Origin of the sequence: Bartonella sp. W8151 (assembly GCF_016100385.1) — a bacterium.
GTDB classification, from domain to species: domain Bacteria; phylum Pseudomonadota; class Alphaproteobacteria; order Rhizobiales; family Rhizobiaceae; genus Bartonella; species Bartonella apis.
Genome location: NZ_JACFSO010000005.1, coordinates 1 through 57,671 on the forward strand (window position 1 = coordinate 1; position 57,671 = coordinate 57,671).

Sequence of the window (57,671 nt, forward strand, 5' to 3'; positions counted from 1 at the left end):
GTCACTTTCTATCGAAACGCACGTCAAAAACATTCTGCTAAAACTATTCATATCACTCTGTGGTAATTAAAATGGCGGCTTCAAATATCCGTGTCGATCATTGGAAGAGAAGTATATCAGATCATTGCTTTGTCGGTGGATAATAGGAAATCCTGGGTATGCATGTGATTGTTAACAGCCTTTATATTGTTCATCTTTGGTTTAAATGAAAGCCCTCCAGAGGGTCACTTGTCTCTTTGCCTACAGCTGAAATTGATCTGACGTTTGGCAGCAAACGCGGTTTTAAGTCTCACTCAGATAGAATATGCAACGTGTCGATGTCTTGCACTTCCGTACAACGCGTTCTGGTGGGTCTTTGCATCAGGAACCATTGACAATCGTCACTTTACTGCTATCCGCAAAATCTCGTAAACTGACAATCTTCAGTCTAACCCGCGAAAAAGATTGTTTTTACTAGTATAGAAAAGTCAACGCTTTCGGAATAGACTCAAAACATATTTGCGCTTCAGTCTAATAAGGTGGAGTTCGTTTATTTTTGGACAGTTGGGAAAAGCAAAGTTTTAACTGATTAATGGTATAACAGTGCAATCATATTGTTGAAGGATTGACAAAATGCCGGAAACTAAGATCGAATGGACTGATGCAACGTGGAACCCTGTGGCAGGCTGCTCCATCGTGTCTTCTGGTTGTAAAAATTGTTACGCGATGAAAATGGCAGCCCGTTTGGAAGCAATGGGATCGGAGAAATATGCTGGGTTAACACGAAAATCGGGTGGTAGAATAGTCTGGAAAGGAATTGTACGAGAAGATTGGCAAGCACTTTCAATTCCGTTGAGGTGGAAAAAACCACGAAAAATTTTTGTAAATTCGATGAGCGACCTATTTCATGAACGCGTCTCTGATTCATTCGTAAAACAAGTGTGGCAGGTTATGAGGCAGACGCCACACCACAATTATCAAATTTTGACAAAGAGACCGGATCGAATGGCGCAATTCGTTAAAACGCAAATAGCGGACATATTACCTAATGTTTGGCTAGGCACGAGCGTGGAAAGTTTTGACGTAATAAAGAGAATAGATTTTTTGAGAGATATTCCAGCTGCAATCAGATTTATCTCGTTTGAACCTCTTATTGGCCCCGTTGGCAAGATAAATCTGACAAATATTCATTGGGCGATTGTCGGCGGAGAAAGCGGTCCAAAAGCACGACCTATTCACGAAGAATGGATTGACGACATTTATGACCAGTGCTTAACATATCAAACAGCATTTTTTTTCAAACAATGGGGAACTTGGGGAAAAGATAATAAAAAGCGTTCAAAAAAAGCAAATGGGCGTGAATACAAGGGTAAAATTTGGGATGAAATGCCGATATTTTAAACATAACTGATTATTTTTAATTCATTTCGGGGAAAGAATTGACTAAAAAATCATACGACTGGGAAAAAGGCGCCGAACTAGGTGAACATTCCAAGCGTAAACTTAAAATATTACGTGAGTATTTCTTTAGATATTTAACGGTTAAGTGTGGCAATCCTCTGCAATCCAGTTTCCGACTTGCCGTAGTAGACGGCTTTTCAGGTGCCGGACGTTATAAAACGGGGGTATCAGGTTCACCGCTAATTTTTATTGAAGAATTACAAAAAGCATATCAAAATATAAATGTCCGACGCGCCGTACAAAGACTCAAGCCTATCACGTTTGATTGTATCTTGTTTTTTAACGACGTAGATGCGAGCGCGATTGAACTCTTGAAAATAAATTTGGCGCCTTTGATAATTGACATAAAGGAAAAAAATTCGGGGCTAAATATAAAAATACAGTATTCAAATTGCATATTTGAACAACGCTATCGATATATCAAAGAAGAAATTAAGAAATTAAAGATTCAAAATGTAATTTTTAATTTGGATCAATATGGATATACTCATGTAACAAAAGAAATAATTATTGACATTATGAATAGTTTTAAATCAGTTGAAATATTGTTTACCTTTATGATCGGCGGTTTTTTGCAATATGCTTCACCATCGGATATTCCGAAAATACAAAAAAATTTAGATCGAATTGGCATTTCTTATGAAGATTTGAATGCTATTAGAGATATTATTGATAAGAAAGAATGGTTAGGCGCTGCCGAAAAATTAATATTTGATGTTTTTAAGGAATGTTCGACATTTTTCACTCCATTTTCGATCAATCATAAAGATGGATATAAATATTGGTTGATGCATTTCGCGAATAATTACAGGGCTAGGCAGGAATATAATAATGTGCTTCATAACAACGCTCTTCATCAAGCGCACTTTGGTCGTTCGGGACTGAATATGCTTTCTTATAATAGTGAAGATGAAGGGATGCTATATTTATTTGATGAAGAAGATAGAAAGGTTGCGAGAGGACAACTTTATGACGATATTCCAAATTATATTAACCAAAATGGTGGTGCGACTCAGCTTCGAGAATTTTACACGAAAATTTTTAACAATACTCCTGCGCATTCAGATGACATACATAAAGCTATAATTGAAAATCCAGATATAGAAGTTATAACGAAAGCAGGCGGCTTAAGACAAAAATATAATACTATTAGGGCTGATGATTATATAAGGCTAAAAGAACAAAAATCATTTTTTTATTTTTTTACTAGAAAAACATAGTTTAACCGTTATTATTAAATATAATTATTAAATATTTTTTATTTTAGATCTAAAATAATATTGATTATTGTAGTTTGTATAAATATGATCGTAAGAACGAAAAATTGTTGATAAAAATTATAAGAAAAACATATAATTACAATATAATTCAGTTAACTATATTTAAAGAAGATAGATCCAGTATGGTTTTTGCTTATTAGTGAAGGGCAAGAATCAACAATTAGGATGGAAGGTGACTGTAGAGACGATGCTTATAGTCGAGAAAAAGTGTGTACATCGGTTGTACCGCGGCGTGCAATAGGCTGCCGGTTTTTGAGTTTGTTAGACATATTTTCGATTTCGTATGGCTTTTTAAAGCCGTTTCCAACCCCGATTATCTTGCCTAAAAAACCGGAGCGAGCGATAATTATAACTTTTTACTGCTATCCACAAAACTATCATGATCGAATAATCTACATTCCAACCGTTAGAAAATGCCCATCAGTCATGATAGGTAATTTACGTCAGTCAGTCGGCTATTTGCCCGCTTATCACATGAACAAGGATAGTTGGATCAGTATCGTTCTTGATGGAACAGTATCTATGAAAGAAATTTGCGATCTCATAGACCAAAGTTATTTTCTCACTCATTAAGTCGGATTTTACGGCAAAAATAGGGAAATTATTCCTGAGCTTTTTAATCCCTTCGGCCGTAATTGGTGCTCAAAAATATACTTTGAGCCCACCTCAAAAACTGTCTGAATTGAGAACAATAGAGACCAACCCTTTCCATTGAAATCTTTTCAATTCATTATATGCTTCAAATCTCCTGCTTGGAAACCCGCTCTCGTCTCGCCAAAGTAAGCTGATGGATGAACAAAAAGTTTTTTATGGCAGTCTTGTTGAGCAATTGTACAAAATGAAGGATTAGGAGCCGCCTTTTGATTGCAGAATTCTGGTTGAAGGCTCGATGGCATTAGGCCATAATGAAGCTGTGAACCGCCTTTTGCGAAAGGAGCCTAACCGGCCAAATCCTTTTGCTACTTATCTCAAATTACTGTTCCAAAAATAAATTCCTTGAAAGGTTGGACCACCGCGATGTTCTATACCATTGTCCATTTAAGCACTGTCATTGTGCTTTTTTTGATTGCCTTGACACATTACTATTGGGTATTGAAACCCGATGCTGAATCATCATCAAAAGTAATTCCCTATATTGAGGGTGTCCCGGCTTTCCATGCAAGCAAATTAGGTACTTTTCTAGTTGCCTCGGCACTGTTGCTTGTTACATTGTTCGTAATGGAATTGGGAGCAGGGATTATCGGCTTGCTGCCAACTTATATATTAAAAATAGGTGGGACTTTGCTTGCAGCCGTTTTTATTGTCAGGGCAATTGGCGATTTTCGGCTTGTCGGTTTTACCAAGAAAATAAAAGATAGCACATTTGCTTACTATGACACGCGCTACTGGTCTCCACTATGTGCATTGATCGGCCTATCGCTGCTTTATATAACGTGGGGTTCCTGACAAAAGATGGCACGGTTTTTAAGCTGCAATCTGTTAGAAGATTGCAGGCTACATGCTTAAGCAGAAGAACAGTGATTTTGAAAAGTAGTTTATTGCCGGCTTATCACATGAACAAGGATAGTTGGATCAGTATTGTTCTTGATGGAACAGTATCTATGAAAGAAATTTGCGATCTTATAGACCAAAGTTATTTTCTCACTCAATAAATCAAAATTTTCAGTAAAAATGAGGAAACTTATTCCTCACGTTTTTAATTCCTTCAGGCGTAATTGGTGCTTAAAAATGTATCTTGAGCTTACTTAGAAGATTGGCTGAATTGAGAGCAGAATTATGGAAAACAAACGTTTTCAATGGCATATTGTCGGTCCATTGCATGGCTCAAATCTCTTGCTTAAAGACAAACTCAGTCGCTTTCGTCTCACAAAAGTAAGCTTGTTGGTAAGACACGGAAAATCCCAAACTTAACAAATTGGCTAAGTCTGTTCGTTAGATTGACATTCGGTAACTCATTTCGTTTTATAAGCTGCGTTCGAGCCAATGGCTGACAGAAAATGTGGGAGCAACGAGTGCTCGGCATTTAGAGGTCACCAAAAACATTTTGTTGTTATTTTTAAAAAAGGCTTACGGTTCAATAAGATGGAATATTGCGGCAATCGAAATCAAGAGAACAGATTATCGAATATTTCAGGTCAAGATATTGGACAAAACGTGAGGCTTGCAAATAAAAAGAGGGAAAAGATTCCCATTAAATGTGCGAGGATGAATGCGTTTCATATAAAAATTCCGGAGCCACAATAGTGCAATTGAAATCGATTTGGTTTGTGAAGCTGAAAAAAGCGTATCTTTTTATATAAAAGACAGATGATCAGCGAGAATTGGCCGATGAGACAATTCAAAAGCGTCAGAACGATTGGAATGCTTTTCTATTCTCTTACTCAAGAGAATAATTAATAAAAACATTAGGATAAAAAGGTGAAAAGTTGAGATGGTGCCCAGACGCGGAATTGAACCACGGACACGCGGATTTTCAGTCCTTGAATTTTTATTTAAAAATCAATGTGTTACCTATTTTTAATTGTCTAGCTTGGTTGATTGAATAAATCAATTTGGAGAATAATGTCTAACCTTTTGTTTGACAAACGATGTGATTTAGAACGACAAATGAGACTAACATCATGGCAATTCTCAAGCCGGTCGCGACAAGCAAGATTATTTATCTCGGAACACCTCAGGCTGAACAATCAATTTATAACTCTCTTTCTGATCGCGGTTATGAAATAAGAATCATACCCGCTAGATACCCCACAGAAGCTCAGAGAGCGCGATATGGTGACCGCTTGGCACAATTTCATCATAGATGACCTAGAAGCATCTCCTGAGCTAGCTGGTGAGCCTGTATGCACTCGATTTTCTAATGACACTCTTCAAAAGGTTACTGAACAACAGCGAGACGAAGAGTTACAGAAGGAATTGGACAAGTTTATGGAGCAGGTTGTGGGGGACAAATATCAAGCTAAAACAAGTTTGATAGACCGTTAAATTTTAATACCCCCCCATTAGATAGGATGCCCCCTATGCCTACCCTAAAGTTATATCTATAGGTTTACCTTAGGTGTAACTTAGGTGAACTTAAGGTGCACCTTCATCATTTTCATTACTAATAAATATTCAATCTCTCTTTTAAAAGAAAGGCATTCCCTTTGGTTGTCTTTAGTGTGTGCTACCAATTAGATTTTGTAGAAAAATCTAAAAATCTAAATCAATCTTTGAGAAGATCACAATATCCCCATAGCCTTGTGATAATAGCTGCTAAAGGTAATGCTTTAAGATGCTTGGTCATGATAATGGTCATAAGAATGCTTAAAAACACAATAAAACCAATATGTGAAAAAAGATTGTAAATCTTATTCGCTTCAAAAATTTCATTTTTTTTATTCTCTTTCTCTATCTTTATATCTGTTTTTTCCTTTTTTGCTTGACTTATTTTTTCCTATCAATTTTCATCATATATTATGCACTATCTTTAGTAGCCGTCTTGTACCAGATCTATAACGGCTGGTTTCATTTAAAGAAGCGCTAATATGTGACAGAAAAAATCTACTTGATTTCATTTCATGTCTATAAAATGGAACAAAAATAAGAACACTGGGAGAACAAAATGTCTAAGTTGAGAAGACTGACGGACAATGAAGCCCCTCAAAAGCCTCACCGCTTGCCACCATCGGTACAGGAACTGAACATTGCAGCACAATTTCTATTAACCGCCTCTTCGTTAATCTCTCGTGGAACTGAAGAAGCACTTGTTAGAAGAGAGGTAAGACATGCGATTTTAATTCTTAAACAAGCTGGTTTTTGATTGACGGGCTTTTTAACGTGGTGGGCAGATATAAAAACCAATATCTGATTGAAGGAACCACCAAATGATGCAAAGCTATGAAAAAGTTTCGGGCAAATCACTAAAGGCATTACTTGAATTGGCTACTGAAATGCGTTCTGTCGACGGTAATTTTGATGCGAACAAGTTAATTGTTTTAATATCAATTGCTCGAAAAAATGGTATTGAAGCCACTAAAATTGCCGAGGCATTTGGCATCCCAAAGGGAACTATGAGTAATGTTGTATTATCCTTATCACCCTATTCTTACCGTAGGGGGCGTAATGGCGAACTAAAAGATGGACTTGGGCTTGTCGTTCAAGAACCTTCTATGAACGACCGTCGGGCTAAAGAATTGCATTTAACACTCGAAGGCAAGCAGTTTATTGATCGTCTAATTAAAATTTTTGCAGGATAAACAAGATGACAAGGGAATACGGCCGGAGGTAGAGGGCTGACGTTCGATCCGGCGGTAAGCGGTTTAAGTTCAACATGGCAAAAAATTAAAATACGACTATTAGCTGAGCATAAAGTGTCAGAAGGGCTAACATTAAAAGGCTTGCGACACACCGTAGCGACGATTTTGGCAGAAATGGGTTTTGACGATCGAACGATTGCAGACATGTTAGGGCAGAAAACTTTGGCAATGGCTCAGCATTATTCGAATCGCGCAAACCGGTCAAAAAAGCTTACAAAAGTAGTTCGACAATTCGAACAAGAGGTAAATGAGCGGCATAAAAAATTGTCTACCCCACGCTAAAAAGTGTCTACCCCCAAAATAACCTAGAGTAAATCTAAACCAAATTATATAATTAAATCAAGTAGATGAAATGGTGCCCAGACGCGGAATTGAACCACGGACACGCGGATTTTCAGTCCGCTGCTCTACCAACTGAGCTATCTGGGCACGTCCGATTTTTTAACCGGAGCGGTTGGGTTTATAACATTAAAATTCCGAGTGTCTAGCCTTCAAAATAAAAATATTCAAAATTTGCCCTGATAAGTTTATTTTTTTGGGGATTTGGCATTGCTCTTTGAGTAAACAAGGCTTATTAGCGGCTCTACACCGTGCGCCTATCGTCTAGCGGTTAGGACGCCGCCCTCTCACGGCGGAAACAGGGGTTCAAGTCCCCTTAGGCGTACCAATTAATTTTCCCGAACATATTTTTCGTTTTAATTATACGGCAAAAATGTTGGCAAACATCTTTTTGCCTTCGGATAAGCTTTCGAGTCCATCAACCTTGTTCATGCGGCAGTAAAATTTTTTAAGCCGTGGAAAACGTTTTCATGTCGGTCGTTTGCTTATTTATCGGCTAAAGCCGCCCGCCTGTTCGATAAATCGAATAATGTCCTGAAGCCCGTCGCGGCGCAACATATCGGTGAACACGAAAGGATTTTCACCGCGCTGGATTTTTGCATCATGTTTCATGACATCAAGATCGGCATGAACATATGGGGCTAGATCTTTCTTGTTAATGATAAGCAAGTCGGAGCGCGTAATAGCAGGACCGCCTTTACGCGGAATTTTTTCGCCTTCTGCGACCGAAATGACGTAGAGCGTCAAATCGGCAAGGTCGGGAGAGAATGTTGCTGCGAGATTGTCTCCGCCTGATTCGATAAATACCATATCAAGGTCAGGATGACGTTTAACCAGCTCGTCAATTGCTTGCAGATTGATTGTTGCATCCTCGCGAATAGCAGTGTGAGGGCAACCGCCTGTTTCCACGCCGATGATGCGGTCTTCCGGCAGTGCCTGAACACGATTGAGGATCAGTGCATCTTCTTTTGTATAAATGTCGTTGGTAACAACTGCGACCGAGTAACGATCGCGCAAGGCCTTGCAAAGCATTTCCGTCAAAGTTGTTTTTCCGGACCCGACAGGGCCACCTATGCCGATACGTAATGGGCCGTTTGGTGAATATGAAGATGTCATGAGCGGAAAATCCTTGAATAGAGTGTTTCGTGGCGCATTGCCATGATGTCGGATAGAAAGCAACATGAACCGAGATTATCGAGCGTAAGCTTATCGCTTTGCATAACAAGTGAGAGGATGCGCTCTTCCATTCGTGTCATGGTTTTGACGCCGTCGCTTTGTCCTAACGGAACAAGTCTTATTGCTGCTTGAACGAGGTTTGATATAAACGCATGAAGATAAGCCGTAAGTAACGATGGCAGTTTGATTTCCAACCGGTATCCGAGGACGCCCACTGCAACCGGATAGGGAAGAGTTTTATAGATTTTGTTTGAAAAACCGGTCTCGGTAATCGCCCTACAAAAAGCCGCCCCTTGTAAATGGATTTCCATCAAGCGCTCTTTCGAGGCGGCTATGGCGTTTGCGATTTCTATAAGGAGAGAGATGTTTTGATCGAGGTTGGTATATCGCCACGTTTCGGCAATCAGAATTGCATCATTATGGAGAGACCCGTGAATGAGGAGGTCGTCAAGCCAGTTAAATAGATCCTCTGCGTTTTTTATGAAATTTTCATGGACTGCTTGTTCGAGACCATGGCTATAGGCAAAGCCTCCGACCGGAAAGACCGGCGAAAAAAGCGTCATCAAACGCAGTAATGAGGCGTCACCCTGCAACATTAATGATGGTGCCCCGCATGGTCGTGATAGGCGCCGTGGAGAGGTTGAAAAGGAGCTTCAATCTCTTCAATGGTCGCTCCTAAACCTTCAAGCATAGCGCGTATAACCGGATCACGAAGCACAAGGATTCTGTTTTCAACAATTTCGACAGCTTGATGACGGTTGCCCAAATGCCAGGCAAGTTGGGTAAGCTCCAGTGGTGTGTTCGCCGTTACAGCATAAAGCGGTTCGTTGGCTGCATGGATGAGAAAATATTCGCCGTTTTCTGCTTCAAGAACATCTCCTTCAGCGAGATGGACGGGGTCTTTCAAATCGACCATTATCATGTCGCCATTCACAAAATGAAGCAATTTTCGGCGGATATGGCGCTCGTCATGGGAAAGTGACAACGCGCCTGAAGACGGCAAACCTTTGGCATTGGATACCGGAATATATTTTGTTGCTCGAAAAGTTTTATAGGACATTTAAACCTCAATAGAGAAAATAACGTTGTGCCATCGGAAGTATCTTTGCCGGTTCGCAGGTTAATAATTCACCATCTGCGCGCACTTCGTAGGTTTCAGGGTCAACATCGATATGAGGTGTTGTAGAATTGAGTTTCATGGATTTTTTGGAAATAGTGCGGGTGTTTTTGACGGCAACAAGTTCTTTTTCGAGCCCTAGCTTTTCAGTGAGCCAATTATCAATAGCAGCTTTGCTGGTAAAGGTGACAGAGGTGTGTTTGACAGCCTTTCCGAAAGCGCCAAACATTGGCCGGAAGTGAACCGGTTGAGGTGTTGCAATGGATGCATTGGGGTCACCCATCGGAGCTGCTGCAATCATCCCGCCAAGCAGAACCATCTCCGGTTTTACACCGAAAAAGGCTGGTGACCAGAGGACAATATCGGCACGTTTACCGGTCTCTATCGAACCGGTGACATGACCGATTCCTTGTGCAATGGCCGGATTTATTGTGTATTTTGCAATATAGCGTTTCACGCGCTCATTATCATTGAACCCGCTATCGTTGCCCAAATAACCACGTTGTTTTTTCATTTTATCGGCTGTTTGCCATGTGCGGATAATGACTTCGCCGACACGTCCCATTGCCTGACTATCCGACGCGATAATGGAAAAGGCACCAATATCATGCAGGATATCTTCTGCGGCAATTGTTTCCTTACGTATACGGCTTTCGGCAAAGGCAACATCTTCCGGTATTTTTGCCGATAAGTGATGACAGACCATGAGCATATCGAGATGCTCGGCAATGGTGTTTTCGGTATAGGGGCGTGTGGGGTTGGTGGAGGCAGGCAATACATTTTCAAACCCGCAAACACGGATAATATCGGGAGCATGACCACCGCCGGCACCTTCTGTATGGAAGGCGTGGATTGTCCGGCCTTTGAATGCAGCGATTGTATCTTCGACAAACCCCGCTTCATTCAATGTATCGGTGTGGATCATAACCTGCACATCATAATCGTCGGCAACACTCAAACAATTGTCGATTGCTGCCGGAGTCGACCCCCAATCTTCATGAAGTTTGAGCGAAGAAGCACCGGCATTGACCATTTCGATCAAAGCATCAGGGGAAGATGAATTGCCTTTGCCGGCAAGACCGATATTCATTGGCAAGCTATCTACCGCCTGTATCATCCGTGCCAAATGCCAAGGTCCCGGTGTGCAGGTGGTCGCAAGCGTCCCGTGCGCGGGACCTGTGCCACCGCCAAACATTGTTGTTACGCCGGAATAGAGCGCTTCGTTGACCTGCTGGGGGCATATGAAATGGATATGTGAATCAATTCCGCCGGCGGTTACAATTTTTCCCTCCGCTGCAATAATTTCGGTTGCAGGGCCAATGATGATATCGACATCGGGTTGAATATCGGGATTGCCAGCTTTACCGATTTTTTCGATGAGCCCGTCTTTCAAACCGATATCGGCTTTATAGATGCCGGTATAATCAACAATAAGGGCATTGGTGATAACTGTATCCATAGCCCCTTTTTCCCGTGAACACTGGCTTTGCCCCATGCCGTCGCGGATAACTTTACCGCCCCCGAATTTGACTTCCTCGCCATAGGTTGTCTTGTCATCTTCGACAGTTACGAAGAGGTCTGTATCGGCAAGGCGGATATGGTCACCTTTTGTCGGCCCGAACATTTGTGCATAAGCAGCACGTGAAATTTTGTGGGTCATCAAAGATCCCCCTGAATTTTTGCACGAAAACCGAAGACACGCCGTTTTCCCGCTAATGGTATGAGGAAAACATCTTTTTCCTGTCCCGGCTCAAACCGGATAGCGGTACCGGCCGGAATATTGAGGCGCATTCCACGGGCTTTTTCGCGGTCGAACTGAAGGGCAGAATTGGCCTCATAAAAATGATAATGCGAGCCCACTTGAATAGGACGATCGCCGCTATTGCCTACTTTGAGCTTTATTGCCGGACGGCCGACATTCATTTCGATGTCGCCTTCTTTTGTGATGATTTCACCGGGAACCATGATGTTTCTTTCCGATTGTTAGAACGGTTACTTTTGTCAACGTTATTTACGCTGAAAACGCCATGTAAACGCCGGCAAGAAGGGTAGCGAGGCCTCCGATGCGGATGGCTTTTTTGCCGTTCAAACGGCCAAAAATTTTACCCGCTCCCAAGCCGATTGTAATACCGACACCGTGAAGCAATGCTGTGGCAATAGAAAAACCAATTCCGTAAGCATAGGCTTGCGAATTTTCGAGTTCGAGACCATGCGCATAACCATGAAAAACTGCAAAAGCACCGACAACGAGCATAGCTGGCATTATCGGAAGATGAACGGCCATAGCGGCAAAAAGACCCATTGCAATCACGGAAGCAAGAATAACCGGTTCAACATAAGGTAAGGCAATGCCTTTTGTGGCAAGCCAAAAACCGATTGCCATACACACAACAAAACTTGCCGGAACTGCGAGAATCGATTTTCCGCCGAGTTGAGCTGCCCATAGGCCGACTGCAACCATGACCAGAATATGATCGAAACCGGTTAACGGGTGCAAAAAGCCGCTTGCAAAAGAGCTATGGTCATGCGGAACACCTGTAAGGTGGGCAAAAGCCGGTGTGGATGTAAAAATCATCAAACCTGAGATAAGTGTTGATCTTGACACGAGTTTCATGAGAGTTCCCCTCTTTATAGTTTTATATTTTTCAATTGTTGGGCTTAACGTATCGGATGGTGGACAGTGACAAGTTTTGTACCGTCGGGAAATGTCGCTTCCACCTGAATATCTTCAATCATTTCAGGGATGCCTTCCATGACCTGATCGCGGCGCAATACATAAGCGCCTTGTTCCATGAGATCGGCAACGGTCCGCCCATCGCGAGCGCCTTCGACAACAAAATCGCTGATGATGGCAACCGCTTCCGGATGATTGAGTTTGACACCCCGTTCGAGCCGTTTCCTTGCGACTATTGCAGCCATAGAGATCAACAATTTGTCTTTCTCTCTTTCGGTAAGTATCATTGTTCACCTTCACCTAAATTGACCAAAATTTCGGCACACCTGCCCCTTTTGTCAGCAGATTTACCAAAGGAACCAACCTTTTCTTCAGAAAATAGGAGTCCTTTTCTATAATCCTTGCAAGAAGCTTGCCATTCCACGCAGACGCCCCTCCGGATTGCCCGATAATTTCTCTCGCTGCCTCTTCTTTGCTTTGATAATCATCAGCAATGTAAAGAACACTGGCAATGGCCTGATTGCCGTTGAAAATTGCAGGGCGGGTTGATTGCTGTAAAATATTGCCATTGATTTTAAAGGCTTCAAAATGGACAAGTTTATTTTTAAGACGCACCTGCCACTCGTCATCAATAAAGCCGTTGACAACTTTCTCCCCCATTAGTTTCCGTCCGAAAATAAAAGCTTCTACCAGAAGAAGGGCTGCACCTTCTTCCATTTCGACGGTGATTTTGCGTTTTAAGGCTCCACGATTGAAAAAAATTGTCTCCTGAGGGAGCCAGAACAATGTAGAATTTTTTCTTAAATTTAGCGAAATATTGATCTCGGCCGGCCTACCATCAAGCGAGCGGTATATTTTTTCCGCGGCTTGGGTGGTGATTGTTGCTTGTGTTTTTTCGCCGAGCTCGCATTTCCAGAAAAGCTTGTCGCCACCGGTTGCGCCGCCAGCTGTATTGATTTGCACAGCCTCGAAATGTTTATCCGGATAAAGCGGGAACCGCAGTTTTAATGATCCCGATTGATAAAGCTTTTCCAATGATGAGTGGTCATCTTTATAAATCGTGCTGAATGAAGCACTGCCTTCCATACGCTGCATAGCGATTTTTTTTAAAGGCGAGTTTTGCAAATGATTGCTCTTCCCCAAGTTCTTGTAAAAATATTGTTTTTATAACTGCTATATGACAGCAGTTTTTAAAAAAAATGCAATTTTTATCTTGAACTTGAAGAGAGCAACTTGTTGAAAATCTATTTTGCAATGACCTCGGTTACATCATAAACTTTGGTCGTTTGTGCTTCGGGCGTATGCATCATGGTGACAACCCAATGGATGCGGCGCGTATTCAACGGTAAATCCATTGAAATTCCACCTCCTGTACTGTCGGCGCCAGGGTCGGAAAAACCATAAGGATCGCGTCCGTAATTAATGCCGAAAGTTGGCATTTTTGAAGTCTGGGCACCTTCGGATGTGTCATTGATTGTAAAATAACGATAGCCGCGGCGTTCTGCCGTAAAAGCGGCACGCCTCAGGACATCGGTCGGAATGCCAACTTCATTTGTCGGTCGGGTGTTGAACTCGTAAACATTATCCGGTGATTTGAGCTTGGGAACCGATTGGCAACCACTTAAAAACAAAAGCGGAATGATCATAAGACTTAAGCTTTTTATCCAATGCAATTGTTTCATCCTGCACCCGTCCCGTTTGAAAACCCATCATAGTTTCATTAGCTCTTCTCGACAAGAATGATTATCGTTATCTGATGGCTAACGTTTTTTGAAAGAGAGGTGAATTATGTTTGTCGTGATGGGCGGAACCGGCCATATCGGTTCTGAACTCACAAAAAATCTGCTTCGTTCGGGGAGAGATGTGACAGTGGTGACCCGTTCTGGAAAACGTGCTGAAAACCTTGTCAAGCTTGGTGCGCAATTAGCAGAAATCGATATTTCCGACCACCGCTCGTTAAATGAGGTTTTGAAACAGGCAAGCGGCGTTTATATCCTTAATCCACCTGCCAATCCTGTTCATGATGTCGATGTTGAAGAGCGCCGAACAATCGCAGCGATTACGCGCGCGCTCGAAAACACGAATCTTGAAAAAGTCATTGTGCAGTCGACTTATAGTGCTCAGGAAGGTGACCATATCGGAGATTTAGGAAGCCTTTATTTATTGGAGGTGAAGGTTAAAGAGATTTATCCGGAAGTGGTTATTGTTCGCGCAGGCTTTTATATGTCCAATTGGGATTTTGCACTTAATGAGATTGTCGAAAAAGGATGTCTGACCACCATTTATCCCTCTCATTCTATCATTCCGATGATCGCTCCCCGCGATATTGCCGATTATCTGACAAAGCTTGTCGAAAATGGAAAGGCTGGCATTCATTATGTTGAAGGGCCGGAACGTTACACGGTTCACGATGTCGCATCCGCTTTTGAAGCGGCACTCGGAAAACCGGTAGAGCTTGAAGGAATGAACAGGGAAGATATTGAAAAATATTATCTTTCTTTGAGATTGTTCGAAAACAAGTGCAATGTCTTTTACCCGAATGGCGCTAAAGACAATAAGTGGTAATTGGCCGCCTTTGAATAAAACTCTGAGAGGAAAAATAACACTTAAACAATACATTGAAAAACTTTGTCTAAACCCCACTTAGGCTAAATAATTTGTGATAACCTATTTTTTTACTTGTATTGTTAGAAGCTTTCGGATAACCACGTGAGCGGGCCACCTCTTCCCAACGAGAGGCGAGCTATCTGAAAGGGTAGATTAATATGACAAATTTAAACGAGCTGGGCGTGCGCCCGAACAATCCCAATTTCTCTTCTGGTCCCTGTGCAAAGCGTCCCGGTTGGACGGTTGAAGCGCTTGCTAATGCGCCGGTTGGCCGTTCACATCGTGCGAAAATTGGTAAAGCCAAGCTGGCAGAGGCAATCAACCTCACCCGCGAAGTATTGGAAGTTCCTGCAAATTATCGTATCGGCATTGTTCCCGCATCCGATACCGGTGCTGTTGAAATGGCACTGTGGTCGCTCCTTGGAGCACGCGGCGTTGACATGCTCGCATGGGAAAGCTTCGGTTCGGGCTGGGTTACAGATGTTGTCAAACAATTGAAATTGACCGATGTGCGCAAGTTGGAAGCGCCTTATGGTAAATTACCGGATTTGACCAAAGTCGATTTTGATCGTGATGTTGTTTTCACATGGAATGGAACAACATCCGGTGTACGTGTTCCTAATGCCGATTTTATTCCGGCTGATCGTAAGGGACTTACGATTTGCGACGCGACATCCGCCGCATTTGCGCAAAATCTCGATTTCTCGAAACTTGATGTTGTAACATTCTCCTGGCAAAAAGTGCTGGGTGGCGAGGGTGCCCACGGTGTGCTTATTCTGGGGCCACGCGCGGTCGAACGTCTTGAAACCTATACGCCCGCATGGCCGCTGCCAAAAATTTTCCGCATGACAAAAGGTGGAAAACTCAATGAAGGTATTTTCGAGGGCGCAACAATCAATACGCCGTCTATGCTTTGTGTTGAAGATTACCTTGATGCATTGAAATGGGCAAAGTCGATTGGTGGCTTGAAAACACTCATGAAACGGGCTGACGAGAACTTTGCTGTTCTTGACAAATTCGTTGCAAAAACTTCGTGGATCGAATTTTTGGCCACAGATCCGGCAACCCGCTCGAATACTTCCGTCTGCTTCAGAATTGTTGATCCTGCAGTGGTTAAACTCGATGCCGACAAGCAGGCAGCATTTGCCAAGGCTATTGTAAATCGTCTGGAAAAAGCCGGTGTCGCCCATGACATAGGCGCCTATCGCGATGCACCGTCAGGTTTGCGCATCTGGGCCGGTGCCACTATCGAAGCTCACGACCTTCAGGCATTGATGGAATGGCTCGACTGGGCTTTCAAGGCTGAAAAAGCAGCTCTTTAAAAATTCCCTTGTAGCGGCTTGTTTCAAGGCCGCTCATTCCCCCATTTTACAAAATTTTTGGAGGCCATAATGGCACCTCGTGTACTCGTATCTGATAAACTATCCCCGACGGCTGTTCAGATTTTCAAAGATCGCGGCGTTGAGGTCGATTTCAAACCGGAACTCGGTAAAGACAAAGAAAAGCTTCTCGAAGTTATTGATCAATATGATGGTCTGGCAATCCGCTCGGCAACCAAGGTAACGGAAAAACTAATTGCTGCCGCGAAAAACCTGAAAGTTGTCGGTCGTGCCGGTATCGGTGTTGACAATGTTGATATTCCGGCCGCTTCACGGCGCGGTATTATTGTCATGAATACGCCATTCGGCAATTCGATAACAACCGCAGAACATGCCATTGCATTGATGTTTGCTGTTGCTCGCGAATTGCCAGCTGCTGATAAATCGACCAAAGCCGGCAAATGGGAAAAAAGCCGGTTTATGGGTGTTGAAATTACCGGCAAAACTCTCGGTATTATCGGCTGTGGCAATATCGGTTCTATTGTTGCAACCCGCGGTGTCGGATTGAAAATGAAAGTGATTGCCTATGACCCGTTCCTCTCGGATGCCCGAGCCAAAGAACTTGGTGTCGAAAAGGTTGAATTGGACGATCTGTTGAAGCGCGCCGATTTCATTACTTTGCATACACCGCTCACCGATAAGACCCGTCATATCATCAATGCCGAAACGATTGCCAAGATGAAGGATGGCGTAAGACTTATCAATTGTGCACGCGGTGCGTTGGTTGTCGAAAAAGACCTCGTCGACGCTTTAAAGTCGGGCAAAATTGCAGGAGCCGCAGTTGACGTCTATGAAGTCGAGCCACCGGCTGCCGATGATCCGCTCTTTAGCCTTGATAATGTCGTTTGCACACCGCACCTTGGTGCGTCGACAACAGAGGCACAGGAAAACGTTGCTATTCAGGTTGCCGAACAGATGTCGGATTATCTCATCAACGGTGCTGTCAGCAATGCAATCAATATGCCTTCAATTACGGCAGAAGAAGCACCGCGTTTGAAGCCGTTTGTCAAACTTGCCGAAGTTCTTGGAGCCTTTGTTGGCCAATCGACCGAGGAAGACATCAAGGAAGTCGAAATTCTGTTTGACGGCTCAACCGCTGCCATGAATACGCGCGCGCTCATCAGTGCCGCATTGGCCGGTCTCATTCGTCCGCAGCTTGCCGATGTCAACATGGTATCGGCGCCGGTTCTCGTTAAAGAGCGCGGTATTATTCTTTCCGAGGTCAAGCGCGATAAATCCGGTATTTTTGATGGCTATATCAAACTGACGGTCAAAACATCGAAGCGCACCCGTTCTATTGCCGGAACCTGCTTTGTTGACGGCAAGCCGCGCTTTATCCAGATCAAGGGCATCAATCTTGATGCCGAGGTCGGCCCGCATATGCTTTATATCACCAACACCGACACACCGGGAATTATCGGTACAATCGGTACGATTTGCGGGAAATCCGGCGTGAATATTGCAAACTTTGCTTTGGGACGTAATGAACCGGGTGGAGATGCGATTGCGCTTCTTTACCTTGATGCACGTATTCCTGATCAAGTGCTTGATGAATTGCGCAAGATAAAGGGTATCAAACACACGCAACCTCTGGAATTCGATGTCGCTAACGGTTGATCGAACCGTGAAATATTGGTGTCCAATGAAACAAAGCGATCTGGCAGATGTCTGCCGGATCGCTTCACTTTGTCATCCGGATTTTCCCGAAGAGGATGCAGTGCTCGAAGAAAAGTTTAAGCTTTCTCCTTCGTCCTGCTTTGTATTTTCCGACGGAAATCCTGCCTCAGGAAACATTTCAGATAAAAGTTCAGTCTCCGGAACAAGCGCAATCTATGGTTATTGCCTTGCCCATCCGTTCAAAGTGAATTCCATTCCTGCTCTCGATCGATTGCTGGATAAACTTCCGGAAAAATGTGATACGCTCTATATTCACGATCTTGCTTTATTGCCTGAAGCGCAAGGCGGGGGAAATGGCAAAAAAGCGGTGGAGCTGCTGTTCAATGTAGCCAAGCGGAAAAAACTCGAAACACTTTCTCTTGTGTCTGTTCATGGATCACAACCTTTTTGGCAAAAGAACGGTTTTAAACTGGCGGAAGTTTCAGAAATATTGAAACAGAAATTGCTGACTTATAGCGAAGACGCCCGCTACATGGTGCATCGACGCTGAAGTTGCAAATGATGCCGATTTTCAGCTTTATCAGCCCGTCTCGTCGGTCCCGTCAACCAAGTCCATTCTTTCAAATCAATATCGTTTTTTACCGATGTTCTTGTATTAAAATTTTTAAAAATGATTATTTGTCGAGTTCTTTATATATCGGAATGAAATGGAATTTCTGATTTATTTTAACCGTGTCCTGTTTCGGCTTTTTATTTTTAAAAATTCAATTTTGATTATATTTTAAAACAATCTATTTAACTGTCCGAAAATTTCAAAATATCATAGGGTTCATTCATCCATCCATTCTTTGAGCTTTCTTTATGCGGAAAACGACTGGTCATTACAAATTGCGGTTTCGCTCGATAACAAAGAAAAAACGATGCTTTAACATTTGGAGACGGCATGCGTTGGTCGCATTTTCGATAAAATATTTGATTTTTTGAAGAGTAAAATTATCTCAATTCTTGATAGAGAAAAAATAAAAGAAATATCGCTTTTAAAGCATTCTTTATCGGAAGTTATTCGATCGATGTAAGAAATCACGAATTGAAATTTTTGTAGCGGAAAAGGTTATTGTTTATGAAACGCTTTGAAATGACAAAAGCGTGTGCACCCGCACGACCGTCCATTTCAGGATTGGTGTTAAGAAAAGTGTGATAGATTTAACAAACGCTTCAACAGTTATGCGACAACCGTTATCGGGAAGAGTGGAGCCAGATGAATCGCGTGTAAGAGAATTCAAAATCAGGAACAGATGGGATGAGCGTTTCAAATCTTTTGATAATCATAACAAAAAGATATTTGATTAAGTGAGGATTTCCCATAGTTTTACGGGAAATCCTTTCTTTTATAAACATCACGGATGTGAATGGAGATAGCTTACCGCTTTATCAGGAAAGTCGGTGAACAATCCGTCGACATCGGCTTGCCGATACAACGCATCGTAAAGCTCGTTTACATCTTTTGCGTAAGGTGGCAACTGGTCGGTTCTTACTGTGAAAGGATGAACTTCTAGTTGATGCTCATGCGCTTCCTTGACCATTCCGTTTATGATTATATGTCCGTTGGTAGAACTATCGGCTATCAACATATGATAATCGGGGCCAATACCATCGGCATATTGCGCAATTTTCTCCATGGCACCGGGTTCCAACATCCAGTCATAGCTGTAGTTTACCCATTTACCATCGGGCTGTTGCTCTTCGGTCTCATTCCATTTTGTGTAGGCGATGAGTTGCACCAGCTTCAAATCCATGCCCATTTTTGGCTCAAGTTCGTTGCGAATACGTTTCAACTCGTTGGCATCAAAACATTGGAGATAAATTTTGTCAGATTTTTTGGTATAACCGTATTTTTTTAAAACTTCCAAAACGCGCGTGGCTATATCCTTGCCTTCCTGATGATGAAACCAGGGCGCTTTGATTTCGGGATAGAGACCGACATTTTTTCCGGTAGAATGATTAAGTCCCTGAATGAATTCGATTTCTTCCTCGAAAGTGTGAACCCGAAAATCGGATTTTCCCATCGGAAAACGACCCGGAAAAGTTTGCACTTTCTTGCCGTTTTCTACCGTGAAACCTTCGCTGAATTTCAGTGATTTGATTTCAGCTAATGTGAAATCGATCGCATAATAACGTCCATCCTTACGGGCGCGGTCGGGAAAACGGTCCGCAACGTCTGTTACGCGATCAAGGTAATGATCATGCAAGACCACCAACTGGTCATCCTTTGTCATGACCAGATCCTGCTCAAGATAATCTGCACCTTGCGCAAAAGCCATTGCTTTTGCAGGCAACGTATGTTCGGGCAGGTAACCGCTGGCTCCGCGGTGTGCAATAACAACTTTGTCATCGGCGTTGGCGGTGGTGCTGACAGTTGCCCCCATCAGCACCAGTCCGGCCATCAACATGCCTAATAGTGTTTTCATAATGCACTTACTTTCTGTGACAGACGCCACTTTATCGGATTAACGCCGATCAGTGTGCCTGCTCTTTAGCATGCTGCTTGCGTTCGCCAATCATTTCGATTGCAAGAAGGATGACAGCTACGACACCACCACCGATCATGAGAAGGAAACCACCGTTCCAGCCGAAATAGTCGACGGTGTAGCCAACGATCGCGCTTGCAGCAACCGAACCACCAAGGTAACCGAAAAGACCGGTAAAGCCGGCAGCGGTACCGGCCGCTTTCTTTGGTGCCAATTCGAGAGCATGAAGACCGATCAGCATAACAGGACCGTAGATCAAAAAGCCGATAACGATCATGCAGATCATGTCGATATTGGGGTGGCCTTGCGGGTTAAGCCAGTAAATAACAGTGGCAATGGTCACCAATGTCATGAAGAAAACGCCGGTTGCACCGCGATTGCCCTTGAATACCTTATCGGACATCCAGCCGCACAGAAGAGTGCCGGGGATACCTGCATATTCATAGAAGAAATAAGCCCATGACGATTGGTCGACTGCAAAGTGCTTGACTTCTTTCAAGTAAGTCGGTGACCAATCAAGAACGCCATAGCGCAGCAGATAAACAAAAACATTGGCAAAAGCGATATACCAGAGCAGCTTGTTCGGCAAAACATATTGGGTGAAGATCTGCTTGGTCGTAAGCTCGACTTCGTTCTTTTCCGAATAGTTTTCAGGATAATCGTTTTTATATTCTTCAATTGGCGGCAAACCGCAAGATTGCGGTGTATCGCGCATCATTGCAAAGGCAAAAATGGCAACCAGAATGGCGGCAAAAGCCGGCATATAAAAGGCTGCATGCCAATCGTTAAACCATGCCATACCAAGCATGAACAGGATCGGAGGAAGACCACCACCGACATTGTGGGCGCAGTTCCACAAAGAAACGATACTGCCACGTTCTTTTTGTGACCACCAGTGCACCATTGTGCGCCCGCATGGAGGCCAACCCATTCCCTGGAACCAGCCGCAAATGAACAGCAGCACGAACATGACAGCAATGCTTGATGTTGCCCACGGAACAAAGCCCATAATCAGCATAACAACTGCCGCAAGAATCAAACCGACAGGCAGGAAAACACGCGGATTGGAACGGTCGGATACCGCCCCCATAATGAATTTTGAAAAACCGTAAGCGATAGAGACAGCCGATAAGGCAAACCCCAAATCACCACGGGTAAAGCCTTGCTCGACCAGAGAAGGCATTGCCAAAGCAAAGTTTTTACGTACGAGATAATAGGCGGCGTAACCGAAGAATATCCCTAGGAAAATCTGCCAACGCAGACGACGATAAAGCGGGTCGATTTCCGCTTCGGGGACACGCGGCTTATTCGGCGCGTGTTTAAAAATGTTTAGCATGAACTGCCTCCCATAGATATCGACAGAACGCAACCTGAAAAACTATGGCGTCTCATGTTCACGCAGGCAAATCCCCCACCGGATGGACAGGAAAACGTCGCACAGATGTTACATTCCAATGACAATGTGATCCAATTTGTGCACAGTAACACGTTATATTTTCTTTGTGAGTTCAATTAATTTCAATATTGAACAATCCACAATTAATTATGAATAAATGGTTAAGACCGAAAAGACAATCTTAATTAGCCGGTTTATTTTTTAAAACCGGATAAACCACTGGGCTGAATTAATCGGGTAATGTTTAATAAGTCATTGTTTTGTATACATAAATTAATTTAAAAAATTTATGAATTGATACCGTAATTTTTAAAAACAAACGACAAATTTTGTGGAGTTACCGCACTTTTGCTGTTTTTCATTTTGCCTTTTATCAAGGCTAGAAATTCACCTTTTTGAATCAGAAAACTAAAATGTTTTCAACAGGATAACTTTCAAAATTGGACGTATCCTACAATCTTTTAAAATTGTTGAACAATGCAAAATATGGCTCGCGTCGAAACAAGGGGAAAAGTGTCTTTTCAAAAATTTTTGATAATAAAATCGCACTTTCAGAAAATAATGTACCAATACGGAACAAGTGAAGAGAGAATCACGCAAGTTTCCGCGGGGTGGATTTAAATCGATTTAAAAAGAATGAAAGAATAGTTCATATTTTAAATGCAAAACTTCTTTATCGGTTTTAAATCCGATAAAATGCAAATAAGCCTGTTAACCGTTGTTCCATGGCGGCAAAATCAGAGTCGAAATTTTTAAAATTTGCAGGGCACTTGGCAACTTTGATCTAAATGGCTATCGCCTATTTTTTTAAAATCGCAGTGTTTAATCTGCTTGTTGCGGCTGTCGAAAAGCACATTATCCTTCAGGAGATAGAAAAAGGGAGATCGTTCGAAAAATGTTGAGGAGGGTGACCATTTTTTTAAGCTTTTTCCTATTGCTTGGTGTTTTTGATTGATTGTTTTCGAGCTTGTTTTTTGGTGTAAAAGTTCAAAAATTTCGGCGTAAAAGCCTAAAAGAAGAGTCGCACTCGAAACTATAGTTGGGTATAAGAAAGCCGTTTATTTCTGAAGGAAGGTTAAAAACCTTCAAATAGGACGGAGAAGATTATGGCCAATGTAGTGGTTGTCGGCGCACAATGGGGCGACGAAGGAAAAGGCAAGATTGTTGACTGGTTATCCGAGCGTGCAGATGTTGTTGTACGTTATCAAGGCGGACACAACGCCGGACATACATTGGTTATAGATGGAACAAGCTACAAATTGTCACTTTTGCCATCCGGCGTTGTTCGGGGTAAACTTTCTGTCATCGGCAATGGCGTTGTTGTTGATCCGCACCACTTTGTGGAAGAGCTGAAAAAGCTCAGAGGGCAAGGAATTACTATTACACCGGAAAATTTGCGTATAGCAGAAAACGCACCGCTTATTCTTTCTCTTCATCGGGATCTTGATGCAGCCAGGGAAGATGCCACATCAAGTCTTAAAATCGGCACGACCAAGCGGGGAATAGGGCCGGCCTATGAAGACAAAGTCGGCCGTCGTTCAATCCGTGTCATGGATCTTGCGGAACCCGATACTTTGATGGCGAAAATTGAACGTTTGCTTGCCCACCACAATCCGCTCCGCCGCGGTATGGGGAAGCCGGAGATTGATCCAAAAACACTTTATGACGAGCTCATGGAAGTTGCAGGCGATATTCTTCCCTTTATGGACCGCACATGGAAATTGCTCGATGAACAGCGCCGTGCCGGTTCTCGAATTCTTTTTGAAGGTGCACAAGGTGCACTTCTTGATAATGATTTCGGCACTTATCCTTATGTCACCTCTTCCAATACGATTGCCGGTCAGGCTGCGACAGGATCAGGTATGGGGCCGGGTGCAATCAATTATGTTCTGGGTATCGCCAAGGCTTATACTACACGCGTTGGTGAGGGACCGTTTCCGACCGAACAGAAAAACGAAGCGGGTGAATATCTTGGCACACATGGACACGAATATGGCGTTGTAACCGGACGCAAACGCCGTTGTGGTTGGTTTGATGCGGTTTTGCTGCGCCAGATGATTGCTGTTTGCGGCATTAACGGTATTGCTTTAACCAAACTTGATGTTCTTGACGGACTGGATGAAATCAAATTGTGTGTCGGCTATGAACTTGACGGTAAAAAGATCGACTATATGCCGTCATCCATGGGGGCTCAGGCACGCTTGAAGCCGATTTATGAAACCATGGAAGGCTGGAAAGCAACCACCGCGGGTGCCAGAAGCTGGGCTGATTTGCCGGCCAAGGCGGTTAAATATGTCCGTCATATCGAAGAATTGATCGGCGCACCTGTGGCGCTTCTTTCAACCAGCCCCGAGCGTCTCGACACTATTCTTGTAACCGACCCGTTTGAAGACAGATAAGACAGGTTTGAAGTGTGTGGCGGCAAATGGCCGCCAACTTATCCCGAGATAGAGTAAAATTTGACGATTGTTTTGTTAGACTATATCTATTTTTTATGAGGGATAAACTTACCGGAAAAGGTTGTTCAAGAACAATATCGGTCAACAATCTGAAGTAACCGGCAGAATAAAGGCCTGCCGGTTGTTGTGGATATTTAGAAAGTAAAGAAACCGATGGCGAATTTCGCAGGGTTATTAAAAAAAACTATCGATGCCCAGAATAATCCGACACCACAATTGCGGGCACGGGTTTATGCTCGCGCACGTGAAACTGTCGAGCGGAAACTTGCCGAAACCAATGTTCCTGAAAATGTGGCAGCAGCACAATTGAACGCGCTTGATGAAGCGATCAAAAGTGTTGAAGCCGACTATGTCGCGGTTGAACAGGAATTGCTTTCTACCATTATGGTTAGAAAACCGGCTGAAGAAAAACCGGCGCCTGCCGGCGAAGCATTTCGTCCATTTGCCTCTCCACAAAATCATCAGGAACCGGAGCATATCGAGGCCCGAACACCATCTTCCATTCATCCGCAAGAGAATGCCGACGACGTGCAAAGAAAAGCTGATGAACAGCATGATCTGCAACAAACTTCACCAACAGACTATCAGGGTGTTGCAAGCGGGCTTGGAGACAATAGAAGTTTGCTTTCTGGAGAAACGAAACGAGATGACTCAACTCCAAGCAATGATCTAGGCAAAAGGGCAACGGCTTCTTCCCGTAATTTTTTAGGCGAGAATAAAACATTTGCCACTACCAGCAATGGTAATGAAGCAACGCTCAAGTCGGACGATGCTTTTTCGACCAATTCTACGAATGTAAAAAAAGTGCCGGACGCCGAGCCGGTCAATATGGAAGACATTATCGCTGCGGAAAAGGAAGCCGAGAAAGAACAAGCTGAAAAAGAACAGCAGTCGGCAAAGGCCTTGGGAAACAACCAGCAAACCGGCGATTATGACATCGTTTCCGATATTTTTGTTCAGGCTGCCAAACGGACAGAACGCCGTGCTGCGAGAAAACGGGCAATTGTAATCGGTTTATCAAGTGCGGTCGTTATCATTGTTGTGGTGGGTGTTTTGTTGACAGCCTGGAGTTTTCTTTCAGGAAAAAACAAGTCGCATGAAGCGGAAAACCACATTGCGGAGAGCAATGCAAACGAGCAACCGAAAGAAAAATTTACCCAGCGCCTTCTGGCTGATGGTAGCGAAGTTGACGAAGGGCCTGCAAAAACGGCAATCAAACCCGGTGAAGGGACGTCAACTTCAGCCGGAACAACCGGAGCTGCAAATCCCCAAGAACAACCGGGAGAAGCAACATTCTATCAGGCACGCACCGATCAACAGGATGAAAAAGTCGAAACCGGTTCGGTTCAATGGTCGGTGGTTAAAGATAAAGCCACTGCACAGCATCCGGAAGAAATTGCGGTGCGTGGTAACGTGACAATTCCTGACGAAAAATTGTCGTTGAGGTTGACACTTCGACGCAATACCGATCCATCATTGCCGGCAGCCTATCTTATCGAGGCAATTTTTATTGTTCCCGACGATTTTGAAGGTAAAGCGATTGATAATGTTCACGAGCTGACATTCAAGGATAGCGAGCAGGCTCCCGGTCAACAGTTGACCGGAACAGTCGAAGCGAAAATTGATGATGATTTCTTCCTCTTTGCATTAAGTGGAGCCAATCCTTTCCGTGATCGTAATCTTCAGCTCATGAAACAATTGGGATGGATCCGTCTTGTCATTACCGATAAAAATAAACGTGTTTCGGAATTGACCTTTTCAAAAGGCCCAAATGGTGAGGCTATTTTCAATCAAGTGATCGATAGTTGGCTCAATCAAAACAACAAACCGACGCTCTATGATGAAAAGCAGAGTTCCGATGGTAGCAATGCAAATAATCCGACGGCACAAAGCAACGAAAATGGCGTGACAACTGATAATCCGCAAGCTCAGGGGCAAAGCGAAGATAATGCTGAAGGAAACGGCATAAATCAGTCCCCGACAACAGGTGCCCAACCGGATTCCGATGCCGCGGAACCAAGTACTGGTGAATCGGGAGCCGCTGACGCGCCGAAAGGTGATGGAAAAACAGCGCCCGATGGCGATCAATCAACTGATACAGGTGAAGAAGATACCGAATAACAGTTTGATCGCAAAAATTAGATTGCCGAATTCGAAATAACGCTGTTGGACTTTTCCATATTTATTATTAATGAGTGCGGAAAGCGTGGCATGTGAAGCCGTATCCGGTAAGAACAACCTTGCCGTAAAAGGGAACGCCTAACTCCTTTTTTATCTCGTTGACGGAGGAAGGGTGGAAAATATATGCATGAAAAACGGTAGCGGTTGAAATGCTACCTGATTAAAATTACCGCTCATTGTTTACTCAAAAAACCACCAAATGCCGGAATGCAAATTGACCAGGCTACTGATCCAATCTGTGAAAAAGAAGGTCGGAATAATTGCGTTACCAATATGCGAGAGATCAAAATATCAGTCAATCAAACGCGTTGAACAAATACCGGCATTTCAAGGAATTCCGGAAATTGTATGAAAGAAGCAGGCTTTCATATCAACGTCCAAACTTTCGTATAAATTCCCGAATATTCATATAAATTCATTGTGTCGGGTAAAATTTTCAACAAGCCGGAGCGGAACAATGAAAAATAAAAAAGGCCCTTTCGAGCCTTTTGCTTTTTTTGGGTTTTGTCCGGAGTTTTTCCGCTGCATCAAGAAAAATCTTCGTTATCCGATAAACTGTCGCCAATAACCGGAATGCTTTCCGGTTATGTTTATTTGGTTGCCGCAGGTGCAAGTTTCTTGGGCGTTGTCGGAAGCAATGCACGCTTTTGCGCGATTGCAGCAGCTTTCACGGCATTCTGTACTTTTTCGAATGCGCGCACTTCAATTTGGCGAACACGTTCACGACTGATGCCGAATTCGGTTGAAAGTTCTTCAAGTGTCACCGGATCTTCCGAGAGACGGCGTGCTTTGAAAATGCGTTTTTCGCGATCATTTAAACCTTCCATTGCCTGTTCAAGCATGGCACGGCGATTTTCAAGCTCGTCTTCTTCAATCAGTAGCTGTTCCTGACTGCTTGAATCATCAACCAGCCAATCTTGCCATTCACCACTTTCACCTTCACTCGCACGGATCGGCGCATTGAGTGATGTGTCGCCCGATAAGCGCCGGTTCATCGAAATGACGTCTTCTTCACTGACATTAAGACGGGTCGCAATTTCCTTGACCTGTTCGGGGTTAAGGTCGCCATCATCCAAAGCCTGAATCTTGCTTTTAACTTTTCTCAAGTTGAAAAACAGACGCTTCTGATTGGCCGTGGTGCCCATTTTAACAAGGCTCCACGAGCGCAAAACATATTCCTGAATGGACGCTTTGATCCACCACATGGCATAAGTTGCAAGCCTGAAGCCGCGTTCCGGTTCAAAACGTTTGACAGCCTGCATCAGGCCGACATTTCCCTCGGAAATAACTTCACCGATCGGCAGACCATAGCCACGATAACCCATTGCAATTTTTGCAACGAGCCTTAAATGACTTGTAACGAGTTTATGTGCTGCCTTCGGGTCATTATGCTCGCGATAACGTTTTGCAAGCATATATTCTTCCTGTGGCTCCAGCATAGGAAACCGGCGTATCTCTTCCAGATAGCGGGTAAGTCCCCCATCACCGTTAGCAACTGATGGTAAATTTGTCTGGGCCATAAAGCACCCTCCTTTAGCGCGTTCTCCCATTAAAGGCGAAAACGAAAAATATCCTTTTCGTACAGGATGTAACAAGCATATTACACCGTCTATATGGCCTTTTTAAGAAACAAGCATCCGTCCGGTTGACGTTCAATCAAACAAACCCGCCAAAGCCAAAATAGTTTCACCTAAATTTCCGAAATGCCCCGATAAGATTGAGCATATCAGTTGGCAGGCTACTCGTAAAGCGCATGATTTTTCCGGTAGACGGATGTTCAAAGACAAGTGTCGCAGCATGAAGAGCTTGACGCGGAAATGCACTGACAATTGCTTTTAAGTCATCGGGTAACATATTGGCTTTTGTTTTAAAAGCATTGCCATAGACCTGATCGCCGACAAGCGGATGACCGATGTGAGCCATATGCACACGGATCTGGTGTGTACGTCCTGTTTCCAATCGGCATTCAATCAGACTTGCAATCGCTTCCTTTTCATTCGTTTCCCCGAAAGATTCCAATAGTCGGTAATGTGTCACGGCATGGCGCGCATCCATCTGGGTGGGCGAAACAACGGATCTTTTTGTACGATCACGCGAAGAACGTCCCAGATAGGTGTCAACCACACCGGCATTTTGTGCAAAGGCACCCCACACCACAGCTTGATAGCTGCGTTCGAGAGGACCTTGTCGACCGTGATCAGCAAATTGTCGGCTTAAAACATTATGTGCATGGTCATTTTTTGCAACAACCATAACCCCGCTTGTATCTTTGTCGAGACGGTGCACAATTCCCGGACGCTTTACGCCCCCTATGCCCGAAAGCGAAGAACCGCAGTGGTAGATCAGGGCATTGACCATTGTACCCGTTTCGTTGCCATTGCCGGGGTGGACAACAAGGCCTACCGGTTTGTTGATAACTATAAGATCATCATCTTCATAGAGAATTTCAAGGTCTATTGCTTCCCCTTCGGGGCGTGCAGCAACCGGTTCCGGCAGAAAAACTTCAATTGAATCGCCAATTTTCAAGCGGGTTTTTGGTTCGCGTATAACAAGTTGATTTATTTTCAACTGCCCTTCACGAATGAGTGCCTGAAGACGCGAGCGCGACATTTCGGGACAATTCTTTGCCAGCCATTGATCGACGCGTTGACCTTTAGCCGTGTCATCACTTACCAGTCTGATCAAATGAAGCCCTATTGAAGTTTAAAGTTGCGAAATTGAGCCGCTTCGGCAAAGGGAATGTTCCCCTTGCCGGAGACGGATAATCATTATCTTACCATTCGGAGATGGCTTTTGTATCAAGAAATTGCTTGATTCCCCAGATACTACCTTCACGGGCATGGCCGGAATATTTGACACCACCGAAGAAGCTTTCCTTCGGCAAACTCTTACCGTTAACTTCGACCATACCGGAACGCAAGGCCGTTGCAACGCGGTGGCATTTTTCCTTGTCTCCGGATTGGACATAGTTGGTCAGTCCATAATCCGTGTCATTGGCCATTGCAATGGCTTCTTCTTCACTGTCAAAAGGAATCATCGACAGAACCGGCCCGAAAATTTCCTGACGGAAAATTCTCATATCCGGTTTGACATCGGCAAAAACGGTCGGGCGGACAAAATAGCCGCGCTTGAAACCGTCAGCCAAGCCGGTACCACCGGCAACAAGTGTTGCGCCTTCGTTGATACCCGATTGGATAAGGCCTTGGATCTTGTCAAATTGGGCTTTTGATACAACCGGTCCCAAATGGTTTCCGTGTTCGCTCGCAACAGCAAGTTTGACATTATTTGCTACGTCTTTCGCAATTTTCTTGGCTTTTTCATAAATTGAACGCTCGACAAACATGCGGGTCGGTGCATTGCAACTCTGGCCGCTATTGTTGAAGCAGGCCAGAACGCTCCATTTGATAGCATCTTCACGGGCATCGGCGAAAACCAGATTGGCTCCTTTACCACCAAGCTCCAGATCAACATGTTTTAATGTGTCCGAAGCATTTTTGGAAATTGCTTTGCCAACGCCGGTAGAACCGGTAAAACTTATCATTGCAATATCGGGATGGCCGGAAAGACATGTTCCAACACCGGCGCCATCACCATTGACAAGGTTGAACACACCCTTGGGAAGACCCGCCTCATCAATAATATCGGCATATAAGAGACCGGAAAGCGGAGCAATTTCAGAAGGCTTCAAAACCATCGTGCAACCGGTAAGCAATGCCGGAATAACCTTCAGGTTGATCAGGTTCATTGGCCAGTTCCATGGCGTAATGAGACCGACGACCCCGACCGGCTCATATTGAAGCGCACTATCTTTATGACCTTTGACAAGTTCGGTCTTAAAAGAAAAATGCTTGAAACTATCAATAAAGCCTTCGATAAAGTAAGCACCACCTCCGACTTGTTGTTCCAAGGCCATATCAATCGGGGCACCCATTTCTGTTGAAATAGCTTTCGCCATTTCACCTCTGCGCTTGTTATAGATGTCCAATATTTTTTCAACAAAAGTTAAACGCTTTTGCGGGTCGGTATGCTTCCATCCGTCAAAAGCTGCCTTTGCGGCTGCAACTGCATGATCGACATCTTTCGACGTGCCATTGCTGATGACAGCACAAGCTTCTTCCGTCGACGGATCAATTACTTTGAGGTCATGTGCCTCGACTGGCTCAACCCAGGCACCATTTATATAGAATTTGCGTTTATCTAACATATTTATCCCTTTAAGCCCACGCAGGGCAATTTTATATCGGTTTTCCTTTTTCCCGAAGCCATAGACATCCATATTGGAAAAACTTTTTGTCGTTCAAAAAGTTGGAAGAACCGGAATTTCCGTGCAAACGGCTTTTTTAAAAATACGATTGCCCCTCTTATTTAAAAAGTGATCCTAGGTATTAAAGTGTTGTCGTTTATTTTTTTAAAAAAAGTCGCAATAAGGTAAGACACACGAAAGCCGTGTTGAAACAATAAAAATCCGGCAAGCTTTCAATATTCTTATAAGCCAAAGGTCTTTCAAAGAGGCCAATATCGGGAGGAAAAAACGGAGGAGCAGATCACGGCGTTGACTGAACCGTCTCGTTATCATTGCCGGAATAGACCACAAGGCCTGCCGGTTTGTTGATAACTATAAAATCATCATTTTTATAAAGGATATCAAGGCCTATTGCATACCCTTCGGGGCGTGCTGCAACCGGTTCCGGCAACAAACTTTAATTGAACAGCCAATTTTCAACCGCGTTTTCGGTTTGCGTATAACAAGTTGATTTATTTTCAACTGGCCTTCACAAATGAAATCCTCAAGAGCCTGAAGACGCGAACACGACATTTCCGGACAATTCTTTGCCAGCCCTTAATCGACGCGTTGACCTTTGGCTGTGTCATCACTTACCAGTCTGATCAACTTCCATCCTGCCTATTTGCAAAAGTCGGAAATTTGCATTTCCGGCAAAAAGTAAATGGCTTTTTGCCGGAAAGGGTAACCTTATTTTATCATTCGGATTTTACCATTCGGAAATGGCTTTTGTATCAAGAAATTCCTTGATTCCCCAGATACCACCTTCACGGGCATGGCCTGAATATTTGACGCCACCGAAATAGCTTCCCTTCGGCAAGCTTAAACCGTTGACTTCAACCATGCCGGAACGCAATGCCGTTGCAACGCGGTGGCACTTTTCCTTGTCTTCGGATTGGACATAGTTGGTCAAGCCATAGTTCGTGTCATTGGCCATTGCTATGGCTTCTTCTTCACTGTCAAAAGGAATCATCGACAGAACCGGTCCGAAAATTTCCTCGCGGAAAATTCTCATGCCCGGTTTGACATCGGCAAAAACAGTCGGCCGGACAAAATAGCCATGATTGATACCTTCTGGCAGACCCGTTCCACCGGCAAGAAGTGTTGCTCCTTCGTCGATGCCCGATTGGATAAGGCCCTCAATTTTATCGAATTGGGCTTTTGATACAACGGGGCCGAGATGGTTTCCATGTTCGTTTGCCACAGCGAGTTTGACATTATTGGCAACTTCTTTTGCTGTTGCTTTGGCTTTTTCATAAATCGAACGCTCGACAAACATGCGGGTTGGTGCATTGCAACTCTGGCCGCTATTATTGAAGCATCTTAAAACACTCCATTTGACAGCATCTTCACGGGCATCGGCGAAAACCAGATTGGCTCCTTTGCCTCCAAGCTCGAGCCCCACACGTTTTAGTGTTTCTGCTGCATTTTTGGAAATTGCCTTACCTGCGCGGGTGGAGCCGGTAAAGCTTATCATGGCAATGTCCGGATGACCGGAAAGACATGTTCCAACACCCGCACCATCACCATTGACAAGGTTGAACACACCCTTCGGCAGACCAGCCTGATCAATAATATCGGCGAATAAAGATGCAGAAAGCGGAGCAATTTCGGAAGGCTTCAAAACCATGGTACAACCGGCAAGCAATGCCGGAATGACCTTCAATGTAATCTGGTTCATCGGCCAGTTCCATGGCGTAATGAGACCTACAACTCCAATCGGCTCATATTGAAGCGCACTATCTTTATGACCTTTGACAAGTTCGCTCTGGAAAGAAAAATGCAAAAAGCTATCAATGAAAGTTTCAATATGGCGTCCACCAGCCGCAGCCTGTTGTTCTACAGCCATATCAATCGGGGCGCCCATTTCGGTTGAAATAGCCTTCGCAATTTCACCCCTGCGCTGATTGTAGATGGCCAATATTTTTTCAACAAAGGTTAAACGCTTTTGCGGGTCGGTATGCTTCCATCCCTCAAAGGCTGCTTTTGCAGCTGCAACTGCATGATCGACGTCTTTTGACGTGCCATTGCTGATAACACCACAAACTTCTTCAGTTGATGGATCAATCACATTAAGGTCGTGTGCCTCGACAGGCGCAACCCAGGCGCCATTTATATAGAATTTGCGTTTATCTAACATAGTTTATCCCTTTAAGTCCTCGCTTGGGTATTTTATACCTGTTTTCACCCTATCCAAAGTCATAAGACGTTTTTATTGGCAAAACTTTTTGTCATTGGAAAAATAGTAGAACCGGACTTTGGCGCAAAAAGGTTTTTCAAAATTACGATCGTCTCTATTATTTAAAGAGCGATCACATCTGTTAAAAGTATCATTGTCCGGTTTATTAAAGAGAGCGTACGACAAAATCAGCAAAAGCGGTATTGGAACAATAAAATCAGGCAAGCTCTAAACAGTCTTATAAGTCGGACGGTTTTCTAAAGAGGCCCGTTTTGCACAACCCGTTTTTCGACTTTTATCGGCAATAGTTTTGCAAAAGTTTTTATTTATCTGGTTCCACGCTTTCAGATTTCTCGGGTTCAGGACTTTCAGATTTCTCGGGTTGGGAGCTGTTAACCGGTTTGTCCTCGCAGCTTGATACCGGAATTTCCATCTTGGCCTTTTTATCCCCATCAATAAAGGTGACGTAATAGGATTTGATCGTCAAATCAAAATATTGCTGATTGGTTTTGCGATAAGGCAGCGCTTGTTCGGCCTTGAGTATTCCACAATATTTTACGAGATTTTTATTCAGATAAGAATTGGCATATGCTTCGAGATCGTCTTTTGTGGATCCTTCGGCCAATGGAGTGTTGTTTTTCACGTTAAGTGTAAGTGAATGGGCACGTACCTTGACATGGGTGAGTGTCACATTTTCGAATTTCAATGGTGTTTGTTCGAATTGCCGGTCAAGTTGTTTTTGACGTTGAGCGAGATTTATCAAGGGCTGAACCGGACTGGGGCCATCAGTCTGGAAAGCCATATAAGCTGCCATTGCAAGAGCACCTGTGGCGATCACCATAAGTTTTTGCGGAACTTTCAAAAGCCGCATGACAATAGAAAACAAGACCAGTGCCACAATAAGAATTGTAACAACGATCTCGATTCCGTGCAGATCGAATGGCAATATATAGATCAGTTCTTCCATGGCTCAATCATCATTAAAATTAATTGCGTTAAAGTATAAAACAAAATTCTTAATCATAAGATGGCGACCGACAGAGATTGGTTTTCGACAGCCTCAAGTTGAAAAGACATATCCACATCATAAGTTCCATCTTAATGCTCGACTTGTTATTTTTGATTAAATTATCTATACTGAACTTCTCATATATGTGATTTTGGTTGACGGTTATTGATCTGGCCCTAATTTTCAAGATGGTCATTAGCGTTGTTGTGGGCAATTATTCAACCGTCTTTAGTCCTTTATCGAATTTCCGGTTATGTTTACCGCGGGATTTGATGGAAGCAAGACTTGATTGTCTTTTTTTAAGAAAGGGCAAACCTCGGCATCGTGAGAATTTGGTAGGAACGACCTTCATCGTCGCGTTTTAATGCGCTTCAATGAAGGGGTATGTCTTTGGCTCGAAAAGGAGCTTTTGCTCAAAAAGAACGGGGGCTCGAAAAGGGGCGGGCCTTTTTATTCAGAAGACATATCAGGAATAAGGAAGAACATATGTCAGAAACGACACAACAACCACTTACTGTCAAAGATATTCCGATTGTCGGAAACAAAGAATTGCGAAAAGTTATCTGCGCAGCGGGTCTTGGAAATGCCATAGAGTGGTTTGATTTCAGTGTCTACGGTTTTCTGGCAGTCATTATCGGACACACGTTTTTTGCTTCCGCTCCCCAATCGGTTCAATTGATTGCATCCCTTGCTACTTTTTCCATCCCGTTTCTGTTCAGGCCGATGGGCGGCGCCATTTTCGGTTATCTTGGCGACAAATATGGTCGCAAAAACATTCTTTCCTTTACAATCATTTTGATGTCGGCAAGCACATTTGCTATCGGCCTCATTCCCTCTTACGCGACAATCGGGGTATTCGCGCCACTTTTGCTGCTTCTTGCTAAAATCATTCAGGGCCTTTCCGTTGGTGGTGAATATGCCGGTGCGGTGGTTTTTGTGAGCGAATATTCACCGGATAGGAAGCGCGGCTTTATGGCAAGCTGGCTCGATTTCGGTTCCATTGCCGGTTTTCTTGTCGGTGCTTTGGTGGTGTCGACGATTTCTCTTGTGATCGGGCAGGATGCAATGGGCAATTGGGGTTGGCGTATCCCCTTCTTTATTTCACTGCCGCTGGGGTTGGTCGGCCTTTATTTAAGAAAATCGTTAGATGAATCGCCCACTTACGAAGCACAAAACAACAATTCGGCCGAGGAGGAAGCACAGGAAAAAGTCGAGACGACATCTGTCGGTACCATCATCAAGGAAAACCTCAACGGCATTGTTATCAGTTGTCTGTTGGTGATTGCGGTGAATTCGACCTATTATATGTTGCTCACCTATATGCCGAACTTTTTATCCGTCAATCTCGGCTACAGTTATGACCATGGTGTTCTTATTATCATCGTTGTCATGGCTTTCATGCTTCTGGTGCAACCTCTTGTCGGTTTTTTAAGCGATAAAATCGGTCGCAAACCATTTCTGTTTATCGGTTCTGTCGGTCAATTCTTTCTCGCTATTCCCGCTTTTTATATGGTCATGCACCACAATGTATTTATGATCGCAGGGGGAATTGCCATTCTCGCTATTCTTCTTTGTTGTTTCATCGGTGTTATGGCCTCTATCCTTCCGGCACTTTTCCCGACTGATGTACGTTTCAGAACACTTGCGATCTGCTTTAATATTGCAGTGTTGATTGCCGGTCTTACACCGCCTATTGCAGCCTGGCTTGTTGAAACTTTGCAATCTCTTTATATGCCGGCCTATTATCTCATGGTGGTTGCTATTTTCGGCTTTATCGCAGCCGTCAAAATGCCGGAAACGGCCAATCGTCCGCTAAAAGACGCAACACCGGTTGCTTCGTCCAAAACCGAGGCAAAAGAAGTTTTGCAGGAACATTTCGATTATATTGAAGATCAGGTCAACGAGATTGAAAACAAAATCTCCGATCTTGAGGAACAGCGGCAAAATCTTGTTGACCAGCATCCGAAGCTGAATTGATTGAGAAATATGGCCGTTTCGCTTTATGGTCAATTGACCGGCTTTTGAGCTTCAAACCTCATATTGAGGAAGCTGACGTATAAAGGGCAGGTGCTAAAGGTTTCCGGTATATCGATTAACGCCTGAAACCGGCATCTACAACATTTTGCATAACCACGAAGGTTGATGTACTCGCGACATAGGGCAAGGTCGAAATTTTTTCGCCAAGAACGATACGGTAACGCTTGATGTCACTGGTTCGCACTTTCAAAAGATAGTCGAACGAGCTTGCAATCATGTGGCATTCTTCCACTTCCCGTATTTTTTTCACGGCAGCATTGAAAGCCCGCAAAGCTTCTTCTCTTGTGTCGGAAAGTTTCACTTCCGCAAAAGCGATATGTTCAAGTCCCATTTTTGCAGGGTTGAGCACGGCACGAAAACCGGTGATATAGCCTTCATTGACAAGCCTTTTTAAACGTAATTGGCAAGGTGTTTTTGAAAGGCCGACTTTCTCGGAAAGCTCGGTAATAGACATACGGCCATTTTCAACAAGTGCATCAATAATACGATTATCGATGCGGTCGATTTCGCTATTTTTTTCTTCCATTGATGTAAAAAATCCTAATACTCAGGCTTAAAACAAGAAAAAACACTAGAAAATACATTTTTTTGTGCAAGAAGTAAACTATAGCCAGTGCTATGATCGCTGCATAACAAGCTTTAAAAGCATTTTTTCAAAATTTTTCAAGTTCAATAAATCTTATCCAGAGTGGAATGAAATCATGACCAGAACACAAAAGCCGTTTGCCGAATTTGCGCCTCCCATCTCTAAGCAGAGCGAATTACGCAAAAAAATCACCGCAGCCTATCGTCGTTCGGAAACCGAATGTCTGAAACCACTTCTCGAGGCAGCAACGATTGACGATAAAACCAAAAAAGACATTGCTGCTACTGCTCGCCATCTCATTGAAACGATGCGGGCAAAATATAAGGGTAAAGGAGTTGAAGGTCTGGTTCATGAATATTCTTTGTCGTCGCATGAAGGCGTGGCGCTCATGTGTCTGGCAGAAGCGCTGTTGCGCATACCCGACAAAGCAACCCGTGATGCCCTCATTCGCGACAAGGTGGCGGGCGGTGACTGGAAAGCGCATTTGGGTGGTGGAAAATCGCTTTTTGTCAATGCTGCGACCTGGGGACTTGTGGTTACCGGTAAACTATCGGCCAATTTCAGGGAAGGCGAACTGTCTTCCTCTTTGACTGGTCTTATCGCGCGCTGTGGCGAGCCGGTTATCCGCAAAGGAATGGATATGGCCATGCGCATGATGGGTGAGCAATTTGTGCGCGGTGAAACCATTGAAGAAGCGCTCGAGCGCTCGAAACCACTGGAAGCACGCGGGTTTCGTTATTCCTATGACATGTTGGGGGAAGCCGCTACAACGGCTGACGATGCCGATCGCTATTATCGTGACTACGAGATGGCAATTCATGCCATCGGTAAAGCCTCGAATGGACGTGGCGTCTATGAGGGGCCCGGTATTTCCATTAAGCTTTCTGCACTTCATCCCCGTTATTTCCGTTCTCAGGCCGACCGTGTCATGGGCGAACTCATGCCGCGCGTCAAACAATTGGCTTTGCTTTGTAAAAATTACAATATCGGGCTTAATATAGATGCCGAGGAAGCTGACCGGCTCGAGCTTTCACTCGATATTATGGACAGTCTGTGTTTTGACCCTGATCTTGACGGCTGGAACGGTATCGGCTTTGTTGTGCAAGCTTATGGTCGTCGCTGCCCCTTTGTGCTTGATTATCTCATTGATCTTGCCCGCCGCAGTCATCATCGCTTGATGGTGCGCCTCGTCAAGGGCGCCTATTGGGATGCTGAAATCAAACGCGCGCAGGTTGACGGACTTCAAAGTTTTCCAGTTTACACACGTAAAGTTTATACAGATGTTTCCTATGTTGCCAATGCCCGAAAACTTCTTTCGGCTCCCGATGCCGTTTTCCCGCAATTTGCAACGCATAATGCCCAAACTATGGCAACGATCTATCATCTGGCGGGGCCTGATAAATATACTGTCGAACAATTCGAGTTCCAGTGTCTCCACGGCATGGGCGAACCACTTTATGACGAGGTTGTAGGCAAAGATAAAATGCAGCGTCCGGCACGCCTTTATGCACCGGTCGGAACACATGAAACCTTGCTTGCTTATCTGGTACGGCGGTTGTTGGAAAACGGTGCCAATTCTTCTTTTGTCAATCGCATTACCGACAAGTCTATATCGGTTGATGAACTTGTTGTTGATCCGGTTGATGTGGTGCGTAATATGCCCGTTCCTGGTGCCCAGCATGATAAAATTGCTTCACCTGCCAATCTTTTCGGAAAAGACCGTCGCAATTCCGATGGATATGATTTATCGAACGAAACAGTGCTTGCAGAACTCTCGAAAGAATTTGAGAAAAGTTCGGCAACAGACTGGCAAGCAGCACCGGCGAATGTCGAAAAGGGCGCAAAATCACGTCAAATTTTAAATCCCGGAGACCATCGCGATAAAGTGGGCGAGGTTACCGAGATTGATGAAAGTGAAGCGCGCAAAATGGTTGCGACCGCTGAAAAAGCGTTTTCATCATGGGCAAAGACTTCCTATCAATCGCGCGCCGAAATTCTTGAAAAAGCGGCTGATATTATGCAAGCGCGTATGCCTTCACTTCTTGCGCTTGCCGCACGGGAAGCCGGAAAATCTATACCGAACTCTATTGCCGAAGTGAGAGAAGCAATTGATTTCTTGCGCTTTTATGCCGGACAATTGCGCACGACTTTTAAAGGCAATGAAGAACCTTTGGGGCCGATTGTTTGTATCAGCCCGTGGAATTTCCCGCTGTCGATATTTATCGGTCAAATATCGGCTGCATTGGCGGCGGGTAATACTGTTTTGGCAAAACCGGCCGAAGAAACACCGCTTATTGCTGCTGAAGGTGTGCACATATTGCATGAAGCGGGAATCCCGAAGGACGTACTACAATTCTGTCCAGGAGATGGAAAAATCGGTGCGGCACTTATTGGCGAGAAAGCGACTTCAGGCGTTATGTTTACCGGTTCGACAGAAGTTGCGCGGCTTATCCAGAAAGAGCTTTCAACCCGCCTGAGCAAAGATAAGAAACCCATTCCGCTTATTGCCGAAACTGGTGGGCAGAATGCCATGATTGTCGATTCGTCAGCACTTGCCGAACAGGTTGTGGGAGACGTTATCGCCTCGGCTTTTGATAGTGCAGGCCAGCGTTGTTCGGCTTTGCGGGTTTTGTGTTTACAGGAAGAAGTGGCTGACCGCATTCTGGAAATGCTTAAAGGAGCAATGCAGGAATTGCGTATCGGACGCACAGATTTGATCGGTACCGATATTGGCGCGGTTATTACCGAAGAAGCCAAGGATAATATCGAAACGCATATCGAAACAATGCGCGCTATGGGGCATAAAGTAACGCAAACTCCGCTTCCCGATATTGCAAAAGAGGGAACATATGTAAGCCCCACTCTTATCGAGATCGATTCGATTGGCGAATTGAAGCGTGAAGTCTTCGGGCCGGTTTTGCATGTTGTGCGTTATAAACGCAAAGATATTGAAAAGCTTATCAACGAAATCAATGCAACCGGATATGGTCTCACCTTCGGGCTTCATACAAGACTGGATGATTTTGTCGATTATGTTTCAAGCCATATTCGGGTTGGCAATATCTATATCAACCGCAATATTATCGGCGCGGTTGTCGGCTCCCAACCATTTGGCGGAAGGGGATTATCCGGAACAGGTCCCAAAGCCGGTGGGCCTTTATATATCGGACGCCTCGTCAAACAGGCTCCCGACCTGCAATTTTCTGTTGGGCCAAGAAAAAATGAACTCATCGACAGTTTTTTGGATTGGCTCCAAAAAAACGGAGACTCATCCGATGCAACCTTTGCAAAATCATTAAACGGGAAGTCACCGCTTGGCGTCGCCATCAATTTGCCGGGGCCGGTGGGGGAAAGCAATGTCTATTCCCTTCACAGCCGTGGAAAAATTCTCCTTTTTCCGCAAACGAAAAGCGGGCTTTACCGGCAGCTTGCCGCGACATTTGCAACCGGCAATATTGCCGTGATTGACGCAGCTTGCAAATTGCAAAATTCGCTTTCGGATTTGCCGGAACAGCTTGCTCGGAACGTCAAATGGTCAGAAAATCTAAACGCCGATGGTCCTTATGCGGGTGCGCTCATAGAAGGCGATGAAAACAGCATTATCGAAAAACAGAAAATTATAGCAGCCCTTTCAGGGCCTATCATTCTCACACAAGCGGCAGCAAGCGAGGAGCTTACATCAGGTGAACTCCCCTATAACCTCGGTTATCTTAGCGAAGAAGTTTCAACTTCGGTAAATACAGCCGCAGCCGGAGGTAATGCAAGCCTGATGACAATCGGCTGAAGGCCGGCAATTATTGCCGCTTGTTGAAGATATAGTCATGACCACCGGAATATCTGTTCCGGTGGTTTTTTTGTTGATAAAGCGACTTTGGCAAAAGGTTATTAACTTTCGCACTTTAACGTTGAAAACATGAGTTTTGTTAAGAGGCAATCTTTAAAAATTGCCGCAATCTAGTTTGAGTGCCATGCGTAATCTGAAAACAAATCCGGTCTCTTTAAATCCTGTTGCCAAGCCCGTTTCCGGCGCCCCTGCAAAGCCAGAAGAAGCGATAGTTAGCGCACAATCACAAACGCAATACCCGACCATATGGAAGAAAGCCTTTGCTCTCGGACAGAATGTACGTTTCACACGCACGCCGGAAGTCGAACTTGTGCGCAAACGGGTTGAAAGTGATCCGGATTTTGCTGAAAAGTTGCAAGCTTTCGAAGAGGAGCAAAGGCAAAAGCGTGAAAATGTGGGCTTGAAAGAGGATCTTTCAGAAAATAAAGAATCGGTGGCACCAGCTGGAACCATTCCCTTAGAGCAGGGAAAGACTCAAGTTCGCTCCTTGCAAGACGAGGTGATTGCTTCTGTCCAACGCAAAAATATTGAACAGAATTATAGCGTCAAATCTGTTTACACACGCCCTCAAAACAATGGCGCTCCTCAAATCCGGAATGAAATTTCTATGCAAGAAGCGGCGGTCGAGGTGGAAAAACCGGCATCCGAAATTAATAAGCCTGCCGATATCAAGCCGTTTTATCTTTCCGATTCGGCATTTTTTGAATGCGGGCCGGACATTCTTGAAAATCTGGCAAAACTTACGCCACAAAATAAAAGCGAGCTTCAGCCGGTTGAAACGCCGCTTGCAAGTGCAAACACTATTGTTCCGGAAACAAGCTTGAACATGATTGCGCCCGAAACAGATGCAAACGCTGTTGCAGTCGAAAAGAAGCCCGTTGTGACTGTACAAAAAATGTCACTTGATGGGGCGCTCACGTCGGGTGCGTCCCAATTACCGCCAGTCGCTTCGACTTTGATGACGGGTAATGCAACCGAAGAAAAAAGCGCCGCCAAGGTTGAAGAAAAATCTATTGCCGATCTTTATCGGGTGCTGGAATGCCGTTTCCCGAAAAAGAGTGGAAATGATCCGGAAAAGCCAACGGAAAAGGTTGAAGAAAAAATTGAACAGCAAGCGGCGGCACCGGGCATAGTTCAACTGACAAGTACTGAATCAGGGGCTTCAGCTCCGGTAGCAAATGATGCGACGGTTCAAGTACCGGCAACATCGGAAGCGGCGGGCGTGGAAAATACCAATGCCGTTATTATTGACGCGGCACCGCAATCAATCATCAATCAGACAGCGGTAACAGAAAGTGTATCGTTATCAAGTGTTAGTCCGGCAATCACTCCCCGACTGACTGAAACGCCTGTTCTGCAAGTGATAACACCATTGCCTGACAATTCTGTTGTCACTACCTTTAACAATCAGGGGCAAGTAGTGATTGAAAATGCCGGTGTCGAGAAGAATACCGAAAATACAGCTGGTGAAGAACAAACGAGTAAATCCGTTGATAGCACAGGGTCTCAAGCGGCATCGCAAAATCCGGCTTCTGTTTCCCCGGCGGGAAAGGAAAATTCGGTTGCTTCATCTGCCGGAATTATCGAGGATATAGAACCGGTAAAAACAGCCAACACCCAGCCCGCTGCAGCACTTCCACAGGCCATAGCACCTCAACATAGCGGAGAAGAAAAGGCTCCTGAACAAAAGGAAAAAACGCAAGCTGTTGCGCCAATTGCAACAACTGCGCAAACCGCAACAACCGCGCAAAATGCAACAATTAAGCCAACTGCAACAAAAGCGACGATTTCTGCACCATTTCGCACTCTCAATCCGGCTTTTATTCCGAGCCCCAAATCCCAAAGCGACGATTCTTATATTTTCCCTTCAATCGACCTTTTGCAGGAGCCGGAACATAAAGATGGCGCGGTGATTTCTCAGGAAACACTTGAACGCAGTGCCGGACTTCTTGAAAGTGTGCTGGAAGATTTCGGTATCAAAGGCGAAATCATCCATGTCCGTCCGGGGCCGGTTGTCACCATGTATGAATTCGAACCGGCAGCCGGTGTCAAATCATCGCGCGTTATCGGTCTTTCTGATGATATTGCCCGTTCGATGTCGGCCATTTCCGCGCGTGTTGCGGTTATTCCGGGGCGCAACGTAATCGGCATAGAATTGCCGAATAAAGTGCGCGAGACCGTTTATTTACGCGAAATTATCCAGTCGAAGACATTTCAGGATAGCAATTACAAGCTGCCGCTTGCTCTGGGTAAAAATATCGGCGGTGAACCGGTCATTGCAGAACTTGCAAAAATGCCGCATCTGCTTGTGGCCGGTACCACGGGTTCGGGTAAATCGGTGGCAATCAACGCCATGATCTTGTCTCTGCTTTATCGTTTGAAACCGGAGCAATGCCGCCTCATCATGGTTGATCCCAAGATGCTTGAACTGTCTATCTATGACGGCATACCGCATCTTCTAACCCCGGTTGTTACCGATCCCAAAAAGGCTGTGACGGCATTGAAATGGGCGGTGCGTGAAATGGAAGATCGCTATCGCAAAATGGCAAAACTCGGCGTGCGCAATATTGACGGCTTCAACCAGCGTGTCAGTGCGGCAGCAGAAAAAGGCGAAACCATTACCTGTCGTGTCCAATCCGGTTTTGACAAGGAAACCGGCGAAATGCTTTATCATGAAGAGGCAATGGATCTTACGCGTCTTCCTTATATCGTCATTATTGTCGATGAAATGGCCGACCTGATGATGGTTGCGGGTAAAGAAATCGAAGGTGCAATCCAGCGTTTGGCACAGATGGCGCGAGCTGCGGGAATTCACCTTATCATGGCAACACAACGTCCTTCGGTTGATGTGATTACCGGCACAATCAAGGCGAATTTTCCAACCCGCATCTCATTTCAGGTAACCTCCAAGATTGATAGCCGCACGATACTTGGCGAACAAGGTGCAGAGACATTGCTGGGCCAGGGTGATATGCTCCACATGGTGGGCGGCGGCCGGATTGTTCGTGTTCACGGCCCCTTTGTTTCCGATGAGGAAGTCGAGCATGTTGTGGCACATCTGAAGACACAAGGCACGCCCGACTATCTTGCAACAGTGACGGATGGTGAAGACGAAGAAGAAACCATCGAGGACGCCGATTCGATTGCCGATATTGTGGCTGCCGGCAGCGCCGGAGAAAATATGGAAGAACTTTACTTGCAAGCTGTCAAAGTGGTCATGCGCGACAAGAAATGTTCAACATCCTATATCCAGCGCCGTTTGAGCATCGGTTACAACAAAGCCGCGACACTGGTTGAACGCATGGAAGCCGAAGGTATTGTCGGTCCGGCCAACCATGTGGGAAAACGTGAAATTCTTTTAAATCATGGCCATGAACTTTGATAATCGGTTGAGTTAACCAATTCGCGAGAAGGCGTAGACAGTGATGTCTGCGCCTTTTTGCTATAGAAAGACAAAACATTATTTTCTAGAAGGTAGAAACGCTTTATCCATAGAAAGAACTGAAGAAATGACGGTCAATCCATTGAAGTGATTGACGAGTTTCGAACATATTTGAAAGATATCTTTCAACCGAAGTTTCAAAAATTTTATAGCGGCCGACAAGGATGTTTCCTGATTCCTTTTGAAACTTTTTGCTCTTTCCTGTAAAAGATCGAATTAACATTTCTTTAACCGGTGGAGCAATTCTTGGCATTTCTGGATTTTCTATCTCAAAGTACAATCAGAAACGCTTTTTTGAGCGGCAAGTGTTCTTTCGTGCTTGACCGCAACGCATCGGTTTTATTGTGGCTTGATGGTGCTGCTCTCTCGTTTTTCGGCTTTTCATCACTTACCGATGCACTTGATCGGGAAGAAATTTTCGATAGTGCTGTTAAACGTCAGATCGAAAATGGCATCAAAAGCGGTCATCCGGTTCATTTGCGTGGAAAAAACGGAGCGCGGTCTTTCAATCTGTCACTTATATCCGGTGGTTATGCATCAAATGAAACATATGGGGAAAATGCGCCGGACGAACAGAAAGAGTTTATCTTTGCCTCCGAGATCAATTCGGCAAAAACAACAAACGGGGCAGGCAAAGCAGCAAATGATATAAATCGGAATCTTTCAAGCTCTCATCCGGAAGCACTTCTTTTCGGGCTTGAAGGTAAGAATATTTCGGCGGCTATTTGTGACGACGAAAACAAAATTCTTGCGAAAACAGGAAATTTTCAGCCGCTTGGCGATGCGCTCCAAATTTTTCTTTCTTCTATTGACGGTTTTTCACCCATTAAAACATTGATGAAAAATGACGGGGGAAAAGTACAGGTCAATGCCATTCGCCTTGGCGAAATGCCACAACGTTTTCTCGTTCTTTGCTTCAATGTCACGGCAATAGAAGAAAACGCGGACGATCGGAACAACTTGAAGACACATGCAAAGCCGGAGCGTTTTACATGGCAAATGGACAAAAACAGTGCGTTCATCAATTTTTCCCGCGAGTTTTATGATCTTGGGGGTGACGCTGAAAAATTGCTTGGGCGTTCGCTTGCCTATCTTGCCAGTGAATACAAAAATTCCGGTTTTTTAAACCTTGAAAAAAACATTTCGCAATGCACCGCCTTTCAACACGAGGTGGTTCTTTTTCCAACTAAACGAGAATACGCGAATTTGGAAGTCTCTTTGTCTGGTCTTCCTATTTTGTCGCTTGATGGAAAAATTGAAGGATTTCGCGGCTTTGGCATAGGGAAGGCTCCGGTCGACAGGCAACCAAATCCGGAGAATGGAAATCGGGTTGCCGCTTCTGTCGCAACTGTCGGGAATGAATTAACTCCAGTGCCGGAAAAGCCGGTTGAAGACGAGATAATCCAATCGCAATTGTTGCCAGATCATATTGCGCCGGATGATGAAGACAAAACGGCTCTTGGGGGGCAAGTAAAACAAGCTGGACAGTCTCCGCAAGAGCGCGATAAGGACACGGCTTTGAACAGTTCGGAACGTTCGGCTTTCCGTGAAATTGCGGAGCGTTTGCGCAGCGAATTACAATTGCCTGCCGTTGCACGGCCGCTTTCGAAGGCTGCAAATACAGATAAAACAGCTCATGACGACACATTGGCCGGCGACAGCAAGTTTACCCCCGAACAGTCTTCCCTTCTCAATTTGCTGGATACAGCAACTGACGGTGTTGTCTTTCTTGATAATGACGGCGCAATAGAAGGTTTTAGCGCAGCCGCGTCGGCTCTTACCGGTTACGAAAGACAGGACGTGACCGGTAAACCTTTTAAAAGCTTGTTCCGCCCGACATCCGAAGAAGCGATCGATAATTATCTTGCCGCACTTAAAAGCGGTGGAGCAAAGCGCTTATTCAACCGTGGTCAATCGGCCGATATTCGAACTAAGGGCGGTGATGACATTCGGGTTTTCGTCACTCTCGTACCGCTTTCCAACCAAAAAGGATATGCGGGGCTTTTGCGCGATATGACGAATGTGTCGGCTCAAAGCCAGCCAATCTATGATAACGAGGTTTTTGCACAAACCATCCACGAGATCAGGACGCCGCTTAACGCCATGATCGGTTTTGCCGATATCATGCGGGAAGAACGTTTCGGCCGAATAGAAAACGAGCGTTACCGTGGCTATTTGCGCGACATTGTTTCTTCGGGCAAACATATATTGTCACTCGTTAACTCTTTTCTTGAAAAGGCAAAATCGCGTTACGAAGAAAGATCGCATTCAGGTGGACAGAGTAACGCGCAGATAATCGACAACCGTCAATCTGCAGTGCCGGGTTTCGACGTTATCCAGCAGTTGAGGAAATCGGTTGCGTTGTTTGAAAATCAGGCAAACGAAAACGGCATTATTATTCGCATCATTATGCCGCCAAAAATACCGGCAATCAGGATTGATGCGCAGGAATTCAGGCAGATTATTTTCAATCTTTTGTCAAATGCTATCCGTTTTACCCAAAGTGGCGGTCAAATTGTGGTGCATCTTTCTTCAACAGATAAGAATTTGGTGAAATTGTCGGTAAGCGACAATGGTATCGGTATGAACGAGGAAGAAATGGCACGCGCCCTTCAGCCCTATGGACAGGTTGCAAGAAAGGACGGGCGCGCGGGGGACGCTGTGTTTACCGGTACCGGTCTTGGCCTTCCGACAACAAAAGGGATTGTCGAAAAAATTGGCGGGCGGCTCGTTCTCTTATCAAAACCGGGACAGGGAACAACAGTGGAAGTGTTTTTTCCCATTAACCGCTCGTGAAAAAGCGTACTTTTGGAAAAACGCTATCGAGAAGGCCAGCCCGAAAAGGTTGTGTAAATAAAGCCGATTTATGAAAACACAACTTTTGAAAACACATAATTTACAGGGACCTCAATTATAAGCGCATCGGAAAAAATTGAGCTCTCTTGAAATAGGGCAAAAAATCGGACGCCGCATTAATATCACTGGTGTGTCGAGAACCATATTTCTTATCGAAAATTTTGTTTTTCTTGCAGGTGCATTAAACTCGTCACACACTTCGACATTACCGGCTTTGCGGAACATTCTGCGGCAAATCTCACGGGCTGATTGTTACATTTGTTTTAAATATTGTCATACTTTGCCCCGCATGGCCTTTCGCTTTTTTGAGCTTATTTTTTCGTGGCCAACAGATCGCGTATTTCGGTTAGCAATACCTCGTCACGCGGAACCGGCTTTGGTGCAGGTGTTTGTTGCTCTTTACGATGCATTGCATTGATTGCTTTAACAACAATGAACAATACCCATGCAATGATAAGAAAATTGATGAACAAAGTAATGAAGTGGCCGTAGGCTATTGTGGCACCGGCTTCACGCGCTGCCGCAAGGGTTGTCTGTTTTTCACCGGCAAGCTGGATAAACATATTGGAGAAATCTATGCCACCGGTGATGAGCCCGATGACCGGCATGAGTAAATCATTGACAATCGAATTGACAAGTCCGCCAAAGGCACCGCCAATAATAACACCAATGGCCAGATCAATCATATTGCCTTTAAGTGCAAATTCCCGAAACTCTTTTAGCATCAGCCTCTTCCTCGCTTGTCGTTGATCGTTCTTAACTCTGGCAATAATCGTTGACGATTATGCTCTGACCGTAAAATATGGCACGGTTACCATAAGAAAAGACTTTTATTATTATTTCCTGCGCGACCTAAAAACATCGCGGAATTTTCAGGATTTAAAGTTTATCAGCGCCATTATCAGGGGCAGTTTCGTTATTTTTGAAGTCGTTTTTAAACTTGTCGAAGAAATATTTCATTGTGTCATAAGCCTGATCCATATCCTGTTTGCTGGGCAGGCTCGTTTTAGCTTTATTTTGTTGAAGCTCGGCAATTTTATCTTTCAACGTCTTGATTTCCTGTTCATAGCGCGCGCGTTCGTCACCGGAAATAGCACAGATTATTTTCCCGTCCTTATCAAGACATTTGTCGATGCTGCCGGTATCGCCATCAAAACGCAAATAACCACCATCGACTTTTTGAAATTCGAAACGATGATCGGATGCGGATCCGATTGTTGTCAAACCGATGGTGCAGAAGGATGCCAGAACAAGTGTTTTTAGAAATGTCGACATTTTTATTCCTTGGTTGAAACTCTCACATCTTTTATATAGGGATGAATAAGAATATTTCCCGTCTCATGGGCGCTTACGTCTGGCGGGGTAAGAATGTTAGGCTCGAAAGATATGGCCTTGATTTATAAGATTGTGTCGAAAGACGAATGGAAAAAAGCCGAGGAAACGGGTGTTTTTTCCGGTGCTGCAGTTGATATTGCCGACGGTTTTATACACTTTTCAACTGGCGAACAGGTGGCAGAAACGGCAAATAAACATTTCAAAGAGCAAAAAAATCTCTTGCTTGTAGCCGTTGATGAAGATGAGCTTGATGAAGAGGCACTGCGTTATGAGGTGTCTCGCGGGGACGCGTTTTTCCCTCATCTTTATGGTGAATTATCACTTGAAGCTGTTGTCGGTGTCAGTCCTTTTGAAGCCGACGAGAAAGGCACATTCCATTTCAGCGAGGTTTTGCCATGAACCTCTATCGTTCTTTATTACGCCCGTTGGTTTTTTGCCTATCACCGGAAAATGCCCACAGGCTTTCTATTCTTGCTTTGAAAGCTGGCTTCGGTTCAGGGAGTGAGTTCCGTGACCAACGTTTGGGTGTGAATATTGCCGGTCTGGAATTCCCGAATTTTTTAGGCTTGGCTGCCGGATATGATAAAAATGCGGAAGTTCCCGATCAAATATTGCACTTGGGCTTCGGCTTTAGCGAAGTTGGCACGATCACGCCGCGCCCGCAGGCGGGCAACCCGCAACCCCGTCTCTTTCGTCTCTGTGAAGACGAGGCGGTGATCAATCGCATGGGGTTTAACAATGAGGGGCATGAGGCCGCTCACAAACGTCTCGCCATGCGTAAAAAGCAAGGCATTGTCGGGGTCAATATCGGAGCCAACAAGGATTCCGACGATCGTATTCTCGACTATTCGCGCGGTGTTCATTGTTTCTATGATGTTGCAAGCTTTTTTACTATCAATATCTCTTCACCGAACACGCCGGGTTTGCGGAATTTGCAAGCCCGTGACAGTTTGAGAGAATTGCTTTTGTCGGTAAGCGGTGCAAGAGCGGAAGAAAAGCAGAAGACGGGCGTTCATGTTCCGGTCTTTTTAAAGATAGCACCTGATTTGACTGAAGAAGGGCTTGATGATGTTGCCGCCGAGCTTCTCGACTCCGATGTTGACGGGCTTATTGTTTCCAATACAACTCTTTCAAGAACCGGTCTTGAAAATAAAAGCTTCAGGAGCGAATCGGGCGGGCTTTCCGGAAAGCCGTTATTTGAACGCTCGACAATTGTTCTTGCCAAGATGCGCAAGAGATTACAGCAGAAAAAAGCAATTATCGGTGTTGGCGGCGTTTATGACGAGAAAACAGCACTCGAAAAAATCAAAGCCGGTGCCGATCTTGTCGAACTTTATAGTGCGATGGTTTTTGAGGGTGCAGGGCTTGCGAGACGCATCCTGAAAAATGTGATTGGAATCATGAAAAATGATGGTGCGAAAAAGATAGGGGAGTATCGCGACCTGTCTTTGGATGAATGGGCCAACCGTAAAATCCCTGATTAAGCGCGTTTACTAAAAACTTAGGTTCTCCAAAAGTGCCCAAGCAGTGCCTAAAAAGTGCGAAGCGGTTTTTAGCATAAGCACTGCGACAAGGAAAGAGTACGGTTTTGGGATAAGAACCGCGTTTACTCAAAACTTGGTTCCCCAAAAGTACCCAAGCAGTGCCTGAAAAGTGCGAAGCGGTTTTCTTCAATAACGCTGCGACAAGGAAAGAGTACGGTTTTAAAAAACCTTTGATTGAAAGTTTTCTATAAAAAAGAAGAGACGCATTTTGCGTGTGTTTTAACCCGCATGCATTGTCGATTTTGTAAGTCTCGCCACATAGACAAGCAAAAATTTCAGGACTTTTGAAGTTTGGCAAAACAAAAACGACTGAAAATGCCAATAAATAGAGTTTAAATGCGCTAAGGCACTTGCAAAATTGTTCGATCTTCCGTATGTCACCCGTCAGAATGTTTAATTCTAACGATGCGGTTGTAGCTCAGTTGGTTAGAGCGCTGGTTTGTGGCACCAGAGGTCGTAGGTTCGACTCCCACCAACCGTACCATTCCCTTCAAGCTTTATTATTACTCCAGTCGAATTGAAGCTTTACGGCTTTTTGTATCTCCTCATATTTTTATCGGAATAATGGAAAGACGTTGCTTTTATGCGTCGAATTTTTTTGATTGGTCGGAAACGAAAACTCTGTTTAAAAAGCCCGAATACGTTTTTGGTCGCAACGAGCGCCTTTAAACGAACAGTGAAAATGAAAATGTGAAGGCCGGTTTTTGATCTGTCCTGAGATAACCTCTTCGACGAATAATGATATTTCGGGAATCTCCCAATTTTCGACAACCGCAATTCATACAAGCGAGAAAGTGCGGGATAACGGTTTGCCGCCAGGAGAATGGAAAAAAGTCAGGATTTTTGAATAGGCAAGCGGGCGTTGGAACAGTTGAACGCCTATTAACGAGTCGTTTTAAAGGTCCTTTGCTTCAAGAAAAAGTATTTTTCTCGCCAGATTGCACAGAGCGCAAGTTTACACAAAGCGCCGGATTGCCGGTGGCAATTGGAAAGTGAAGGGCAATGTTGACAGGATCAGCTTCAGGCAAGACCGCAACAATAAATTATAGTAGGTTATAATTGGTCCTCATGGTTCGATGCAAAGCGGTTGAAAGGCAAAAGCGATTGAAAGGCAATTGTCAGGTTGACAAACGATTGTGCCCGTCACAATTTTTCAGAATTGATTGTTAATATTGATAGACGATACACATTTCAATTTGGTGTTTTATGACTGTGGAAAAAACAAAAAAGACAAAAGACAAAAATACAAAAATACAGCACGCTTATCTCAAGAATATTTATGGCGTGAAAAATTGGAAAGAAGCGTCGGAGTGGCTGGCCTTTCGCGGTATTGAAGACATTGAATGTATCACACCCGATCAGGCAGGTGTCGCACGCGGCAAAATGATGCCGTCAAACAAGTTTACTTCCGATACGTCGCTTGCTCTGCCATCAGCTGTGTTTATGGCGACGATTTCCGGCGATTATCCCGAGGATGGCAACGGTTTCCATTATCCTGCCGATGATGGCGATTTGCGGCTGGAGCCCGATCTTGCAACTTTAAGCGTTGTCCCTTGGGAAGATGATCCGACCGCGCAGGTTATTTGTGATATTGTCTACCAGACAGGCAAAAGGGTGGAATTTACGCCGCGCAATGTTTTGCGCAATGTGGTGGAAGCATACACAAAGTTGGGGTTGAAGCCGGTGGTGGCACCGGAAATCGAATTTTATCTTGTCCAGAAAAATCCTGATCCAGATTATCCGTTGACACCGCCCGTTGGCCGCTCCGGTCGCGCAATCGGTGGAGGGCAGGGGTATTCTATTGCCGGTGTTAACGAATTCGACGAACTGATCGACGACATGTACCATTTTTCCGAAGCGCAAGGCTTGGAAATCGACACATTGATCCATGAAGAAGGGGCAGGCCAGCTCGAGATCAATTTGCGTCACGGTGATCCGATCGAACTCGCCGATCAGGTTTTTCTGTTCAAGCGCACCATTCGGGAGGCGGCATTCAAGCATGATATGTATGCAACCTTTATGGCCAAACCCATAGAGGGTCAGCCGGGTTCGGCCATGCATATCCATCAATCTATTGTCGACGTGAAGACGGGAAACAATATTTTCACCCGCGCAGATGGAAGTGAAAGTGAAGCCTTCCGGTATTTTCTGGGGGGCTTACAAAAACATATGGCAAGTGCAATGGTTATGCTTGCGCCTTATGTCAATTCCTATCGCCGTTTGGTGCCGGATCTTTCGGCGCCGGTCAATCTCCATTGGGGGTACGACAATCGCACAACGGCATTTCGTGTTCCCCGTTCGGCACCTCAGGCACGACGGGTAGAAAATCGTCTTCCGTCTTCCGATGCCAATCCTTATCTCGCACTTGCGGCATCACTCGCCTGCGGTCTTATCGGGCTAATCGACAAACTCGAACCTGATGAACCGTCGTCAAAGACTGTTAATGCCGATCGGGTCGATTTGCCACGCGGACTTGTAGAAGCTGTTGCGTTGTTTGACGAAAACAAGCGGTTGCGGTCGGTGTTGGGGGACGCATTTGTCAACACCTATGCTGCGATCAAACGACAGGAATTCGAGACGTTCATGGAAGTTATCAGTCCTTGGGAGCGGGAATATTTGCTGCTTAATGTTTAGGATATCAGTTGATGTTTCACGAGAATTCCATTTCGCCGGGTATATCATGGTATGAATTCAGCGTTGCCAACCGTCCGTCGTACCCCTCTCTTCACGAGAAAAAGGATTGTGACGTGGCAATTATCGGAGGTGGCTTCACCGGACTTTCGGCAAGCTATCATCTGGCAAAAGCTGGACTTCGTGTTGTGCTTGTCGACGGTGCACGATTTGGCGATGGAGCCTCCGGCCGCAATGGCGGGCAACTCGGGACCGGTCAACGGCAATGGGTAGAAAAGCTTGAAAAAAATCTTGGATACGAGCGGACAAAGGCTTTGTTCGATTTGGCTGAAGAAGCCAAAAAAGACATCATTAACCTCGACAGCCAAATAGGCCTCGACTATTTTCCCGGACAATTATCGCTTATCCATAAAAAGCGCGAGATTGCGGCTTATCAGGCGCATGTCGAAAATATGGCGCGCTATGGCTATGAGCAATTGTCGTTCATGGACGGGAAAGAGACTAAAGAACGTTTGGGTTCAAATTTCTATTATGGCGGCATCCGCGATACCGGCACCGGCCACATCAATCCGTTAAAACTGGTTGTCGGACTTGCGTCTCTTGCTTCGGAAGCCGGTGCGGAACTTTATGAAAAAACGCCCGCTACGTCACTTGAAAAGAGGAATGATGATTGTATCGTCACAACGCCGGATGGATATATCAAATCGAAATACGTCCTGCTTGCCACCAATGGTTACAATCAAGGGCTAAAAGGTTTTGTAGATCGCACCATTGTTCCGATACGTTCCTATATCGGCGCGACAGCTCCGTTGCCGATTGATAGTGAAATTTTACGTGGTAGAGAGTCCGTAGACGACTCGCGCTTCGTCGTCCGCTATTTCAGAAAAAGCATTGATAATCGCCTGCTTTTTGGCGGTGTCGAGAGCTATGATAATGCGGTGGCTGACCATCTTGGCGATCGCATTCGTGCGCAAATGGTGGAAATTTTCCCGAAATTAAAGGAAATCGAAATAACCCATTGCTGGGGCGGAACCGTGGCGATAACGGTCGAACGCATGCCTTATATTCGTGACATTATGCCAAATGTTACTTATTGCGGCGGCTATTCGGGCCACGGTGTTATGCTTGCTCCGTTTATGGGAAAACTTTATGCGGAAAGTATAACAGAAAAAGGCGATCGTATTCGCTGTTTCAAAAATTTGAAAATTTCGCCTTTTCCGGGGGGCGAAACTTTAAGAAAACCGTTGCTTTGGCTTGCAATGCGCTTTTTCGCATTGATGGACAGATTTTGATGTATTTTTAAAGTTCTATCGGCCTGAATATTATCGCGTTGCCGGTCGATACGCGGCGGAAAGTGGCAAAACGAGCGAAACGAAAAATGTTAAGCCACCCAAAATCGGCAAGAAAAAAGCCGATTGTTTGTGCGACGCCTTTAAAAAAAGCGTTTCTGATAAAATTTAATGACTTGAAACACAAAATTAATGGTGAAGTCATTGTCAAATTAACAGCTTATTCAGCACCTCAAGGCATATATAATATGATATGAGTGAAAATTAAGACTTAAGGTAAAGCGTCTAAGGACTTTGGTATTTTCATGGTAAGTAAAATAATTCCTATACCCCCGTTTGATTGCATCGTGTTTGGCGGTGCAGGCGATCTTGCCGAAAGAAAGCTCTTTCCTGCGCTCTATCATCGCCAATGTTCGGGACAATTCAGTGAGCCGACACGTATTATCGGTACATCACGGTCAAAACTGACCGATGAGGAATATCGCAATTTTGCACGTCAAGCGATCGAGAAACACGTTTCTGCCGCTGATATCGACAAGGGCGAAGTCGACCGTTTTCTCAAAAGGCTGAGTTACGTTCCGGTCGATGCGACAACCGATGACGGTTGGGATAAGTTGAAAAAAGCAATCGAGATCCCCTCGGCTAGCACAATCAGAGCCTTTTATCTGGCGGTCAGTCCGGCACTTTTCGGTAGCATTGCCGAACATTTGGGCAAAAATGGTCTGGTCACCGACGAAACCCGCATTATCGTCGAAAAACCGATTGGACGGGATCGTGAAACAGCAACCAAGCTTAACGATACATTGGCGCGGGTTTTCCACGAGAATCAGATTTTCAGAATCGACCATTATCTTGGCAAGGAAACTGTCCAGAATTTGATGGCATTGCGCTTTGCCAATGCTCTTTATGAACCATTGTGGAATTCCGCCCACATCGACCATGTCCAGATAACAGTGGCTGAATCAGTGGGGCTTGAGGGACGTGCCGGTTATTATGACAATGCAGGCGCCCTTCGCGACATGGTGCAAAACCATATGCTGCAACTTTTGTGTCTGGTCGCGATGGAACCTCCTTCAGCCAACACAGCCGATGTTGTCCGTGACGAGAAACTTAAAGTTCTGCATTCGCTTTCGCGCATTGACAGCCATAATGTAACAACCCACACGGTACGCGGGCAATATATGGCTGGTGCTTCGACAAGCGGACCTGTCGGTTCCTATCTCGATGATCTAAAAAAAGATAAAAGCAATACCGAAACATTTGTTGCTTTGAAAGTTGATATCAACAATTGGCGTTGGGCGGGGGCACCCTTCTATTTACGCACCGGCAAACGTCTTGCTACAAGAATGTCGGAAATTGTCGTCACTTTCAAACCCATTCCGTATAACATTTTCGGCAGCGAGGCTGGTGAAATCGTACCGAACCGGCTGGTCATCCGTTTGCAGCCTGATGAAGGTGTCAAACAATGGTTGATGATCAAGGATCCGGGGCCTGGTGGAATGCGGCTTCATCATGTGCCGCTTGATATGACATTTGCCGATTCATTTCCGGTTCGCAATCCCGATGCTTATGAACGCTTGTTGATGGATGCTGTACGCGGCAACCAGACGCTGTTCATGCGACGTGACGAAGTCGAAGCTGCCTGGGGATTTGTCGACCCTATCGAAGAAGGATGGGAAGCGACAAAAATGCCGGTGCAAGGCTATACCGCGGGAACATGGGGGCCATCAAAATCGATTGCCCTGATCGAGCGGGATGGTCGTACATGGAACGATACAGTTTAGGGTATTTGTTATGAGCTTGATGGATACAAACCGGCTGAATTTCGATACGCCTTCGGCATTGGCTTCAGCTTTGGCTGATCGTGTTGCAGCGGAATTGAGTGTTGCCATAGTTGAACGCAAACAGGCAGTGCTGGCAGTGTCAGGTGGTAAAACGCCGGAACTTTTTTTCCATTATCTCGCCAAGGCAGATATCGACTGGAAAAATATTCTCGTCACTTTGGTGGACGAACGTTTTGTACCGGTGACAGATGATCGTTCCAACGAGCGTCTTGTGCGTTCAAGCCTATTACAAAATTTTGCCTCGAAAGCGCGCTTTTATGGCCTTTATAACCCGTCCATTACTGCAGAGCTTGCGGCATTTTCCGCAGCAAGTCGCATCAACAGCCTGCCAAGGCCTTTTGATGTGATTGTGCTTGGTATGGGAACCGACGGGCATACAGCTTCGTTCTTCCCGGGCGGCGACCGATTGAAACAGGCCATTGACACCGAGTCACGTGCACTGGTCTTGCCAATTCATGCACGTGGCTTGAAGGAAGCCCGCCTGACACTTACATTGCCGGTGATCGTTGAAGCACGCTTTATTGCTCTTCATATTGAAGGTCAGACGAAACTGGATGTTTTTGAACGGGCTTTGCAAGATGGGCCGGTTGAAGAACTGCCTATTCGCGCTGTATTGAAAAATACGCGCCATCCTGTTCAGGTTTACTGGTCGCCGAATGAAGAGGAAAAGCAGATCACGGATGGAACCCATTCGTTATTTGATACAGTTTCAGTTTAGGAGAAATAGAGAAGATGTCTCTTTCAGGCACAATTGCTGCCGTGACAGACCGGATTCGTGAACGGTCCAAAAAAAGTCGCGAAATCTATCTTGACCGCATCACTCATGCAGCACGAAATCGCCCGCGTCGCAGCTTTTTTGCCTGTGCCAATCAGGCGCACAGCTTTGCCGCCTGCGCACCGCTTGATAAAGAACGGTTGAAAGAAGATGTCGTCGGTAATATCGGCATTATTACAGCCTATAATGACATGTTGTCTGCGCATCAGCCCTTTGAAGCTTTTCCGAAAATTATCAGGGAAGCAGCACGTGAAGCTGGCGGTGTAGCCGAAGTTGCAAGCGGTGTTCCGGCGATGTGCGATGGTATTACCCAAGGTTATACCGGCATGGAACTGTCGCTTTTTTCACGTGATGTGATTGCTATGGCAGCAGCTGTCGGTCTTTCGCATGATGTGTTTGATGCTGCACTTTATCTCGGCATCTGCGACAAGATTGTACCGGGACTTTTGATAGCCGCGTTGACGTTCGGGCATATCCCCGCAATTTTTGTGCCGTCGGGCCCGATGACAACCGGTCAGGGCAACGACAAGAAAGCGGAAATCCGCCAGCTTTATGCCGAAGGCAAGGTCGACCGCAAAGCGTTGCTGCAATCGGAAGCGACATCCTATCATGCACCGGGAACCTGCACTTTCTATGGAACGGCCAATTCCAACCAGATGATGATGGAAATGATGGGGCTTCATATGCCGGGAGCCGCATTCATCAACCCCAATACTCCGTTACGCGATGCATTAACGCGCGAAGCCACCAGACGCGCCCTCAAGATTACCGCCCTTGGCAATGAATATACGCCGGTCGGTGCGATGATCGACGAAAGGTCTTTTGTTAACGCCATTGTCGGATTGAATGCGACTGGTGGTTCAACGAACCATACAATCCATTTGATCGCTATGGCTCATGCCGCGGGTATTGATCTTACCTGGGGCGATATTGCCGAAATTTCGTCGGTCGTTCCGCTTATCGCAAGGGTTTATCCTAACGGTCTTGCCGATGTGAACTATTTTCATGCCGCTGGTGGAATGGGGTTTGTTATCAAACAATTGATTGAAGCAGGTCTCGTTCATGAAGATGTCTGCACAGTCGTCGGCGAGGGCTTGAGTGCTTATGCAACCGAACCGAAGCTGGGAAGTGACGGACAAGTGGTGCGCGAACCGGCGCCGGAAAAAAGTGGCGATGAAAAGGTGCTCGCCGGCTGGCGGAAACCCTTCCAACCGGATGGAGGTATTCGTGTGCTTTCCGGCAATATGGGGGCGGCTATTATCAAAGTGTCGGCAGTCAAACCCGAACGCTGGTTGATCGAAGCACCGGCGCTGGTTTTCAATGACCAGTTGGAACTTCAAGAGGCTTTCAAAGCCGGCAAACTTGATGGCAAGGATTTTGTTGCAGTTGTGCGTTATCAGGGACCAAAAGCCAACGGCATGCCGGAATTGCATAAACTCACAACAGTTCTTGGCGTATTACAGGATCGCGGGCAAAAAATTGCTCTTGTTACCGATGGTCGTATGTCCGGCGCATCCGGCAAAATTC

General features: G+C 45.0%; 45 protein-coding genes and 3 tRNA genes (1 of these 48 running past the window's edge). 27 read left to right on the forward strand and 21 right to left on the reverse strand.

What is annotated here, in order from left to right; genetic code table 11:
• Positions 1-612: 612 nt before the first annotated feature.
• The 8 genes from H3V14_RS10125 to H3V14_RS10155 all read left to right on the forward strand — a co-directional run bounded on the left by H3V14_RS10125 (position 613) and on the right by H3V14_RS10155 (position 7,300).
• Positions 613-1,380, forward strand: coding sequence for a phage Gp37/Gp68 family protein (locus H3V14_RS10125; protein WP_198228394.1), 768 nt, complete (start codon positions 613-615; stop codon positions 1,378-1,380).
• Between the two features lie 38 nt (positions 1,381-1,418).
• A complete protein-coding gene (locus H3V14_RS10130; protein ID WP_198228395.1) occupies positions 1,419-2,660 on the forward strand; it encodes a three-Cys-motif partner protein TcmP in 1,242 nt (413 codons plus the stop codon).
• Between the two features lie 225 nt (positions 2,661-2,885).
• Complete coding sequence (locus tag H3V14_RS10920; protein WP_198228396.1) at positions 2,886-3,293, forward strand: MmcQ/YjbR family DNA-binding protein; 408 nt, start codon at positions 2,886-2,888, stop codon at positions 3,291-3,293.
• A 444-nt stretch (positions 3,294-3,737) separates the two neighbouring features.
• The gene (locus tag H3V14_RS10140; protein ID WP_198228397.1) at positions 3,738-4,166 is read left to right on the forward strand and encodes a DUF3995 domain-containing protein; all 429 of its coding nucleotides are present in this window, start codon (positions 3,738-3,740) and stop codon (positions 4,164-4,166) included.
• Positions 4,118-4,372 carry an MmcQ/YjbR family DNA-binding protein gene (locus tag H3V14_RS10925; protein WP_255520383.1) on the forward strand — a complete coding sequence of 85 codons (255 nt, stop codon included), beginning with the start codon at positions 4,118-4,120 and terminating at the stop codon, positions 4,370-4,372. The genes H3V14_RS10140 and H3V14_RS10925 overlap by 49 nt, the downstream gene beginning before the upstream one ends.
• A 1,952-nt stretch (positions 4,373-6,324) precedes the next feature.
• A complete protein-coding gene (locus tag H3V14_RS10145; protein ID WP_198228398.1) occupies positions 6,325-6,522 on the forward strand; it encodes a hypothetical protein in 198 nt (65 codons plus the stop codon).
• Positions 6,523-6,586: 64 nt separating this feature from the next.
• Positions 6,587-6,958, forward strand: coding sequence for a MarR family winged helix-turn-helix transcriptional regulator (locus H3V14_RS10150; protein WP_198228399.1), 372 nt, complete (start codon positions 6,587-6,589; stop codon positions 6,956-6,958).
• 84 nt (positions 6,959-7,042) lie between these two features.
• Positions 7,043-7,300 (forward strand): tyrosine-type recombinase/integrase, encoded by a 258-nt coding sequence (locus tag H3V14_RS10155; protein ID WP_369459188.1) that lies wholly within the window; start codon positions 7,043-7,045, stop codon positions 7,298-7,300.
• Positions 7,301-7,371: 71 nt separating this feature from the next.
• Here the strand turns inward: H3V14_RS10155 and H3V14_RS10160 are convergent.
• A tRNA-Phe gene (locus H3V14_RS10160) sits at positions 7,372-7,447 on the reverse strand.
• Between the two features lie 163 nt (positions 7,448-7,610).
• On the opposite strand from H3V14_RS10160, the gene H3V14_RS10165 reads away from it, so the two are divergent.
• Positions 7,611-7,685, forward strand: a tRNA-Glu gene (locus tag H3V14_RS10165).
• 161 nt (positions 7,686-7,846) lie between these two features.
• Here the strand turns inward: H3V14_RS10165 and ureG are convergent.
• The 9 genes from ureG to H3V14_RS10210 form a co-directional block, all read right to left on the reverse strand.
• Complete coding sequence (gene ureG / locus H3V14_RS10170) at positions 7,847-8,473, reverse strand: urease accessory protein UreG (RefSeq protein WP_198228400.1); 627 nt, start codon at positions 8,471-8,473, stop codon at positions 7,847-7,849.
• Entirely contained in the window at positions 8,470-9,129 is a 660-nt protein-coding gene (locus H3V14_RS10175; RefSeq protein WP_198228402.1) for an urease accessory protein UreF, read from the reverse strand. Before H3V14_RS10175 ends, ureG begins: the two co-directional genes overlap by 4 nt.
• Positions 9,129-9,593 carry an urease accessory protein UreE gene (locus H3V14_RS10180; protein ID WP_198228404.1) on the reverse strand — a complete coding sequence of 155 codons (465 nt, stop codon included), beginning with the start codon at positions 9,591-9,593 and terminating at the stop codon, positions 9,129-9,131. Before H3V14_RS10180 ends, H3V14_RS10175 begins: the two co-directional genes overlap by 1 nt.
• A 7-nt stretch (positions 9,594-9,600) precedes the next feature.
• Positions 9,601-11,310 carry an urease subunit alpha gene (ureC, locus tag H3V14_RS10185; RefSeq protein ID WP_198228406.1) on the reverse strand — a complete coding sequence of 570 codons (1,710 nt, stop codon included), beginning with the start codon at positions 11,308-11,310 and terminating at the stop codon, positions 9,601-9,603.
• Positions 11,310-11,615, reverse strand: a complete 306-nt coding sequence (locus tag H3V14_RS10190) for an urease subunit beta (RefSeq protein ID WP_198228415.1) — start codon at positions 11,613-11,615, stop codon at positions 11,310-11,312. The genes ureC and H3V14_RS10190 overlap by 1 nt, the downstream gene beginning before the upstream one ends.
• A gap of 46 nt (positions 11,616-11,661) precedes the next feature.
• On the reverse strand, positions 11,662-12,264 hold the full coding sequence (locus H3V14_RS10195) for a HupE/UreJ family protein (protein ID WP_198228417.1): 603 nt from the start codon (positions 12,262-12,264) through the stop codon (positions 11,662-11,664).
• 44 nt (positions 12,265-12,308) lie between these two features.
• The gene (locus H3V14_RS10200; protein WP_075915066.1) at positions 12,309-12,611 is read right to left on the reverse strand and encodes an urease subunit gamma; all 303 of its coding nucleotides are present in this window, start codon (positions 12,609-12,611) and stop codon (positions 12,309-12,311) included.
• Positions 12,612-12,624: 13 nt separating this feature from the next.
• Entirely contained in the window at positions 12,625-13,449 is an 825-nt protein-coding gene (locus H3V14_RS10205) for an urease accessory protein UreD (RefSeq protein ID WP_198228420.1), read from the reverse strand.
• Positions 13,450-13,568: 119 nt separating this feature from the next.
• Positions 13,569-14,006, reverse strand: coding sequence for a hypothetical protein (locus H3V14_RS10210; RefSeq protein ID WP_198228422.1), 438 nt, complete (start codon positions 14,004-14,006; stop codon positions 13,569-13,571).
• Positions 14,007-14,112: 106 nt separating this feature from the next.
• On the opposite strand from H3V14_RS10210, the gene H3V14_RS10215 reads away from it, so the two are divergent.
• The 4 genes from H3V14_RS10215 (at position 14,113) to H3V14_RS10230 (ending at position 18,477) form a co-directional block, all read left to right on the forward strand.
• Positions 14,113-14,889 carry an NmrA family NAD(P)-binding protein gene (locus tag H3V14_RS10215; RefSeq protein WP_198228429.1) on the forward strand — a complete coding sequence of 259 codons (777 nt, stop codon included), beginning with the start codon at positions 14,113-14,115 and terminating at the stop codon, positions 14,887-14,889.
• A 200-nt stretch (positions 14,890-15,089) separates the two neighbouring features.
• Positions 15,090-16,253: a phosphoserine transaminase gene (locus H3V14_RS10220; RefSeq protein ID WP_198228431.1), complete on the forward strand. Its 1,164-nt coding sequence runs from the start codon at positions 15,090-15,092 to the stop codon at positions 16,251-16,253.
• Between the two features lie 69 nt (positions 16,254-16,322).
• A complete protein-coding gene (serA, locus tag H3V14_RS10225) occupies positions 16,323-17,927 on the forward strand; it encodes a phosphoglycerate dehydrogenase (protein ID WP_198228433.1) in 1,605 nt (534 codons plus the stop codon).
• Between the two features lie 25 nt (positions 17,928-17,952).
• Entirely contained in the window at positions 17,953-18,477 is a 525-nt protein-coding gene (locus H3V14_RS10230; protein WP_246785169.1) for a GNAT family N-acetyltransferase, read from the forward strand.
• A gap of 847 nt (positions 18,478-19,324) precedes the next feature.
• Here the strand turns inward: H3V14_RS10230 and glpQ are convergent.
• The gene (glpQ, locus tag H3V14_RS10235; protein WP_198228437.1) at positions 19,325-20,395 is read right to left on the reverse strand and encodes a glycerophosphodiester phosphodiesterase; all 1,071 of its coding nucleotides are present in this window, start codon (positions 20,393-20,395) and stop codon (positions 19,325-19,327) included.
• A gap of 49 nt (positions 20,396-20,444) precedes the next feature.
• On the reverse strand, positions 20,445-21,791 hold the full coding sequence (gene glpT / locus H3V14_RS10240; RefSeq protein WP_075869248.1) for a glycerol-3-phosphate transporter: 1,347 nt from the start codon (positions 21,789-21,791) through the stop codon (positions 20,445-20,447).
• A 1,166-nt stretch (positions 21,792-22,957) separates the two neighbouring features.
• Between glpT and H3V14_RS10245 the strand changes: the two genes are divergently transcribed.
• Positions 22,958-24,250: an adenylosuccinate synthase gene (locus H3V14_RS10245; RefSeq protein WP_075869246.1), complete on the forward strand. Its 1,293-nt coding sequence runs from the start codon at positions 22,958-22,960 to the stop codon at positions 24,248-24,250.
• A gap of 213 nt (positions 24,251-24,463) precedes the next feature.
• Complete coding sequence (locus H3V14_RS10250; protein ID WP_198228439.1) at positions 24,464-26,431, forward strand: hypothetical protein; 1,968 nt, start codon at positions 24,464-24,466, stop codon at positions 26,429-26,431.
• A 650-nt stretch (positions 26,432-27,081) separates the two neighbouring features.
• Here the strand turns inward: H3V14_RS10250 and rpoH are convergent.
• From rpoH to H3V14_RS10280, 6 genes are all read right to left on the reverse strand, one after another.
• Positions 27,082-28,011, reverse strand: coding sequence for an RNA polymerase sigma factor RpoH (rpoH, locus tag H3V14_RS10255; protein WP_075869878.1), 930 nt, complete (start codon positions 28,009-28,011; stop codon positions 27,082-27,084).
• 166 nt (positions 28,012-28,177) lie between these two features.
• Positions 28,178-29,176, reverse strand: a complete 999-nt coding sequence (locus H3V14_RS10260; protein ID WP_198228441.1) for an RluA family pseudouridine synthase — start codon at positions 29,174-29,176, stop codon at positions 28,178-28,180.
• Between the two features lie 88 nt (positions 29,177-29,264).
• Positions 29,265-30,695 carry an aldehyde dehydrogenase family protein gene (locus H3V14_RS10265; protein WP_198228443.1) on the reverse strand — a complete coding sequence of 477 codons (1,431 nt, stop codon included), beginning with the start codon at positions 30,693-30,695 and terminating at the stop codon, positions 29,265-29,267.
• Between the two features lie 340 nt (positions 30,696-31,035).
• A complete protein-coding gene (locus tag H3V14_RS10270) occupies positions 31,036-31,185 on the reverse strand; it encodes a hypothetical protein (protein ID WP_198214584.1) in 150 nt (49 codons plus the stop codon).
• Positions 31,186-31,482: 297 nt separating this feature from the next.
• Positions 31,483-32,913, reverse strand: a complete 1,431-nt coding sequence (locus H3V14_RS10275; RefSeq protein ID WP_075915487.1) for an aldehyde dehydrogenase family protein — start codon at positions 32,911-32,913, stop codon at positions 31,483-31,485.
• 361 nt (positions 32,914-33,274) lie between these two features.
• Entirely contained in the window at positions 33,275-33,919 is a 645-nt protein-coding gene (locus tag H3V14_RS10280; protein WP_198228447.1) for a hypothetical protein, read from the reverse strand.
• Between the two features lie 528 nt (positions 33,920-34,447).
• Here H3V14_RS10280 and proP point away from each other — a divergent pair.
• Complete coding sequence (gene proP, locus H3V14_RS10285; RefSeq protein ID WP_198228449.1) at positions 34,448-35,938, forward strand: glycine betaine/L-proline transporter ProP; 1,491 nt, start codon at positions 34,448-34,450, stop codon at positions 35,936-35,938.
• Between the two features lie 115 nt (positions 35,939-36,053).
• Here proP and H3V14_RS10290 read toward each other — a convergent pair whose 3' ends face one another.
• A complete protein-coding gene (locus H3V14_RS10290) occupies positions 36,054-36,524 on the reverse strand; it encodes an Lrp/AsnC family transcriptional regulator (RefSeq protein WP_075869240.1) in 471 nt (156 codons plus the stop codon).
• Between the two features lie 175 nt (positions 36,525-36,699).
• On the opposite strand from H3V14_RS10290, the gene putA reads away from it, so the two are divergent.
• The 3 genes from putA (at position 36,700) to H3V14_RS10305 (ending at position 46,666) form a co-directional block, all read left to right on the forward strand.
• The gene (gene putA, locus H3V14_RS10295; RefSeq protein ID WP_198228459.1) at positions 36,700-40,368 is read left to right on the forward strand and encodes a trifunctional transcriptional regulator/proline dehydrogenase/L-glutamate gamma-semialdehyde dehydrogenase; all 3,669 of its coding nucleotides are present in this window, start codon (positions 36,700-36,702) and stop codon (positions 40,366-40,368) included.
• Between the two features lie 184 nt (positions 40,369-40,552).
• Positions 40,553-43,810 carry a DNA translocase FtsK gene (locus H3V14_RS10895; RefSeq protein WP_246785170.1) on the forward strand — a complete coding sequence of 1,086 codons (3,258 nt, stop codon included), beginning with the start codon at positions 40,553-40,555 and terminating at the stop codon, positions 43,808-43,810.
• Positions 43,811-44,116: 306 nt separating this feature from the next.
• On the forward strand, positions 44,117-46,666 hold the full coding sequence (locus H3V14_RS10305) for a PAS domain-containing sensor histidine kinase (RefSeq protein ID WP_198228461.1): 2,550 nt from the start codon (positions 44,117-44,119) through the stop codon (positions 46,664-46,666).
• A gap of 371 nt (positions 46,667-47,037) precedes the next feature.
• On the opposite strand, the gene mscL is transcribed toward H3V14_RS10305, so the two are convergent.
• A complete protein-coding gene (gene mscL, locus H3V14_RS10310; RefSeq protein ID WP_198228463.1) occupies positions 47,038-47,451 on the reverse strand; it encodes a large conductance mechanosensitive channel protein MscL in 414 nt (137 codons plus the stop codon).
• 154 nt (positions 47,452-47,605) lie between these two features.
• Positions 47,606-48,001: a hypothetical protein gene (locus H3V14_RS10315; RefSeq protein ID WP_198214590.1), complete on the reverse strand. Its 396-nt coding sequence runs from the start codon at positions 47,999-48,001 to the stop codon at positions 47,606-47,608.
• 111 nt (positions 48,002-48,112) lie between these two features.
• Between H3V14_RS10315 and H3V14_RS10320 the strand changes: the two genes are divergently transcribed.
• The 8 genes from H3V14_RS10320 to edd all read left to right on the forward strand — a co-directional run.
• Positions 48,113-48,460, forward strand: coding sequence for a DUF952 domain-containing protein (locus tag H3V14_RS10320; RefSeq protein WP_075869874.1), 348 nt, complete (start codon positions 48,113-48,115; stop codon positions 48,458-48,460).
• Positions 48,457-49,545, forward strand: a complete 1,089-nt coding sequence (locus H3V14_RS10325; RefSeq protein ID WP_198228465.1) for a quinone-dependent dihydroorotate dehydrogenase — start codon at positions 48,457-48,459, stop codon at positions 49,543-49,545. Before H3V14_RS10320 ends, H3V14_RS10325 begins: the two co-directional genes overlap by 4 nt.
• Before the next feature lie 467 nt (positions 49,546-50,012).
• Positions 50,013-50,089 (forward strand) — tRNA-His (locus tag H3V14_RS10330).
• A gap of 722 nt (positions 50,090-50,811) precedes the next feature.
• Positions 50,812-52,239 (forward strand): glutamine synthetase family protein, encoded by a 1,428-nt coding sequence (locus tag H3V14_RS10335; protein WP_198214592.1) that lies wholly within the window; start codon positions 50,812-50,814, stop codon positions 52,237-52,239.
• Positions 52,240-52,250: 11 nt separating this feature from the next.
• Positions 52,251-53,528, forward strand: a complete 1,278-nt coding sequence (locus H3V14_RS10340) for an FAD-binding oxidoreductase (protein ID WP_198228467.1) — start codon at positions 52,251-52,253, stop codon at positions 53,526-53,528.
• Between the two features lie 302 nt (positions 53,529-53,830).
• The gene (zwf, locus tag H3V14_RS10345; protein ID WP_075869232.1) at positions 53,831-55,309 is read left to right on the forward strand and encodes a glucose-6-phosphate dehydrogenase; all 1,479 of its coding nucleotides are present in this window, start codon (positions 53,831-53,833) and stop codon (positions 55,307-55,309) included.
• Positions 55,310-55,319: 10 nt separating this feature from the next.
• A complete protein-coding gene (pgl, locus tag H3V14_RS10350) occupies positions 55,320-56,087 on the forward strand; it encodes a 6-phosphogluconolactonase (RefSeq protein WP_075869231.1) in 768 nt (255 codons plus the stop codon).
• A 14-nt stretch (positions 56,088-56,101) separates the two neighbouring features.
• Positions 56,102-57,671, forward strand: the 5' portion of a protein-coding gene (gene edd / locus H3V14_RS10355) for a phosphogluconate dehydratase (protein WP_198228469.1). It continues 266 nt past the right edge of the window; the window shows 1,570 of its 1,836 coding nt (coding positions 1-1,570); the start codon lies at positions 56,102-56,104; its stop codon lies beyond the right edge, outside the window.

What these genes read in the sequence shown, in the direction of transcription:
- H3V14_RS10215 (WP_198228429.1), top strand. Translation starts at nt 14,113, where the DNA reads ATGTTTGTCGTGATGGGCGGAACCGGCCATATCGGTTCTGAACTCACA.
- H3V14_RS10145 (WP_198228398.1), top strand. Translation starts at nt 6,325, where the DNA reads ATGTCTAAGTTGAGAAGACTGACGGACAATGAAGCCCCTCAAAAGCCT.
- H3V14_RS10920 (WP_198228396.1), top strand. Translation starts at nt 2,886, where the DNA reads ATGGAAGGTGACTGTAGAGACGATGCTTATAGTCGAGAAAAAGTGTGT.
- H3V14_RS10320 (WP_075869874.1), top strand. Translation starts at nt 48,113, where the DNA reads ATGGCCTTGATTTATAAGATTGTGTCGAAAGACGAATGGAAAAAAGCC.
- glpT (WP_075869248.1), bottom strand. Translation starts at nt 21,791, where the DNA reads ATGCTAAACATTTTTAAACACGCGCCGAATAAGCCGCGTGTCCCCGAA.
- H3V14_RS10895 (WP_246785170.1), top strand. Translation starts at nt 40,553, where the DNA reads ATGCGTAATCTGAAAACAAATCCGGTCTCTTTAAATCCTGTTGCCAAG.
- H3V14_RS10150 (WP_198228399.1), top strand. Translation starts at nt 6,587, where the DNA reads ATGATGCAAAGCTATGAAAAAGTTTCGGGCAAATCACTAAAGGCATTA.
- H3V14_RS10340 (WP_198228467.1), top strand. Translation starts at nt 52,251, where the DNA reads ATGTTTCACGAGAATTCCATTTCGCCGGGTATATCATGGTATGAATTC.
- H3V14_RS10245 (WP_075869246.1), top strand. Translation starts at nt 22,958, where the DNA reads ATGGCCAATGTAGTGGTTGTCGGCGCACAATGGGGCGACGAAGGAAAA.
- H3V14_RS10265 (WP_198228443.1), bottom strand. Translation starts at nt 30,695, where the DNA reads ATGTTAGATAAACGCAAATTCTATATAAATGGTGCCTGGGTTGAGCCA.
- glpQ (WP_198228437.1), bottom strand. Translation starts at nt 20,395, where the DNA reads ATGAAAACACTATTAGGCATGTTGATGGCCGGACTGGTGCTGATGGGG.
- pgl (WP_075869231.1), top strand. Translation starts at nt 55,320, where the DNA reads ATGAGCTTGATGGATACAAACCGGCTGAATTTCGATACGCCTTCGGCA.
- H3V14_RS10230 (WP_246785169.1), top strand. Translation starts at nt 17,953, where the DNA reads ATGAAACAAAGCGATCTGGCAGATGTCTGCCGGATCGCTTCACTTTGT.
- H3V14_RS10195 (WP_198228417.1), bottom strand. Translation starts at nt 12,264, where the DNA reads ATGAAACTCGTGTCAAGATCAACACTTATCTCAGGTTTGATGATTTTT.
- H3V14_RS10140 (WP_198228397.1), top strand. Translation starts at nt 3,738, where the DNA reads ATGTTCTATACCATTGTCCATTTAAGCACTGTCATTGTGCTTTTTTTG.
- H3V14_RS10220 (WP_198228431.1), top strand. Translation starts at nt 15,090, where the DNA reads ATGACAAATTTAAACGAGCTGGGCGTGCGCCCGAACAATCCCAATTTC.
- H3V14_RS10210 (WP_198228422.1), bottom strand. Translation starts at nt 14,006, where the DNA reads ATGAAACAATTGCATTGGATAAAAAGCTTAAGTCTTATGATCATTCCG.
- rpoH (WP_075869878.1), bottom strand. Translation starts at nt 28,011, where the DNA reads ATGGCCCAGACAAATTTACCATCAGTTGCTAACGGTGATGGGGGACTT.
- zwf (WP_075869232.1), top strand. Translation starts at nt 53,831, where the DNA reads ATGGTAAGTAAAATAATTCCTATACCCCCGTTTGATTGCATCGTGTTT.
- serA (WP_198228433.1), top strand. Translation starts at nt 16,323, where the DNA reads ATGGCACCTCGTGTACTCGTATCTGATAAACTATCCCCGACGGCTGTT.
- H3V14_RS10275 (WP_075915487.1), bottom strand. Translation starts at nt 32,913, where the DNA reads ATGTTAGATAAACGCAAATTCTATATAAATGGCGCCTGGGTTGCGCCT.
- ureG (WP_198228400.1), bottom strand. Translation starts at nt 8,473, where the DNA reads ATGACATCTTCATATTCACCAAACGGCCCATTACGTATCGGCATAGGT.
- H3V14_RS10190 (WP_198228415.1), bottom strand. Translation starts at nt 11,615, where the DNA reads ATGGTTCCCGGTGAAATCATCACAAAAGAAGGCGACATCGAAATGAAT.
- H3V14_RS10925 (WP_255520383.1), top strand. Translation starts at nt 4,118, where the DNA reads ATGTGCATTGATCGGCCTATCGCTGCTTTATATAACGTGGGGTTCCTG.
- H3V14_RS10325 (WP_198228465.1), top strand. Translation starts at nt 48,457, where the DNA reads ATGAACCTCTATCGTTCTTTATTACGCCCGTTGGTTTTTTGCCTATCA.
- mscL (WP_198228463.1), bottom strand. Translation starts at nt 47,451, where the DNA reads ATGCTAAAAGAGTTTCGGGAATTTGCACTTAAAGGCAATATGATTGAT.
- H3V14_RS10290 (WP_075869240.1), bottom strand. Translation starts at nt 36,524, where the DNA reads ATGGAAGAAAAAAATAGCGAAATCGACCGCATCGATAATCGTATTATT.
- H3V14_RS10280 (WP_198228447.1), bottom strand. Translation starts at nt 33,919, where the DNA reads ATGGAAGAACTGATCTATATATTGCCATTCGATCTGCACGGAATCGAG.
- H3V14_RS10175 (WP_198228402.1), bottom strand. Translation starts at nt 9,129, where the DNA reads ATGTTGCAGGGTGACGCCTCATTACTGCGTTTGATGACGCTTTTTTCG.
- H3V14_RS10180 (WP_198228404.1), bottom strand. Translation starts at nt 9,593, where the DNA reads ATGTCCTATAAAACTTTTCGAGCAACAAAATATATTCCGGTATCCAAT.
- H3V14_RS10315 (WP_198214590.1), bottom strand. Translation starts at nt 48,001, where the DNA reads ATGTCGACATTTCTAAAAACACTTGTTCTGGCATCCTTCTGCACCATC.
- H3V14_RS10250 (WP_198228439.1), top strand. Translation starts at nt 24,464, where the DNA reads ATGGCGAATTTCGCAGGGTTATTAAAAAAAACTATCGATGCCCAGAAT.
- proP (WP_198228449.1), top strand. Translation starts at nt 34,448, where the DNA reads ATGTCAGAAACGACACAACAACCACTTACTGTCAAAGATATTCCGATT.
- ureC (WP_198228406.1), bottom strand. Translation starts at nt 11,310, where the DNA reads ATGACCCACAAAATTTCACGTGCTGCTTATGCACAAATGTTCGGGCCG.
- putA (WP_198228459.1), top strand. Translation starts at nt 36,700, where the DNA reads ATGACCAGAACACAAAAGCCGTTTGCCGAATTTGCGCCTCCCATCTCT.
- H3V14_RS10125 (WP_198228394.1), top strand. Translation starts at nt 613, where the DNA reads ATGCCGGAAACTAAGATCGAATGGACTGATGCAACGTGGAACCCTGTG.
- H3V14_RS10200 (WP_075915066.1), bottom strand. Translation starts at nt 12,611, where the DNA reads ATGATACTTACCGAAAGAGAGAAAGACAAATTGTTGATCTCTATGGCT.
- H3V14_RS10335 (WP_198214592.1), top strand. Translation starts at nt 50,812, where the DNA reads ATGACTGTGGAAAAAACAAAAAAGACAAAAGACAAAAATACAAAAATA.